The sequence below is a fragment of the Bacillus sp. GW823-FHT06A11 genome (assembly GCF_058795355.1).
In genome coordinates, this window is record NZ_JBXAHS010000002.1 from 243,935 (window position 1) to 301,605 (window position 57,671).

Sequence of the window (57,671 nt, forward strand, 5' to 3'; positions counted from 1 at the left end):
GGGTAAATTATTCGATAAATATGGCATTCGTCCATTAGCGATAATTGGATTGGCAATTACGACGTATGCGACATATGAATTTACAAAATTATCGATGGATACACCGTATAGCGTTATTATGACGGATTATATTATACGTTCAATTGGTATGTCATTCATTATGATGCCAATTATGACAGCTGGTATGAACGCGCTACCGATGAAATTAATTTCTCACGGTACAGCAACGCAAAATACGTCAAGACAAGTAGCTGGTTCAATCGGAACAGCGATTTTAATCACACTTATGACGCAACAAACAACTGCTCACGTAGCAGATTACGGCAACATGTTAACAACATCAAACCCAATTTTAGTTGATAAAGTACACGGCATGGGTCAAAGCTTAGCGGCCTTAGCTGGATCAGCTCAAGCAGGAGACGCGATGAGCACACAACTATTATATGGACAAATTTCAAAGCTATCTGCAATTAACGGTATTAACGATGCCTTCTTAATTGCAACGATACTTGCAGGGATTGCTTGGGTGTTATCGTTCTTCTTACCATCAGGCAATAAACAAAATAGAAAAGCAGGGAATTAATTTCCCTGCTTTTTTGTCTTTTTAAAGAGTGAGATATAAAAAATGATAACCAGTTACGGAGCACAGCCCTGCTAGAAACAAAATTATCCCCATAGAACGAATACTTGAAATGTGTCTGCCGCTTATAATAGCTAATAGTCCAGCTAAAGAGAAGAAGCACCAATATAAAGCTCCAGAAATTGGAACCATCCCCTCTAAATCTATTCCAGAACCTATACAAACGATAGGAACAACGATAAGTAATATGCTAATTAAACCAGCTATAATAGTGAGTGATTTATGATATTTAATACCATAAATAATTAAAAAAATACCAACGATTAATGCGCATAACATTAAAGTAAGAGCTAAAATCATCCAAGTTAATATTCCAAACACTTCTGTATTACCTCCGATTTGTAGGTTGCTAAAAAATATTATATATAGAATGAATCACCTACAGACATGAGCTCCCAGAAGATAACACCTAATATTCCAATGGTAAAAATAATGAATCCCATATTACGTATACTTTTAATTTTGGCTTGTACTCCACTTACCCCTGCTAATAATCCAGTTAAAGAAAATAGGGTCCAGTAAAGAGCAGTTGGAATCGGGAAAATTGTATCGATATGAATCCCTACACTTAAAAGAACAAAAGGTAGTGTGACAAAGGATAGGCTAAGTAGCCCCATTAAACCAACGAGTAATTTCCGATATTTAATCCCTGTTACTATTAAAAAAATACCACCAGCAATCCCGCATAGTAAGAGAAGTGGCGTGAAAATCATCCAAATAATACTGAACATATGTAAACTCCTTTATGTGAATTAAGTTATATTTTACTACATGAGGTTTATTTTGGATATTATTAATGAGTATATATAAATTGAAGGAAATGGGTAATAACGATACGGATTATCAAAAACGTAACCGTAGAAGGGTTTGAAGTTATGATAAAAGAGTAAAAAGAGGTATCGCGATGATACCTCTTTTTAACTCAAGAATGCCAACATGTTATTCATAATATGAAATAACATAGCTGGAATAATGGACTTTGTTTTTTTACATAAAATGGCCATTAATAATCCCATAAAGAAAGTAATTACCATTACCCCAAGTGAGTATGTATGAGCGATACCGAAGAAGAAACTTGTTACGATGGCTGCAATCCAAAATGGAAAGCGTTCTGAGAAGAAGCGAAGTATAAAACCACGGAAAATAAGTTCTTCAAAAATGGGTGTGAATATTGCAAAGCTGAGAAGTAATAATATTTGATATTGCTTAAAGACGTCTAAGCTTAGTGCGGAAGATTGCTGCTTTGTTGCGTCTTGGAACACATAATTTAACAAGATGTAATTGAGTATGATGTTGATAACGAAGAAAAGAAGTAAGTATACGTATGTGCGCCATTCTTTCAGTGTTTTAAAGTTAAAAGATTTTAGTAGTAATTTTTTTGCGGGTTCGAATTTAAAAATGAAGAATAACAATACAGCTAGTTGTAATATGGTACTTGCAGTATTTGCAATAGATTCATACAGGGCAACTTGTTTTTTATCTGTAAGACCTGCTGTATAAATTGTTAATGGCATTGCGAGGAACACAGTAATAAGTCCAGTTCCAAAAAAGGCGAATAAAACAGAGCTAATAAATTGTCCCCATGACATCGAGTGTTTTTGTTCATTAGAAAGCTGTGTAGCGGGTTGCATTTGTAAAATCACCTCTTTTATATTTGTATATTTAATTATAAAGTAAAATGTTTTTGAATGTAATATTTAAATATTACATATAAAGTGAAACTTTAATCATTGGGAGGTTCATCCCCCACTGATTATCAGCCCTCACCAATCGGGCTTTTACGGGCAGTTGATTCCCCACCTAACTTCCTCGTCTTTGCTGAATTTCGAGGTGGGGGTCTTACTGCCCGTTAATGCGGGATAAAGGTTTATTTTCCATAAAATAATAAAAGAGGTATCACCCTGTAGTGATGCCTCTTTCTCATTGATAACTATGTTCTGCCTTGTTATTCAATTTGGCTTGCTCTATTTGCAATTCACGCTCTACCAATCGATCTAATTGCTGAATAGCTTTAAGTGCTTTTTCATAAGAAATCGTTCTATAATGATGAGCTCCGCCTGGTTCTTCATCTGCTTCGTCTGCCCATTTAATAATGCTTTGAAGAGATGTTCTTTCAATTTCTTGTTCCACTAAGAAAGAATCTGTATGCAGAAGGATTGCGATAGAAATTTCTTTTGCTAGTTTTGGATGTTCTCCCAATCTAATAAGTAATTTATGTGCTCTTTCTGCGCCTTTAATTGCATGGATATCATTCTTTTTATATAAGTCATAGTCCCATTCGCCGCCTGTGTACCACGTATGATGTCCGATATCATGAAGGAAACCGGCTTTTGTCGCAGCATCGACTGAGGCGTGGTGCTTTTTAGCTAAGTGAAACGCATGGTAAGCGACAGCGATCGCGTGGACCATTCCGGAACGGTTTACGTATTTTTGTGTAATGTGATGTTTAAAAACTTGTTCAAGCGTAATACGGTGCATAAAACATTCACTCCTTTTATCTAATGATGTATACGAAGAAAAATCGATCGGTTTAAATGTATTTTGAACATTGTACTCCATCATAGTTCGTTAGTAAAGTAGAAATGTTTAGGAGAAGAAAAATTTTTTTCGTAAAAAAAATCACCTTAGCTTATGCGAAGGTGATTTTCAAATTGCTTATTTTTTTAATCCTTGCTCTAGTGTTTCTAACATTTCGTGCTTTTCATTTTCATCAGCGTTTTTCCAAATGACTTCAAATAAGACGCCAAGACCTGGAAGCATTTTTTCTTCACCGCTTTGAATTGCATCGACAATTGTTTCTTGTAATTGATCTTGTGAATTACCAGATACATTCGCTAATACGGCACCCCGTAAATTAAAACTCATTGTTTTCACCTCTTCTTCAGAATTGAAACTGACGTTAGTTTTTGTTCTTTTTTATGTAAATATGTATGAAAAATAGGCTATAATGATAAGACAAGAAGAGAGGGAAATACATATTATGAAAAACATTGATTCAGTACAAAATCCGCGTGTAAAGCAGTGGAAAAAGCTGCAAACGAAAAAAGAACGCGATAAAAAAGGTTTATTTTTTGTAGAAGGATTTCACTTAGTCGAGGAAGCTCTGAAGGCAGGAATTGTAACAGAACTTATCGTTTCAGATCAGACAGACCTTCCGAAAGATTGGACAGTTAATGATGTGGAAATGTATATCGTGCCTGAGGCGATTGTAAAGATACTTCGTGAAACAGAAACGACGCAAGGTGTATTTGCTGTTTGTGAGAAGCATGAGAAAGAAGTAGCTCTTACTGATGGGAAATTCCTTTTATTAGATGGCCTGCAAGACCCAGGTAATTTAGGAACAATTATTCGTACAGCTGATGCAGCTGGTATTCACGCCGTTGTGCTTGGAGAAGGTTGTGTTGATGTTTACAATAGTAAAGTACTCCGCTCTACACAAGGCTCTATTTTCCACTTACCAATTGTAAAAGGGAACTTAGAAGAATGGGTAGACAAGTTAAAAGAAAATAACGTTCCTGTATATGGAACAGCTCTTGAAAATGGAGTTCCGTATGGTGAGGTAACGCCGGCGGGCAGTTTTGCATTAATTGTAGGAAATGAAGGAAATGGCGTACGCCAAGAAATTCTTGCAAAAACGGATCAAAACTTGTATATTCCGATTTACGGCGGGGCAGAATCATTAAATGTTGCGGTTGCAGCAGGGATTTTAACGTATTATTTGCAAAGCCCGGTTGCGAACAAATAAAAAACTTCTTATAATAAGTTGAAGTACATTATATTAAAAGTTAAATAACGAAAAACGTTGATAGAGAAGAGTAGCTTACAAAATCGCCATATAGGGAGAGAGTGCCGTAGACTGAAAGCATTCTTATGGTAGACGGAAGTGAATTCACCTCTGGAGTTGACGCCAGGACCATGTATATGTAAAGGCGTTCCGGTCAGAATTGATCGTTATAACTAATGAGTGGGCAGACTTGTTCTGTCAATTTAGGGTGGTACCGCGAATTTACCTCGTCCCTTTTTGGGAGCGAGGTTTTTTTATTTTTAAAATTAGGAGGGTTCCAAAATGGAAGCACGTTTAAAAGAGCTAAAGCAAAAAGCGTTAGAGCTTATTGAAGAAGCGAAAGAGCTAAAGGGCTTAAACGACGTACGCGTAGCGTATTTAGGAAAAAAAGGTCCAATTACAGAAGTATTACGCGGCATGGGGAAATTATCAGCAGAAGAGCGTCCACGTATGGGAGCATTAGTGAATGAAGTACGTGAAGCGATTCAAACGCGTTTAGAAGACAAAATTAGCAACTTAGAAAAAGCAGTAATTGAAGCGAAATTAGCTACGGAAACAATTGATGTTACATTACCAGGTCGTCCTGTTGAAACAGGTTGTCACCATCCGTTAACAGCTGTTGTTGAACAAATTGAAGATGTATTCATCGGTATGGGTTATGAAGTAGCTGAAGGAACAGAAGTAGAAAAAGACTACTACAACTTCGAAGCACTAAACTTACCGAAAGATCACCCAGCACGTGACATGCAAGATACATTCTACATTACAGAAGAAACGTTACTACGTACACATACATCTTCTGTGCAAGCACGTACGATGGAAAATAATAAAGAAAAAGGCCCAATCAAAATTATCTGTCCTGGTAAAGTGTATCGCCGCGATGATGATGATGCGACGCATTCACATCAGTTCATGCAAATTGAAGGTCTTGTAATTGATAAAAACATTCGTATGAGTGACTTAAAAGGTACACTGCAAGTATTCGTGAAAAAGATGTTCGGTGAAGATCGTGAAATCCGTCTTCGTCCAAGTTTCTTCCCATTCACAGAGCCATCTGTAGAGATGGATATTTCTTGTATGATGTGTCATGGCAAAGGTTGCGGCACTTGTAAAGGAACTGGCTGGATTGAAATTTTAGGCGCAGGTATGGTTCACCCGAACGTACTTGAAATGGCTGGTTATGATTCAAAAGAATATCAAGGTTTCGCATTCGGTATGGGCGCAGAGCGTATCGCAATGTTGAAATACGGCGTAGATGACATTCGTCATTTCTATACAAATGATGTACGTTTCCTACAACAATTCAAACGAGCGTAAGGGAAGGAGAGGATAAATATGTTCGTATCATATCGTTGGTTACAAGAGTATGTAGATATTAAAGATGTAACAGCACAAGAACTAGCAGACAAAATCACGAAAAGTGGTATTGAAGTAGAAGGCGTTGAAGTATTAAATAAAGGTGTAAAAGGTGTTGTAGTTGGTCACGTATTAGAATGTGAAAAACACCCAGAAGCTGATAAATTAAGCAAATGCTTAATCGATATCGGTGAAGAAGAGCCAGTTCAAATTATTTGTGGAGCTGCTAACATTGCAAAAGGTTTAAAAGTACCAGTTGCAAAAGTTGGTGCTGTACTTCCTGGTAACTTCAAAATTAAAAAAGCAAAACTACGTGGTGAAGCTTCTCACGGTATGGTTTGTGCTCTTCAAGAGCTTGGCATTGATGGAAAGTTAGTTTCAAAAGAATATGCAGATGGTATCTTCATCTTCCCAAGTGACGCTGAAGTTGGTGCAGATGCACTTGAAATTTTAAACTTACACGATGAAGTACTTGAGCTTGGTTTAACACCAAACCGTGCAGATTGCTTAAACATGTTAGGTGTTGCATATGAAGTGGCTGCTATTTACGGCCGAGAAGTAAAACTTCCAGCTATCGAATTACAAGAAACAGCAGAAAAAACTTCTGATTATATTTCTGTAAATGTAGAAGCGAAAGAAGAAAACCCATTATACATTGCAAAAATGGTTAAAAACGTAAAGATTGGTCCATCACCAATGTGGATGCAAACTCGCCTTATGGCAGCTGGCATTCGTCCAATTAGCAACGTAGTTGATATTACAAACTACATTTTAATGGAATACGGTCAACCGTTACATGCATTCGATTACGATAAATTAGGTTCAAAAGAAATCGTTGTTCGTCTTGCAAAAGAAGGCGAAAAAATTGAAACGTTAGATGATCAAGAGCGTACATTACAAAGCCACCACCTTGTAATTACAAACGGAACAAAAGCTTTAGCTGTTGCTGGTGTAATGGGCGGAGCGGATTCTGAAGTTACAAATGAGACAGTAAACGTTCTAATTGAGTCTGCATACTTTGCAGGTCAAACAGTGCGTCGTACATCAAAAGACTTAGGTCTTCGTAGTGAATCAAGTGCACGTTTCGAAAAAGGAATCGACCCAACACGTACATTTGAAGCAATTCAACACGCAGCTGCTTTAATGGCGAAATATGCTGGCGGTGAAGCACTTGAAGGTGTAGTAGAAGCTGACAACTTACAAGTACAAGAGCGTACAGTATCTGTTACTGCTGAAAAAGTAAACCGTGTATTAGGTACAAATATTTCTGCGAGTGAAATGGGTACAATGTTCACAAACTTGAAATTCCCATTCACAGAAGTAGAAGGAACATTCCATGTAAATGTACCAGCACGTCGTCCTGATATTACAATTTCAGAAGACTTAGTAGAAGAAGTGGGCCGTCTATATGGTTATGACCACATTCCAGTTACATTACCTTTTGGAACAATGACTCGTGGTAAATTAACATCAGCACAAACGAAACGTCGTAAAGTACGTCGCTTCTTAGAGGGTGCTGGTTTATATGAAGCAATCACGTATTCATTAACAAGCGCTGACAAAGCGAAACAATACATGGTTGAGCCAAACGAAAAAGCACCTGTAAACCTTGCGCTTCCAATGAGCGAAGAGCGTAGCCAACTTCGTTTAAGCTTAGTGCCACAATTGCTAGAAGCAGTTTCATACAATGTTGCTCGTAAAAACGACAGCGTTGCTTTGTACGAAGTAGGTTCTATCTTCTTACCAACAGAAGCAGGAGAACTTCCGAAAGAAGAACAACACCTTGCAGGTGTTATGACAGGTCTTGCTCTTCACCATGCATGGCAAGGTGAGAAGAAAGTAGTAGACTTCTTCGTTGTGAAAGGTGTACTAGAAGGACTATTCGACGTACTTGGCGTTTCAAACCAAATCACATATGCACCAGCGAAACGTGAAGGTATGCACCCAGGTCGTACAGCTGACATCGTATTAGATGGCGAAGTAATTGGTTTCATCGGTCAATTGCACCCAGAAGCAGAAAAACAATTAGATGTGAAAAATACATTCGTATTTGAACTATCTCTTGTAAAAATATTCGGTGCAGACGCTGAAGAGACTTACTACTCAGCAATTCCGCGTTTCCCATCTATGACACGTGACATGGCTGTTGTAGTAACAAAAGAAACAAAAGCTGGTGAAATGAAGCAAGTCATTGCTGAAGCTGGCGGAGAACTTTTGAAAGACGTAACACTATTCGACTTATACGAAGGTGAAAAAATGGAAGAAGGCAAGAAATCACTTGCATTCTCTATGACTTACTTCGATGCAGAACGTACGTTAACAGATGAAGAAGTAACAGAAGCGCATAACCGTGTATTAACAACGGTAGAAGAGAAATTTGGTGCGGAGTTACGTAAGTAATTAGAAAATTGCCGGATTCATTCCGGCAATTTTTTTATTGCACAATCGTCGACAGATGTCGGTAAGTCGATATATTACAAAAATCGCTTATATATTTTATGGCATCTTGCATCTTTCTCTCGAATGTAGTACATTAATTTTAGTTTAACAAAATGAAAGACGATGATAAGGAAAAGTAGTATATACTATAATCCAAAGCGAGTCAGGGGCGGTGAGAGCCTGATGAGGCGGTATATGTGAAGAACACCTTGGAGTTGCTAACCGAAATTGAATCTTGTATTCAAGAGTAGACTTAGACGGGAGGCCGGCCTGTTACAAACCGGGAAGTATGTATTACATACGAGTTAAAGTTGGTCTTTATGACAAATTGGGTGGTACCGCGAAGTTTAACCTTTCGTCCCTTTATGGATGAAAGGTTTTTTTGTATTTAAATATATCAGCAAAGGAGAATTTCACTATGGAAAACACATTAGTAAAAAGTCTGTATAGAGATACAGAAAAGTATGCAGGTCAAACAGTACAAGTATCAGGGTGGATTCGTAATTTACGTGATTCAAAAGCATTTGGTTTCATCGAATTAAACGACGGTAGCTTTTTCAAAAGCGTTCAAATCGTTTTCGATACAGAATTAGAGAACTTTAAAGAAATTGCAAAGCTTCCACTTAGCTCTTCAGTGAAAGTAGAAGGTAAAGTAATTGCAACGCCTGGAGCGAAGCAACCATTTGAAATTAAAGCAGAAAAAATTGATATCGAGGGCTTATCAGATTCTGATTACCCACTTCAAAAGAAGCGTCATACGTTTGAATACTTACGTACAATCGCTCACTTACGTCCAAGAACAAATGCATTCTCTGCAACGTTCCGCGTACGTTCTATCGCAGCATTTGCGATTCACCAGTTCTTCCAAGAGCGTGGATTTGTACATGTTCACACACCAATCATCACTGGTAGTGATACAGAAGGTGCTGGCGAAATGTTCCGCGTAACAACGCAAGATTTAAATAACCTACCAAAAGGTGAAGACGGAAAAGTTGATGAATCAAAAGACTTCTTCGGTAAAGAAACAAACTTAACAGTAAGTGGACAGCTGAACGCTGAAGCGTATGCATTAGCATTCCGTGATGTATATACATTCGGACCTACATTCCGTGCGGAAAACTCAAACACAACTCGCCACGCTGCTGAGTTCTGGATGGTTGAGCCTGAGATTGCATTCGCTGAGTTAGGCGATGTAATGGATCTTACAGAAGATATGCTGAAATATGCAATGAAATATGTATTAGAGCATGCACCAGAAGAGATGGACTTCTTCAACAGCTTCGTTGATAAAACAGTTCTAGAGCGTATGAACAACGTGATTAACTCTGACTTCGGTCGCATCACATATACAGAAGCAATTAAAGTACTTCAAGAATCAGGTGCTGACTTCAAATACCCAGTAGAATGGGGTATTGACTTACAAACAGAGCATGAAAGATACTTATCAGAAGAGATCTTCAAACGCCCTGTATTCGTAACTGACTACCCCAAAGACATTAAAGCGTTCTACATGCGTATGAATGAAGATGGAAAAACAGTAGCTGCTACTGACCTTCTAGTTCCTGGCATCGGCGAATTAATCGGCGGAAGTCAACGTGAAGAAAGAATGGACGTTTTAGTAGACAGAATTAAAGAATTAGGTATGAACGAAGAGGACTACTGGTGGTACTTAGAACTTAGAAAATACGGCGGTACAAAACACGCTGGATTCGGTCTAGGTTTCGAGCGCTTCCTAATGTACATCACTGGTATGGCTAACATCCGTGACGTAATTCCATTCCCAAGAACTCCAGGTTCTTCTGAGTTCTAAAATATGAAAAAAGCGAGAGGATTTCCTCTCGCTTTTTTGTTTGCATAGTTTATGACCCCGTAGCAAAAAGTAACGCGAAGGGGTGAATATAAATGAGTAAAAAAGTGAAAAAAGATCATGCAAGGTCAAGCCTTGGTTCTCCAGAAGTAGAAGGACAAGGAACGACGACACATGAAACAGGTTCACATAAAGTACCTTCATCAAATAAGAAGCAGAAACGAAGCTAACATAAAAAAGGAGAGTCTTGGCGACTCTCCTTTTTTCATGTATTACATCTTCTTATCGTTAATTTCTTTTGTAATGTTATCGACATCTTTGTCTAATCGATCGAAATAGAAAAACCACAGTAAACTCATGAACACGTAATAGATGGCCATCACGCCAAGATTATCAGATATATTTTCGAATGTGGATTTAGTAGTGAAAAAAGCTCCCCAAATGGTAGAAATAGTGAAGTAAGAAAGTGGGCCTACGAGGTGTACGAAAACATATAATATCTTTTTAACTTTTACAGCGTTCGTATGAAAAACCTCCTCTTTCTAATCATACATTCAAGTTCCTCACAGAAGTGTTGTAGTTTTGCTGGATTATGTATTAACGAGCGAGCATCGTGTTTCCCGATAAATTTTCGAATCCGAAAGTTTAATAAGAAAGATCGGCCATAGCGCTCTATTAAATCGTTGAACGCTCGTTGTTCACTTAATAGCTGAATGTTTTCCCTAATTTCAAACTGTCTTTCGTGTGGATCGCCTAGTAAAATATTTAGAATCATTTGTATAAGTAGCAATGGGGATCTCCTCCTTTGTTAGAATAATCTGTATATTATAATTATAACAAAACTATAAGGACAATAGTAGGGTGAAACAAAAAACAGGAGTTTGTAGGCTCCTGTTTTTGTCGATACTATTTTAATAAGCGAAGCGCCTTCTCCGTATTAGCGAAATGCAGTTTCACAAACTCAGGTAATCGTTCTTTACCAAGCTTTTGAATTAATTTAGCAGCAGCGATATCAACTTGTTTACCAGCACCTTTTGGAAGTGGCATACCAGCTTTTTTACTTAGTTCGTCAAACTGTTTTACGAATGAGTAGCGAGCTAAAATAGAAGCAGCGGCTACTGCTAAATGGACGCTTTCACCTTTCGTAGCGAAATAAACATTTTCACGCTGTACCTGTTTTTGTTTTGCTAAATATTTATAGTATGTATCAGGTTGTGTGAATTGATCGATTAAGACGCCTTCAGGTTTTGTAGGTGCCATTTTAGCTAATAAGTTTGTAATAGCTTTATTGTGTAGTAAAGCTTTTAACTTACCTTGGTTGTTTCCTTTATCAAATAGCTCGTTATATTTTACATTATGAAGGACAAGGGAGCTGTAAGGAACAACGTGTAGAAGTTGTTTCGCAATGGCAGTAATTTGATCGTCATTTAAGTTTTTAGAGTCTTTTACACCAAGTTCTTTTAGTAGTGGAATTTGCTTTGCATCCACATATACAGCAACGACTGTCATCGGTCCAAAGAAATCTCCCGTACCAACTTCATCAGACCCTACAATAGACATTGTACCGATGGAAGCGGGCGGCGCATAACGATGGGAATCGACAGATTTTTTTACAGCTGTTTTCGGTGTTTGAGAGACAGTTTGCCAACGAGAAGCTTCTGCTTCAGCGCGGCCTCCTTGGAACATTACTTTTCCAGATTTATACGCTGTAATTGTGCAAGATGGTACCTTGGCCATGAAGATTCCGCCTTGTGGAATTTTTGGGCTAAGCGAATGTTTATATTGTTGTTTCATGTCTTCAATTACTGTAGAATTTGTTTGAATTACGATAGAATTTGACATAATGGTCGCCCCTTTTTTTATATTGTTATTTTTATCATATCGGATTGTTCTTTCTGTTTCCATATTATGAAGGTTCATGGTATGATAAACTTTAGGATTCTGTACGTGATTGGAGGCCGGTGAGTTGTCACAACAAAAGGGAAAGAAAAGTCGAATTAATGTAGAAATCTATGGTCAGCAATATTCAGTTGTTGGCGATGAAAGTACAAGTCATATCCGCATGGTAGCAGCGATTGTGGATGATAAAATGCGCGAACTCAATGCCAAGAATCCTTCGCTTGACACGAGTAGACTAGCGGTATTGACGGCGGTAAACGTCATACACGATTACATAAAATTAAAAGAAGAACATGAGAAATTGAAAGAAAGTATGACAAAAAAAGGAATGGAATAACATGATTGATATTATTATCATTTTACTGCTTGTTATGGGATTTTTCCTCGGTTTACGCAGAGGGTTTATTCTGCAACTTGTAAAGTTAACAAGCTTTATTATCGCATACCTTGTTGCATACTGGTACTGTAAAGATTTAGCGCCAGCACTTGCGAAATTTATTCCGTATCCATTTGATAAAAACGTATCTGTTCCAGAATGGATTGATGCAAATAATATTGAGACAGTATTTTATCAAGCGCTTGCGTTTATCATATTGTTTATTATCACTAAAATTGCACTTTCATTACTTGGTAATTTGTTAAATATGTTTGCAGAAATACCGGTTTTAAAGCAAGTAAATGCGTTTGCGGGGGCAATCCTCGGATTTTTAGAAGTATATATTATTTTGTTTGTCTTAATTATCATTGGAAATATTCTTCCGATTGAACAAGTACAAACACCATTACAAAAATCATCAATTAGCAAAATAATTGTAGACGATACACCGATTCTATCTGAAAAGGTGAAGGAACTATGGCAGACAGGTAGCAGAGTATAACTTCTCTTTTTTCGGAAAGAGAAGTTTTTTTCTATGAAAGAAAGGCGGGGCAATGATGAAAGTAAATAAAAAACAAGTTATCAAATTATTAGAGACAATCGGGCTTTTTATGGAACTAAAGGGTGCGAATCCATTTAAAATATCTGCATTTCGTAAAGCGGCAGCAGCATTAGAAAGTGACGATCGTAGTCTTTCTGAAATTGAAGATTTCACAAAGATTCCAGGAATCGGAAAAGGAACAGCAGCCGTTATTCAAGAATATATAGAATCGGGAACATCTGAAGTATTACAAGAACTTGAGAAAGAAGTACCAAGTAGCTTATTGCCGTTATTAAAACTACCAGGACTTGGTGGTAAAAAGGTGGCTAAGTTATATAAAGAACTTGGTGTTGTTGACATGGAATCGCTAAAAGCTGTTTGTGAGGAAAATAAAGTACAGGCTTTAGCAGGTTTCGGTAAGAAGACAGAAGAGAAAATATTAGAAGCAATCGATCAAGTAGGCTCTCGTCCAGAGCGTTTACCAATTGCGATGGTATTACCTATTGCCGGGGAAATAGAGGAGAAATTGTCGAATATTGCTGAAGTCATTCGTTTCTCTCGCGCTGGTAGCTTACGCCGTGTTCGTGAGACAGTGAAAGATTTAGATTTTATCATTGCAACGACAGAACCAGCAGCGGTACGTGAGCATTTACTACAATTCGATAATATGATTGAAGTAATCGCAAGTGGAGATACAAAAGTTTCTGTCCGTCTTCAATATGAATATGATATTTCAATCGATTTTCGTTTAGTAAAACCAGAAGAGTTTATTACAACTCTTCACCATTTCACAGGATCAAAGGACCATAACGTAAAAATGCGTCAAATCGCAAAAGATAAAGGCGAGAAAATTAGTGAGTACGGTGTAGAGAACTTGGAAACAGGTGAAGTGAAAACATTTGAGACTGAAGAAGACTTCTTCGCTCATTTCGGTCTGCCATTTATTCCGCCAGAAGTGCGTGAAGATGGAAAAGAAATTGAATTAATTAAAGAGTATCCGAACTTAATTCAGTTTTCCGATATACAAGGTGATTTACATATGCATACAACTTGGAGTGACGGTGCTTTTTCTATTGAAGAAATGGTACAAGCGTGCCGTGCTCGTGGATACAAGTTTATGGCGATTACTGATCACTCGCAATATTTGAAAGTAGCGAATGGTTTAACGAAAGAGCGTCTTCGTGAGCAAGCGAAAGAAATTGAACGTATGAATGAAAAGTATCCAGACATTACAATTTTACGCGGAATTGAAATGGACATTTTACCAGATGCCTCTCTTGATTTTGATGATGAAGTATTAGAAGAATTAGACTATGTCATTGGAGCGATTCACTCTAGCTTCTCACAAGACCGTGAAACGATTATGAAGCGTCTGCGTACTGCACTTGAGAATAAACATGTCACAATGATTGCCCATCCGACAGGACGTCTTCTCGGGCGCCGTGAGGGTTATGATGTAGATACAGATTTATTAATTGAACTCGCAAAAGAGACAAATACAGTTTTAGAATTAAATGCGAATCCGAACCGTCTAGATTTAAGCGCGAAATTATTAAAACAAGCACAAGATGCTGGTGTAAAAGTAGCGATTAATACGGATGCTCATACACTTGAAATGTTAGAAGATATGGAAACAGGTGTAGCTGCAGCACGTAAAGGTTGGATTCAAAAAGATAACGTGATTAACACATGGGATATTGAACGTTTATTAGACTATATTAAACGTAATAAGTAACACAAGGGGGACCTGCAACATGTTAGAAAGAACGTTGCGTGTATTAGAATACAATAAAGTAAAAGAACAATTACTTGAACATACAGCCTCTTCACTTGGCCGTGATAAAGTGAAGAATTTAGTGCCGAGCACTGATTTTGAAGAAATTGTAGAAATGCAAGATACAACGGATGAAGCAGCGAAAGTCATTCGTTTAAAAGGTAGTGCACCATTAGGTGGCATTACGGATATTCGCTCGAATGTGAAGCGTGCAAAGATTGGAAGTATGTTAAGCCCAAATGAACTACTTGATATTGCGAATACGATGTATGGTAGCCGTAATATGAAACGTTTCATTGAAGATATGGCTGATAACGGTGTCGAGCTTCCGATTTTAGAAACTCATGTCGCTCAAATTGTATCTTTATATGAGTTAGAAAAGAAAATTACAAATTGCATCGGTGATGGCGGTGAAGTAGTCGATAGTGCGAGTGATAAACTGCGTGGTATTCGTACTCAAATTCGTACTGCGGAAAGCCGTATTCGTGAAAAGTTAGAAAATATGACGCGTTCTTCAAACGCGCAAAAGATGCTGTCTGACTCGATTGTAACAATTCGTAATGAACGTTACGTAATCCCAGTAAAACAAGAATACCGCGGCGTATATGGCGGTATTGTTCACGACCAATCTGCTTCTGGACAAACATTATTTATTGAACCACAAGTAATTGTAGAATTAAATAATGCACTACAAGAAGCACGAGTGAAAGAAAAACAAGAAATTGAACGCATCTTATTAATGTTAACAGAAGAAGTGGCAGTAGAAGCCGATATCGTTTTATCAAACGTAGAAGTAGTTGCAAATCTTGATTTCATCTTTGCGAAAGCTTTTTATGCGAAACGAATTAAAGCAACGAAACCAATTGTAAATAACGAGCGTTATATGGATTTAAGACAAGCTCGTCATCCGCTAATCGATCCAGAAATTATTGTGCCAAATAACATTATGCTAGGTAAAGATTTCACAACAATTGTTATTACAGGACCGAATACAGGTGGTAAAACAGTTACGCTGAAAACAGTTGGTATTTGTGTATTAATGGCGCAATCTGGTCTTCACATTCCAGTAATGGATGAGTCAGAGATTTGTGTATTTAAAAATATCTTTGCTGATATCGGTGATGAGCAGTCGATTGAACAAAGCTTAAGTACGTTCTCCTCACATATGGTGAACATTGTAGATATTTTAGAAAAAGCTGATTTTGAAAGCTTAGTTTTATTTGATGAATTAGGTGCTGGAACAGACCCGCAAGAAGGTGCTGCACTAGCAATTTCGATTTTAGATGAAGTATGTAACCGCGGTGCTCGCGTTGTTGCTACGACGCATTACCCAGAATTAAAAGCATACGGATACAACCGTGAGCAAGTTATTAATGCGAGTGTTGAGTTTGATGTAAATACATTAAGTCCAACTTATAAGTTATTAATCGGTGTACCAGGTCGCAGTAACGCCTTTGAAATTTCGAAGCGCCTTGGATTATCTGATCGCGTTATTGACCAAGCACGTAACCACATTAGTACAGATACAAATAAAATTGAAAATATGATTGCGAAGTTAGAAGAAAGCCAGAAGAACGCAGAGCGTGACTGGAACGAAGCAGAGGCACTTCGCAAACAATCTGAGAAACTTCATCGTGAGTTGCAACGTCAAATTATTGAGTTTAACGATGAGCGTGATGAAAAATTATTAAAAGCGCAAAAAGAAGGGGAAGAAAAAGTCGAAGCTGCGAAGAAAGAAGCAGAAGGTATTATTCAAGAACTTCGTCAATTGCGTAAAGCACAGCTTGTAAATGTGAAAGACCATGAGCTTATTGAAGCGAAGAGCCGTCTAGAAGGAACAGCGCCAGAGCTTGTGAAGAAACAAAAAGTAAACGTGAAAAACACTGCGCCGAAACAACAGTTACGCGCAGGTGATGAAGTAAAAGTATTAACGTTCGGTCAAAAGGGTCAATTACTTGAAAAAGTAAGTGATACAGAGTGGAGCGTACAAATCGGTATTCTGAAGATGAAAGTAAAAGAATCTAACATGGAATACATTAACACACCGAAGCAAACAGAGAAAAAAGCAGTCGCAAGTGTGAAGGGTAGAGATTACCACGTTTCATTGGAACTTGATCTTCGCGGTGAACGTTATGAAGATGCAATGATGCGCGTTGAAAAATATTTAGACGATGCCCAGCTTGCAAGTTATCCTCGTGTATCAATCATTCACGGTAAAGGAACAGGAGCGCTTCGCCAAGGTGTACAAGATTACTTGAAGAAGCATCGCGGCGTGAAGAATTACCGTTACGGTGACATGGGCGAGGGAGGCCTAGGCGTAACAGTTGTCGAATTAAAATAGCAAACAACGAAACAAAGGGGAAACCATTATATGTTTATGGACAAACTTGCAAAAGTATTGTTAGCTTGTTGTGGAATATTTTTGGTGATTGGGGTTATTTATTTAGTTGTTTTTGCGAAGTGAAAAAGCGTCAATCGTGGCATAATGATATTGCCATAGATTGACGTTTTTATTATATATGAAAAGGAACAAAACATGAAAATCAACCAATACATAAGCGAAGCAAAATCATGCTCAAGACGTGAAACAGACCGCCTTATTAAAGCTGGACGCGTGGCTATTAATGGCGAAATATGTACGCACGGTGCACTTGTGAGCGATGGTGATGTTGTAACGATTGATGGACAGGTTATTGCGAAAGAAGAGAAAGAAAAGGTGTATATCGCATTTCATAAACCAGTCGGAATTACTTGTACAGCAGCTGATCATATTGAAGATAATATTATTGATTATATCAATTACCCAGAGCGAATCTTTCCAGTTGGGCGATTAGATAAAGCATCAGAAGGACTTATTTTATTAACGAATGATGGCGCGATTGCCAATCAAATTTTACACGGTGATCACGAACACGAGAAAGAATATGTCGTCACAGTCGATAAACCTTTTACGGACTGGTTTATTGATGAGATGTCCAGCGGTGTAAAGATTAAAGATGGTATGACGAAGCCGTGCAAAGTGACGAGAGTCGATCAATCAACATTTCGTATCGTTTTAACGCAAGGAATGAACAGGCAAATTCGTAGAATGAGCCGTGCTTTTGGGTTTACTGTAATAAAGCTAAAGCGAGTACGGATTATGAATATAGAGCTAAATGAGCTTGAAGTAGGAAAGTGGAGGAGCGTTACATCGGGGGAATTAGACATTCTAATAGATCAGTTATAGGGAGGAAAAATTTTCTCCCTATATTTTTTTGTCAGAAAAAATAAAACTATTGATTTTTTAAAAAATAGCCCATATAATAAAAAACAACAAGTTTCGACAAGATATTTTATAAAAGTAATGATGAGGACATGAGTTGTATTTTACGATTCTCAGAGAGGGGAGCCTTAGGCTGTGAGCTTCCTAATACGAAAAGACAAGCTTACCACCTCTAAACTTCAAGAGTGAACTGCATACATGATGCATTGTAATTCTTGACGGATAAAACCGTTATCAATTTACACGAGCTATAAAATGAGCTTATTTTGCTATAAATTCATTTTATTAGAATAAGGGTGGAACCACGATTTCAACACTCGTCCCTTTGTTAGGGACGGGTGTTTTTTGCGTTCTTTTACGGGGAAGTATGCTTGAAAGAGGATATGTGACGGATTTTAATTCAGAATATTTTGTCAATTAATTATTTTAGGAGGTTAGTAGAAATGAAGTCATCTTTAAAGTTTTCAGAGATGTTTGCAATAAGTTTAATGTTATTTGCACTGTTTTTTGGTGCAGGCAATATGATTTTTCCACCAGCGTTAGGGCAAGGTGCTGGAACGGACGTATGGATCGCGCTGTTTGGTTTTATCGTAACAGGGGTTGGACTACCTTTATTAGGAGTAATTGTTATAGCTTTAAAGGGAGATATTAATGAGCTAGCAGGACGTGTACATCCTATATTCGCACTTGTTTTTATCACTGCAATTTATTTATGTTTAGGCGTATTCGTAAGTGTGCCGCGTACAGGAACAGTAGCTTATGAGATGAGTGTTGCACCGTTTTTACCAAGTGAGATAGCTGGTCAGTCATATCCACTTGTTATCTTTACACTTATTTTCTTTGCAGTCACTTTCTATTTAGCTTTAAATCCTTCGAAATTAGTGGGGCGTATTGGTAAAGTACTAACTCCAATATTATTAGCAGTTATTGCAATTATCGTAGGTAAAGCACTTATTACACCAATTGGAGAATTTGGTGCACCGACAGAAGCGTATAGTGCTCCTCTCTTTAAAGGATTTATTGATGGATATTTAACTTTAGATGGACTTGCAGCACTGGTATTCGGAAATGTTGTAATTCATGCGTTAAAAGAAAAAGGCATTACAAATAAAAATAGTATTGCAAAAGTAACAATCTTTGCAGGATTTATTGCAGCGCTTGGTTTACTACTTGTGTATTTAGCGCTTGCGTATCTTGGAGCTTCTAGTGTATCGCTTGGAATGGGCGCAAACGGAGGAATTATTTTAACAAATGTCGTGAATCATTTATTTGGTAGCTACGGAACTTTATTACTAGGGATCGCAATTACAGCAGCATGTTTAACAACTTCTGTAGGTATTGTTGCAGCTTGTGGTGATTACTTCTCTTCCTTATTACCAAAGCTTTCTTATCAAAAAGTCGTTTTTATTTTCTGTGTATTAGCATTTATGGTAGCAAACCTTGGGTTAACTCAGTTAAATGCATTAGCATTACCAATCTTAATCTCCATTTATCCAATTGGAATCGTACTTATCGTATTATCACTTGTTGAAAACTACGTTCGTCTTCCATTAGCGATGTATGTGGGCGGGATTGTAGGAGCATTTGCAATAAGTTTCTTTGATGGGTTACACAATGCAAACCTTCAAATTGCAGCGCTAGCACCTATTTTAGATAAGATTCCATTATATAGTGTAGGAATTGGTTGGTTAGTTCCAGGCATAATCGGTATAGGATTTGGTTATATAGTTTCTAAGTTTCAAAAGCAGGAAATTGCTGTAGAAAAATAGAGAAAAGAGGCTTTCTATAATAGAAAGTCTCTTTTTTTGTAGAAAAAGCCATATATAGAGAAATTCAGATATTAAAAATTTTATACGTAATATAGTTGACAAAAAATTTATGAGTAGGCTAAGATTGACTTAGTTGTGGAAATATTGGAAGGGAAGTGAGGGAAAAGGGGTTTCTATAACTAATAAAGTGTTGTTAGGGGGAAGAGGTGAAAGAAGAGGAGAAGAGATAGTTTATTTTTTTTGATTTATATTGAGAATGATAATCAATATAAATGAGTTTTGTAATTTTTTCTCAGTTTCTATGCCTTCATATAAGGAATAGGGTGAGATATTATTTTTAACATTAAATGAGAATGATAATCAATAATGCTTATGTTACATAAAAGAATGCTAATTAAATAATAGGTAGAAGAGATTATTTTTTTCTTATAAATTGAGAATAATTATCATTTTCAAAAAGTGAAGTGAAAGATAACCAAGGAGGAAACAAGAAAAATGAAAAAGGTTTCTGTATTACCCGCTTTTATTATAACGTTCGTATGTATGCTAGCTTTTCTTGTAATGCCATACGGGAATGCATCAGCAAAACTAGCTGATGGTACTTACGATATTAATTACGTAATTCAAAAAGCGGAAAATGATTCAGCTTCAATGGCAAATGACTATTTTGAAAAGCCAGCAAAATTAATAGTGAAAAACGGTGAGATGAGAGTACAAGTTCCGATGAATCATAGTGCTTGGATTACAGAATTTAAAGCACCAGAGAACGGGAATTTTGTTGATGCGAAAGTTGTTAGTAAAGATGAATCGGCAGATAAAAGAACAGTAGAGTTTAAAGTAGATGATTTATCCAAACCAGCAGCTGTAAAAATTCATGTTGTTGTACCAAATGCAAACTATGACCACCACTACACAATTCGTTTTGCTTTTGATGCAAATGTAAAAGCTGTAGGTGGCGATAACGGCGTAGCTGCTACAACAAAAAATAATGATCAAGCGAAAACAGATACACAAGTAAAAGAAGAGAAAACAAAAGTAGAGAGTAAGGAAACAGCTAAAGAAGCGAACAAAGAAACAAAAAATGAAAATGAAAATGGAAAAGCTGAAAAAACAGATAACCCAAAAACAGGCGATGAAGCACGTATTGGATTGTTTGCAGCGTTAATTCTTATTTCAGGTGCTTTCTTAATTCGTAAAGTGAAATTGAGTAAATAAATCTTTTGAAGGGTGATGAATATATGTTTAAACAATTTAAAATGATTATTGCCGTATTTGCTGTTTTATTTACATTTATCGCAACACTAGGTTTACAAGATGCAAAGGCTGCTACAAAACTAGCTGATGGAAAATATAATATTGCTTTTACTGTATGGAAAGGCGATAAAGATGAATCGTCTAGAATGAATAGTTATTTTGAAAGCCCAGCAACATTAACAGTTAAAAATGGAAAACAATATGTTTCATTTAAAGTGAAAGATAGTGCTTCTATTAAAAGTTTCCAAGTAGAAAAAGATGGTCAATTTGTAGAAACAACCGTGTTAAGTGAAAACAAAAAAGATAATACTAGAGTTGTAGAATTTGAAGTTGCTGACTTGTCAAAAAAACTAAATGGCAAGGTGAAAATTAATATTCCAATTATTAATTATAATGCTTCGTATGATATTCGCTTTGTATTTGATGGGAACAGTATTAAATAATTTTCAAAAGGGAGAGTCGTTCCATTGAACAGGTATACAAAAATTATTGTTGCTATGTTTTTAATGATATTTACATTCGTATCAACATTACAACCACTTGCAGTTCAAGCAGCTACCAAGTTGGCTGACGGTGAATATTCAATTGGCTTCAAAGTTTTAAAAGATACATCAGATGAAGAATCGATGATGAATCAATATTCAGTAAGCCCGGGAACTTTAAAAGTGAAAGATGGGAAAAAGAAAGTATCCTTTACATTAACGAATAGTTCATGGATTACGAAGTTTGAAACAGAAAAAGCAGGTAAGCTAGTTGCGACAAATGTAATTAGTGAAGATAAAGAAAAAGATACAAGAGTAGTAGAATTTGATGTAGAAGATGTAGCGAAGGTATTAAACGCAAAAGTAAAAGTAGATATTGATTTTTTAAATTATCATCATGAGTACGACGTTCGTATTGCATTTGATCAAAATAGCATTACACCAATTCATGTAGAAAAACCAAATGAAAAAGAGGACCCAGCTAATAAGCCAGATCCAAATGAAACTACCGATCCAGGTCAGAAGCCCGACCAAAAGCCTGACCCAGATCAACAACCAAATTCTAACACAATTAAAGATGGTGCGTACAGCATTCCATTTAAAGTATTAAAAGATCAAACAGATGAAGAATCTAAGATGAATACTTACATGGTAAATCCAGGAGTATTAAAAGTAGAAAACGGTAAGAAAAAAGCAATTGTAACACTAAAAAGTAGCTCATTAATTAAAAATTTCCAAACGGAAAAAGATGGCGCATTTGTTGATGCAAAAGTAGTGAGTGAGGATAAGGAAAAAGATACAAGAGTAGTAGAGTTTGAAGTAAACGATTTATCTAAAAAACTAAATACAAAAGTATTTATCGAAATGGCATCAAGAAATTATAAGCAAACGCATGATGTACAACTTTTATTTGAACAAGATAAACTTGAACAAATTAAAAATGAAGAGAAACAACCAGAAGTAGAAAAACCGGAAGCAGAAAAACCAGAAGTAGAAAAACCAGAAGTAGAAAAACCAGAAGTAGAAAAACCGGAAGCAGAAAAACCAGAAGTAGAAAAACCAGAAGTAGAAAAACCAGAAGTAGAAAAACCAGAAGTAGAAAAACCGGAAGTAGAAAAACCAGAAGCAGAAAAACCAGATGAAAATAAAAAACCAGATGCTGAAACAATTAAAGATGGTGAATACAGCATCAACTTTAAAGCATTAAAAGATCAAACAGACGAAATTTCAATGATGAACACATATACAAAAAGTCCAGGTGTGCTAAAAGTAAAAGATGGTAAGAAGTATGTATCATTTACGTTAACGAACAGTTCTTGGATTACAAAATTTGAATTTGAGAAAAATGGTTCGTTTGTTGATGCAAAAGTAATAAGTGAAGATAAAAAAGCTGATACACGCGTAGTGGAAGTAGAAGTACCAGATTTATCGAAAAAGTTAAATGCAAAAGTAAAAGTAGATATCGATTCAATGAATTATCACCATTTTTACGATATTCAATTTGCATTTGATAAAGGTAGCATTAAGCCGTTAGATAACCAAGGAGGAAACGACAACCAAGGAGGAAATAACAACCAAGGAGGAAACGACAACCAAGGAGGAAATAACAACCAAGGAGGAAACGACAACCAAGGAGGAAATAACAACCAAGGTGGAAACGACAACCAAGATAATAACACAACAATTGATCCAAAAGCTCTTAAAGATGGTGAATACAGCATTGGCTTTAAAGTGTTAAAAGATCAAACAGATGAAATCTCAATGATGAACACATACACAAAAAGCCCAGGTGTATTAAAAGTAAAAGATGGTAAGAAATACGTATCGTTTACATTAACAAATAGTACATGGATTACGAAATTTGAATTTGAGAAGAATGGTTCTTTCGTTAATGCAAAAGTGTTAAGTGAAAATAAAGAACAAAATACAAGAGTAGTAGAAGTAGAAGTAAACGATTTGTCTAAAAAATTAAATGCAAAAGTAAAAGTAGATATTGATTCAATGAATTATCACCATTTCTACGATGTTCAATTTGTATTTGATCAAGACAGTATTAAAGCTTTAGGGAACCAAGGAGGAAACGACAACCAAGGAGGAAACGACAACCAAGGCGGAAACGACAACCAAGGCGGGAATGACAACCAAGGCGGGAATGACAACCAAGGCGGGAATGACAACCAAGGTGGGAATGGAAACCAAGGTGGAAATAATAACCCGAAAGTAATAGTTGATCCGAAAAATTTAGTAGATGGCCAATATGATATTACATTTAAAGTATTAAAAGATAAAACAGATGAGATTTCAAAGATGAATGACTATGTTGTAAATCCAGCGAAATTAATCGTAAAAGATGGTAAAAAATACATTGAGATGACGCTGAAAAATAGTGCGTGGATTACGAAATTCCAAACGGAAAACAAGGAACTATTCGCTGATGCGAAAGTAGTAAGCGAAGATAAAAATGCAAATACGCGAGTAGTACAGTTTGAAGTAGAAGATCTATTTAAAAAATTAAACGCAAAAGTAAAGGTAGACATCGATGAGATGAACTACCATCATTTCTACGATGTACAAATTCAATTTGATACAAATAATATCGGCGCGTTAGGAACTATTAAAGAGGAACCGAAAAATGAACCGAAAAATCCAGTGACTACACCGAAAGTAGATAATGTAAAAACAGTAGGTACTCCTGATTTTAACCGAAATGCAGATGGTCAGAAGAAAAAAGAAGATACAAAAAATGATTCGAAAAAAGAGAAAAACTCAAAAACTGCAGATACAGCACAACTTGGTTTATACATGGTGTTACTGCTAGGTTCACTTGCTTTACTAGTTCGTAAATATAGAGCAGGTAGATTGTAATTTTTGGAGTCTTGATGCATGTTCGCGTGCATCAAGACTTGTTTCATATTGTATGGAAGGGAGTGGTGATTGAGAGTGAAGAAAATCGTAAGTGTACTAATGGCTATCATTTTGTTAATGAGTATAGCCGGGTGCTCATCACCAAAAAAAGAAACAGCAAAGCAGGTAAAGAGTGAGAGTAAGGAGCGCGTTGTTGCAACAACAGTGGCTGTTACTGAAATTATGGATGCGTTAGAAGTAGATTTAGTCGGCGTTCCAACAAGTTCTAAAACTTTACCGAAGCGATATAAAGGTTTACCTGAAGTTGGGAATCCAATGAGTCCAGATATGGAAAAGGTAAAGTCATTAAAGCCTTCAGAAGTGTTATCTGTGACAACACTTGAATATGAATTAAAGCCAGTTTTTGATGATGTGGGTATGAAAGCAAACTTTTTAGATTTAACGAGTTTAAAAAATATGCAAAGTTCTATTAGCGATTTAGGTAAGAAATATGGACGTGAAAAGCAGGCTGAAGCAGTAGTAACTAAGTTAGATAAAAAGGTTGCTAGCATTCAAAAGGAAGTAAAAGGAAAGAAAGAACCGACAGTGCTTATTTTATTAGGTGTGCCGGGCAGTTATTTAGTAGCAACAGAGCATTCTTATATTGGAGATTTAGTGAAACAACTAGGTGGTAAAAATATTGTGCAAGGTGAACAAGTAGAATATTTAGCTTCTAATACAGAGTATTTAAAGAAAGCTGATCCAGATATTATTTTACGAGCAGCTCATGGTATGCCTGATGAAGTTGTAAAAATGTTTGATAAAGAATTTAAAACAAATGACATTTGGAAACACTTTGCTGCGGTTAAAAATAACCGTGTTTACGATTTAGAAGAGCGTTTATTTGGAACGACAGGCAATTTAGCAGCAATTGAAGCGTTAGATGAATTGAAAAATATGATGTATCCGTGATGCATTTTAATATAAAGGAAGAGCAGAATGAATAAAAAAACTTGGAGTTTCCTCATTGTTACTGCATTGCTCATTGTTATGACATCATTGTCAGCGATGAAAGGGAGTTTAGAAGTAGGTATTGTTGAACTTGTGCAAGGGATATTTACAGGTGGGAATGAAGATGTTGAAGTCATTAAAGATTTACGTTTCCCGCGTATTATTATTGCGCTGTTCACTGGAGCGGCTCTTGCTGTTTCAGGGGTGCTTTTTCAAGCTGTTATGAAGAATCCACTCGCTGATGCTGGGGTAATCGGTATATCTTCAGGAGCTAGTTTTATGACACTCGTTATTATTACATTGTTCCCGCAATTCTTTTTCTGGACACCCGTATTCGCCTTTTTAGGTGGTGCGTTTGCGTGTTATCTCGTTTATTCGTTTTCATGGAAGTCAGGGTTAAGCCCGCTTCGCATTATTTTAATTGGTATTGCCATTAATGCGATGTTTACTGGATTAAATGAATCATTCGTTACGATTTGTGGGTATTTTATTAAGAGTATTAAGCAAACGACGACTTCTAACATAACAATGAAGACGTGGGGCGATGTAGAAATAATGGTGACTTATGGAACGATTGGTCTTATTCTTGCTCTGTTCGTAGGAGCTTGGTGTAACTTATTATCGCTACAAGATAAGACTGCGAAAAACTTAGGCTTGCACGTGACGAGAGTTCGTCTTATTATTTCTGCCATTGCAGTACTCTTAGCGGCAGTATCAACAGCGATTGCAGGTGTTATTGCTTTTGTAGGATTACTAGTTCCGCATATTTCAAGACAATTAGTCGGTTCAGACCATAAAGTATTAATTCCATTTTCTGCTCTTGCAGGCGCGTTATTAATTTTGACGGCGGATACGATTGGAAGGTTAATTGTGCCACCTAACGAAATTCCAGCAGCAACAATTATGGCGGTTATTGGTGGTCCATTCTTAATATTCTTGCTTAGAAAGAGTGATAAAGTTCATGGAAATTAAAAATGTAACCTTTTCATACGATAACGTAACAAATCGTTTAAAGTCTGTTAGTAGTGAAATAGAAATTGGGAAAATTACAACAATCATCGGCCCGAATGGATGCGGGAAATCAACATTACTTAGTGTCATGTCTAGAAATCACGTTCCTAGCAGTGGAGAAGTAATACTTGATGGGAAAGCGATTAGTGAATATAAACCGAAAGAGTTTGCTAGAAAGCTAGCAGTTGTCCATCAACAAAATGAGGCTCCAGCAGATATTACAGTGGAAAAGCTAATAAGCTTTGGGCGTATGCCATATAAAAATATTTTCTCTCCGCAAACAGATGAAGATAGAGAAGCGATAGAGCGCGCACTAGTATGTACGAATTTACAAAGTAAGCGTGATAAGCCAATCTATGCTTTATCTGGTGGAGAGAGGCAGCGAGTTTGGATCGCAATGACATTAGCTCAAAATACACCAATGCTTTTCTTAGATGAACCGACAACATATTTAGATATTTACTATCAGCTAGAAATATTAGAGTTAGTGAAAGATTTAAATGAAGTGTATGGGCTAACGATTGTAATGGTATTACATGATATTAATCAAGCCATTCGTTATAGCGACCATATTATCGTTATGAAAGATGGAGAGATCATTACGAAAGGTAATCCTAATGATGTAATAACAGAAGAAATGGTTAAAGCAATATATGGTGTAGATGTCATTGTAAAGCAGGATGAAGATACCGGATTGTACATGGTACCTATGGGAATCTAAAGGCTGAGCATAATCCGTTTTGAGGTGATAATTTGAATAGCAAGAAAGGACGGAAAAAGAATTCTTTTTTTCAACGCATACTTACAATTGCGTTTTTAGGAATCTTTTTCTATTCAATGTATGAGTTGGGCGGGATTTTCATGGATTATTATGAAAATCGTAAAGTAATGGCTGAGGCACAACATATTTATAAAAGAAGTCCAATGGAAGAAAAATCGGAAGACGGAGAGGTACGTAAACAGTTTCAGGATCTCCAGAAAATTAATCCAGAGATAGTCGGATGGATTACGATGGATGATACACAAATTAATTATCCAATCGTTCAAGCAAAAGATAATGAGTACTATTTATTTCGTAATTATAAAGGTGAAGATATGAGAGCGGGCAGCATTTTTATGGACCATCGTAATGATGTGAAATCTCGAAATCGCAATACGATTTTATATGGTCATCGTATGAAAGACGGTTCTATGTTTGGTAGTTTAAAAAAGATGTTGGACGAAGACTTTTTCATGTCCCATCGTAAATTATATTACGATACATTATTTGAAGGATACGACGTTGAAGTTTTTTCAGTATACACGACAACAACGGACTTTTATTACATTGAAACGGATTTTAAAAATGATGCAGCATATACATCGTTCTTAAAGGAAATTCAAGAAAAATCACTGTACAAAACGGATACGGAATTGACGGCTAATGATGAAGTTGTAACACTTTCTACTTGTGACTATGCGCTTGATCCAGAGGCTGGAAGGCTAGTTGTACACGCGAAATTAGTAAAAAGAAATTAAAGAAAAAAGTATAGAATATGAGAAGTGATAGATAACGCTTCTCATATTCTATACTTAAAAAAAGAACTGTTTTTACTGTGCTGCAGCCATTGGCATACGTACAACTTTTACATCATAGTAAGCAATTTTATTATCAAGAATATATTCTGGCATCCCGCCTTGATGTGAGTGAGCATCTTTAAATGCGGCGCTCTTTGTCCAACCTTGGAAATCTTCTTTTGCATTCCAGCGAGTGCTAATTGTTACTTCATCATAATCAACTGTATTTTGCGTTAAAAGAACTTCTAGACCTAAAAAGCCTGGCATCGTTTCAACTTTACCTACTTTATTAAAACGCTCAATTAATTTATGTCCATTTCCCTTTGTAATTTTAGCTGTATTTGTAACAATAATCATGTTTATTCCTCCTATAAATGTAGCTATATTTTCAAGAACTCATATACATTAAATGATAATGAAAATCATTATCAATGTCAATGGTAAATGTGAAATATATAATTTTTTTCTATTATTTTGGACAGTGAGAGTTCCATTTCAAAACGTAGTAAATATGTGGCGGTTAAGTGCGAGAATGAGCGAGTTGTACTAGCAAAGCAATAATATGGTATAGTGAAACGAGGCTGTTTTTTCAGGCTCGTTTTTTAAATGCTTCCTATAGAGAAAGCATGCAAATGGAAAGGAAGTTATTATATGCGATCAGAAGTAACTATAAAAATAAAAACGAAATTTATAAAAGAAATTAAAAGTGGATACCCACTTATTTTAAAAGATGCAATTCAAAATTTAAACGATGTTCGTGAAGAAGGGACAATCATCAAAGTAGTAGATGAGAAGAACAACTTTGTCGGAAAAGGTTATTATGGAAAACAAAATAAAGGATACGGCTGGATTTTAACGAGAAAAGAGAGTGAACAAATTAATCAATCTTTCTTTGAAAGTAAAATCAAATCTGCCTTACATAAACGAAAACAATTTTATAAATCAAGTGATACGACAGCATTCCGTGTGGTGAATGGTGAAGGTGATGGTCTTGGCGGATTAATTATTGATTACTATGACGGCTACTACGTAGTAAGTTGGTATAGTGAAGGGATTTACACTTTCAGAGATGAGATTATAGCAGCTCTTCAAAAAGTAGCAAACTTTAAAGGCATTTATGAGAAAAAGCGTTTTGATACGAAAGGGAAATACATTGAAGGTGATGATTTCGTAGCAGGAGAGCGCGGTGAGTTTCCACTTATCGTAAAAGAGAACGGTGTGAACTTCGCTGTTTATTTAAATGACGGGGCAATGGTTGGTGTATTTTTAGATCAACGTAACGTTCGAAAACAAATTCGTGATAAATATGCAAAGGGAAGAACAGTGTTAAATATGTTCTCTTATACAGGTGCTTTCTCTGTATTTGCAGCGCTGGGCGGAGCGAGTAAAACGACGAGTGTTGACCTTGCAAATCGTAGTTTAAGTAAAACAATTGAGCAGTTTAGTGTCAATGAAGTTGATTATGAAGCACAAGATATTATTGTAGAAGATGTATTTCTTTACTTCAAATATGCAGCGAAGAAAAAGATGAAATTTGATATGGTCGTACTTGATCCTCCAAGCTTCGCCCGATCAAAAAAATATACATTTAGTGCAGCAAAAGATTATAAAAATTTATTAAAAGAAACAATTGCTATTACAGAAAATAACGGTATTATCGTTGCTTCTACAAATTGTAGCGCATTCGATATGAAAAAGTTTAAAGGCTTTATCGATACAGCCTTTAAAGAAATGAATGGCAAATATAAAATATTAGAAGAACATTCTTTACCAGAAGATTTCCGTACCATTGATCAGTTTAAAGAAGGAGACTACTTAAAAGTAGTTTTCATCGAGAAAATTAAAGGTTAATAAAGAAAAGGAGCTCGAGTTTACTTGAGCTCCTTTTCTTATTGAACGATATTTTGTACTCTACCGACTTGCCCGTCCTGCAATCGTACTTTAATGCCATGCGGATGGGAAGGGGATTTTGTTAAAATATCTTTTACAATTCCACGTGTTAATTTGCCTGTTCGTTGATCTTGTTTTAATACAATATCAACTTCAAGACCGGGCGCGATATTAGAACGTTTTTGTCCGTTCATTTACACACCTGTACGTCTACGTTGGTTGTTTGCTTTCTTCGTTTGTTGGTTTTGTAATTTTTTCGTTTCTTGGCTTTGGTTTTTGGCATTCTGACCATTACCGTTACCTTGCTTTTTCTTTGCAAGTTGTTCGCGCATTAAATCAGCTAAGCTTACTTTTTTATTTTCTGACATGATAAGTCTCCTTTATATAAAGTTAATTATGAACAATCGTAGTGAATTTCATCATATCATTGTTAAGGAAGGAAGGGAAGTTGGTTTGAAAATTCATATAATTGTTTCCAGTCTGTAGTAGTTACGATACAATTGGATTGTTAACGTTTGTAAAAAGGGGATAGACATATGTCACATCATATTTTATTAGTTGAAGATGATATCTCAATTCAAGAGATGGTGGAAAAGTATTTAATAAAAGAGGGCTTTCAAGTAACAATTGCGTCTGATGGAGAAGAAGGTGTGAACACATATTTAAAAGGTTCATTTGATTTGATTATCCTTGACATTATGATGCCAAAGCTAGATGGCTTAGAGGTTGTACGAATCATTCGTGAAAAAAGTGCAGTTCCGATTTTAATGATGTCGGCAAAAGATACAGATGTTGATAAAGCTGTTGGATTAGGACTTGGAGCAGATGATTACATTTGTAAGCCGTTTTCTATGATTGAATTGGCTGCACGTGTAAAAGCAGGTATTCGGAGGTCTACGAAATACTCGGCTACAGAAACAATAGAAAAAATGATTCAAATTGGTGATTTAACAATTGATCCAATTAATTTTACAGTTGAAAAAAACGGGAAGCCTCTCAAACTTACTTTAAAAGAATTTGAGATTTTAAAGCTATTCGTAAAGAACCAAAATCGTGTATTTACAAAAGCGCAAATATATACGTTAGTTTGGAATGAAGAGTATTACGGTGATGATAACGTTATTAATGTTCATATGAGAAGATTGCGTGAGAAAATCGAAAGTGATCCATCTAATCCAGAATATATTAAAACGTTATGGGGCATCGGCTATAAGTTGGAAGTGATGTAATATGGTCAATTTGTTAATAGGTATTATTTTTATATTGTTATGTGTTATTTATATGCAATATAGAATGAGAAAAAATAGTAGTAAAAATTTACGATACACATATGAAAAGTTAGAAAGTATTGTAAATGACAAAACAGGCGAGACGTTACTCGTTATGACAGATGATCTAGAATTGCAAAAATTATTAGTGGCAATTAATCAATTATTAGATGCAAAACAGAAAACGAATGCAGATCATGCAAAAGTAGAAATTTCGATGAGAAAAATGCTTTCAAATATTTCGCATGACTTGAAAACACCACTAACAGTTATTCTTGGATATACAGAAATGTTAAATAAGGATAAAACGATAAATAAAGAAGAACAACAAATATTACTTGAAAAAGTGCATACGAAAACACTAGAAGTGATGGAGTTAATTCATAAGTTTTTTGACTTGGCAAAATTAGAATCTGGTGACAAAGCAATTGAAATGACAAAAGTAAATATGAATGAAGTTTGCCGCGAGAAGATTTTATCTTTTTATGATTTAGTGACGACGAAAGGTTTTCAGGTTCATATTGATATACCAGAAAGAAATATATACGTACTTGGAAATGTAGAAGTATTAGGTAGGGTATTGAATAATTTAATATCAAATGCGATTACATATGGAGACGATGGAAAGGCACTTGGTATGACGTTAAGAGATGATGAAACGAGTGTGTATATAGACGTATGGGATAAAGGAAAAGGGATTGATGAATCTCATATTGATAAAGTATTTGAGCGTATGTACACACTTGAAGATTCAAGAAATAGATTGTACCAAGGAAGCGGTCTAGGATTAACGATTACGAAACGGCTTGTGGAAGCGATGGACGGAAAAATTCACCTTTCTAGTAAACCGCATGAAAAAACAATTTTTACAATTGTATTAACAAAGATGCAGTTTTAGCTTGTAGAGCAGTAGATTCTACAAGCTTTTTTTCAGCGTAAGGAATTTGTAAGAAACGGGTAAGAAAAAAGAGATTTTCGTTGTCTATTATAGAAATATAGAGTATTGCGAAAGGGGAAAGTAACATGACATATATATTAAAAACAAACCAGTTAACGAAAGTGTTTAAAGGGAAAGAAGTTATTTCCGGTGTTAACATGCATGTGAAAAAAGGAGAAATTTACGGTTTTTTAGGACCAAACGGTGCTGGTAAAACAACGATTATGAAAATGATTACAAATTTAATAAAACCGACGAGTGGTGGTATTGAAATCTTCGGTGAGAAATTAACAGATACATCTTATGAAGTATTAAAAAGAATGGGGACAATTATTGAATACCCAATCTTTTATGATAAATTAACGGCGAAAGAAAACTTAGACCTGCATTGTGAATATATGGGCTACTACGATAAAAATGCAATTGACCATGCTTTACATTTAGTGAAACTACAAGGGATAGATAATAAAAAAGTAAAAGATTTTTCATTAGGAATGAAACAACGACTCGGTATTGCAAGGGCGATCGTGACAAAGCCAGAATTGCTCATTTTAGATGAACCAATTAACGGTTTAGATCCAATTGGTATTAAAGAGTTACGAGAATTATTTAAAATGCTCTGCAAAGAATACGGTATTACATTATTAGTTTCTAGTCATATTTTAGGTGAGATGGAACTAATGGCCGATACAATTGGTGTGATTCAAAATGGAAAACTAATAAAAGAAGTTTCAATGAAGAGTATTAACGGAAAGCAAACAGAGTACATTGAAATCACTGTTCCTGATGTGAAACGTGCAGCTTATATTTTAGAAGATAAACTTGGTATAAAAAACTACAAAATAATGAGTGGAACCATGATTCGTGTGTATGATACGTCAGCGTCTCAGCAGGCCATTTCAAAAGCACTTATTATGAACGATGTGGAAATTGAAAGTATTAATAAGAAACATAGTTCCTTAGAAGAATATTTCTTAAATGTAATGGATGGAGAAGGTATTCATGCTTAATGGACTGTGGCTGAACCTGGTAAGTGGATTTATCGTAATGCTAATAAGTGGAATTTTATATTATAGAAAACCAGAGCGGAAATGGTTGTTAATTCTACTAGTGATAGGAATGTTAAGCTTCGTTACTGCTGGAATTAGAATGTTAGCTGCATAAAGACAGTTATATAAAGAATGGAGGAGTGGTTTGTATGCTTAGATTAATGAAGCTCGAATGGAAGAAACATAAATTATCTAGTTACTTTAAAGGGGTAGCAATTTGTATTATAGCAATTTTCGCTGCAGTAAGCCTTATGGCATTGGGAATGAAAGCCGAGGAAGACATGCTCTTCTCTGACTTCACACAGAATATGGCTTTAGTAAATATTTTTATTAGGATAACATTCATTATTTTTAGTTCGGTCATTTTATCACGTTTAGTAATTGATGAGTATAAGAATAAAACGATACAACTATCATTTATGTATCCGCTTCAAAGGAAAATGCTAATGAGTGCAAAATTAACAATTGTTTTTTGTTTTTGTTTTGTGAGTACCATTATCGCGACTTTCATTATTAGTTTGCTTGTTTATTTTGTGAGTCCAATGATGGGACTGATTGAAACACCAGCTACGATAGGTGAAATAATAGCTATCGTTCCAGGTACTATTATAAGTGCATTTATGATATCTGGTATAAGTTTAATTCCTTTGTTTTTTGGAATGAGAAAGAAATCGACACCGACAACGATTACTTCGGCAGTAATAATTGGTATGCTGATTAGTGGTAACTTTGGACCTGGAAACGGTCAAGTAAGTATGTTTGATTTTATAGCTATCCCAATCGTGCTCTGTTTATTAGGAATTTTCATTAGTTATCTATCGTTTCGTAAAATCGACAAGATCGATGTGGCGTGAAGCAAGCTTAAAACAAAAAACGAACTGGGGTATGAATGGTGAAAAAAATAATAGTAATTGCAATATTATTCATTACAATTGCTAGTGCGGTTTTTGGTTTTAAGGTGTTTCAGGGGAAAGATTTTAAGAAAGAAAAGTCTTTTGAAATCAATAATATAAAAGAAATAGAAGTAGACAATGAAAATTGGAATCTTGAATTTAAAAGTAAAGACGCTAATAAAATAGTAATTTCCGCTCAAGGTGAACAAGTAGATAAAGAGATAGATCCTGTCAAAATAGAAAATGATGAAAATAAAATTATGATTAAACAAAAACAAAAGATGAACAGATTTTTTAATGGTTTCACGTTTAGGAAGAAAAATAGTATATCTATAGCTATTCCGAAGAAAGAAATAGATAAAATTGTAGTAAATAATAAATCGGGTGATGTGAAAATAAGAGATATAGTAGTAAAAAGCATCGTGACAAAAGGAAAATCTGGAGATGGAATGATTACAGGGTTATCGGCAGAGAAGGGTGAATTTACATCCGAAAGCGGAGATTTAATGTTAAAAGATAGTTCATTACAAGAAGTAAATATAACTTCCACTACTGGAGATAATTATGTAAAAAATGTAAAAAATGAAAATATGAACATCAATTCAACATCTGGGGAAGTATTACTGAAAGATATGACAGAAGGAAAATCATTATTTGTAGAAACAGAATCAGGGGATATTGGCGTACGGTATAAAGGTGTCCCTACATCATTGAAGCTTATGGCTAAAAGTAATTCGGCTGACGTAATAGTGGATTTAAAAGGACTTAAGAAAGATAAAAATACAGACAAAATAAAAGTAGGAACGATTGGTGATGCAAAAAATGAAGCGAAGATTTTAAGTGAAACAGGAGTCATTTATATTGATTAAGTCCAAGGAGGAAGGAGGAATATCATGCTACGTCTTATGAAGTTAGAATTGAAGAAATTTAAGTTTGGATGGTATGTGAGGGGAGCAGTTATTGCAAATATTATTATACTGGCATTATTAATCTTTGTTAGTTTCATTGCACAAATAGAAGGAGATCCAGAAATAAGAGATCCGCAGATGATTTTGTTAATGGCTAGTACAGTAGTAAGAGCAACATTTATTATTTTTGGTAGTGTATTAATAGCAAGGTTAATAATTGGCGAATATAAAAATAAAACAATACTACTCATGTTTTCTTATCCCATTAACCGAAAGAAAATGATGGCTAGTAAGTTGGCTATTACAGCGATAGTAACATTTATAACAGTTATTGTATCTAACATTTTAGTAGTAGGAATCTTCTTTGGGATAGATAGTTGTTTTTCAATTCTTCCTAATTCATTCACAGTAGATCAATTGGTGCAAGAAGGAATAAAACTAGTTCCTTTAGCCATTGCAACTGCGGGGATGAGTTTAATCCCATTATATTTCGGAATGCGTAAACGTTCAGTACCAACTACAATTGTTTCATCTCTTATCGTTGTCTCAATTGCAATGAATACCAACCCAGAGTTTCCTACAGCAACTTTACTTCCCCTTCAACTAGCATTGGCGGCAATTGGAGTTGTGATTGCGTATTACGGCATTAAAAATATAGAGAAGGAAGATATAACTGTATGATAAGAATATGTGAAAAAGAGTTGGCGTTACACCAACTCTTTTTTGTATATGTACGCTTCGTTACTACTCTGTAAATTTAGAGTGTGTGCTTAAATACTTTTGCACGTCTGGAGAAATGTTAAAGTTATTAGGACTTTTATATTCGATAGTAAACTCGCCGTCGGTACTTGTTTCAAAGGAGATTGCATAGCTATTCATTTTAGCATCGTAAGAAGTATTTTTGACTTCTGCATCTAGATTAAAATATTTTGTAATATACTCTTTTGAGTCCGTAATTGCTGCTTGTTTTCCCCAAGGGGTACCATAATAGGTGAAATAAAGAGATACACTAATAACTCCAATAAGAGAAGTTAGTAAAATAGTTCCCATAGCTATTTTTTTATTTTTTGTATTCAATTTGGTTACTCCTCTTCGTAATATGTATTCATTTTAACCTATATATTCCATAAAACAACCATTTTAAAAAATAGTTTCACATGAAACAAGTTACAGAAAAAGACAAGATATGTAAACATCTTGTCTTTTTTGTCGTTACATTTTAGGAGCTTCCATTCCAGCCGCAGCCCATTCTTCTTTTGCGGGGCCATATACGCCAGGAACTGTTAAGCCAGCTTGTCGCATTAAAACCGTCATTTGTCCGCGGTGGTGATTTTGATGATTAATGAGTGTCATTAGAAATATAGAATTCGGCATAGGGCGACCAAAGAAGTCATTAATAGTAGCTAAGTCTTTATCAGTCCATTTACTTTGAAGTGTTTCAACAAAAGCCGCGTTTACTTTACGGTATTCATCTGCAATTGTTTTTGCAGAAGTTGGAACAGGATAATCTTTCAATTCTCCTTCAAACTTTAGCCCTGTGCCAGATAGTATAACAGGAATTGCCGTCACGATGTGCCAAGCAACTCTACCTAACGTCCAGTGCCCAGGTGCAATTTCTTGTGATAAAGATGCATCGGTTAATGAATCAAGCATTTTCTGAGTAGACTCTGCTTCGTATGTCCATGATTGTAAAAAGCCTTCAATTGTTTGGTACATTATTGTTATCCCCCTCTACTTATGTTCATAGATTAAGTTCGAGAAGAAATGACAAGTTCCCTTTATGTTTTAATGATGGTATTTAAAATTTTATATATAAATTTTATGATACTATTGAGTGTATATAGAATTATATTAATTTAGGGGGATATTATGAAAAGATTGATTTTAGGAATCATAATTTTATTTTTAATGGTAGGATGTAGCAATGAAACCTATAAAAAAGCAATGGATCAAGGGAAATTGGCGTTAGCGAGTAAAGAGTATGACACGGCAGTAGCATCATTTGAGCTAGCATTAGAAGAGAAAAAGGATGATAAAGAAGCAAAGGTATTAAAAGACCAAACTACTAAGATGATAAGTTCGATAAAAGAGAAATCGAGTGGAAATATAGAACAAGCAATAGGTTTGTTTCAAGAAGTAGAAAAAATGAAAGATGGTTCCGCAATCCTTCAAAGTCAAGCGAAAGAACAAAAAGATTCGCTCATAGAGCATAAAGAGTTAAAAGGTCAATATATAGGTCAATTGGAAAAGGCAGAGAAGTTAAAGAATGATAAAAAGTATGAAGAGGCTAAAGGGATAGTAAATAAAATTTTTAATGATACTGGTCAAAATCAACAATTTATTTCGGAAAATCACCGGGCCCAAGAGCTGAATAAGCAAATCGATGGCTTACTAACTCAACAAGCAGAAGTCAAGAAAAAAGAGGAAGAGTTAAAAAATGAAAAGAAAAAAGAGGCTGATATTGGAAAGTTAAAGGGGTCTTGGATGTCATCAGAAAGTACAGACAGGCCAGTTGGGTTGGAAATAGAATCTATTAATAGTGAGAAAACAGGCGGAGAATTTATGGAACATAATATTTTTGGGAAAGGGACTACTATAGGAGACTTTCGAATATTAAGTGTGGACCAAGGGATTATTTCCATAGAGCTTGTATTTTTAATGGGAGAAAGAAAACAGAAGGTTGATTTGAAACTTGAGGAGAACACATTAACTGTACATCATGAGTTTATGGGAGGGACTAAATCTGTGAAATTAGTGAGATCAGAGTAATTTATCCCGCTATTCACCTGCAGTAAAATTCCCACTTCAAGATTCGGCTGGAGCAAAGAAGTTAGGTGGGAGATCCACTGCTCATAAAAGCCCGATTGGTGTGGGTTAATAATCAGTGGGGATGAAGAAAACTCCACTGATTAAAGTTTCACTTTATTTAGTATATAAAAAGGAGGCTTCTAAAACGAAGCCTCCTTTTTAATTAACTTTCTTCCCACTCTTCCTCATCAACCATAAGAAATAAGGTGCTCCAAGTACAGCAACGACAAGGCCAGAAGGAATTTCTTTCGGATATGCGATTGTACGTCCAAGTAAGTCAGCGACAGAAAGAAGGATTGCTCCAAATAGTGCTGAACAAACGAATAGTCTTTGATGGTTCATACCAACAACAATTCTTGCTAAGTGAGGTGCGACAAGGCCTAAAAAGGCAATTGTACCGACAGCAGCGATATTTACTGATGCAAGTAGTGTCGCTAGCACAATTAGAGCAAGACGTGTTTTATTTACTGGTTGCCCAAGTCCAGTTGCTAAATCGTCTCCCAGTACGAGAACGTCAAGTTGTTTTATTAAGAAAAAGATAATTAATACAAGAATTAGAGATGGATATAGAATGATATTTTCTAAGTGATTCCACCCTCTTGCATACGTACTGCCAGATAACCATGTTAAAGCAGCGGCAACATTCAAATTGGCTCTAACGATAAAGATTTGAATAATTGCTGAGCCAAGTGCAGAAATACCAATCCCTATTAAAGCAAGAGCTGTGGGGCTAAACCCTGATTTCCATGAGAAGAAGAGGACAATTCCTACTGCAAGTAGTCCACCAATAAATGCACCAATTGGTAGGAAGAAACCAGGAAGTGCAGGAAAGACATACATAACAGTTAAAGCACCGACACCAGCTCCCGATGAAATACCAATAATAGAAGGATCGGCAAGTGGGTTTCGTAATATACCTTGGAAAACAAGCCCACTTATTGCAAGGCATGCACCAGCAATAGCGGCAACGAGCATTCTTGGTAAACGAAGATTCATCATCATATTTTTATCAAATTGTGTTAATTGACCTGATATAACATTAGTAATGCTTTCGATATAAGCGTTACTACCGATTGTAACACCAAGAGCAATCGTCACAATACAAAGTGTGATAGATATAATGATGACCTTTTTATAAGAGTAATAGCGGGAACTAGCTCCAGCTGCATTCGCACCGTTATCATTCATATATTGTTTCGACTTCATCATTCGATAAACTAAGTAAATAAGCCAAGGAGATCCAATCATTGCTGTGACTGCCCCAACAGGAAGTTCTGCACCGGTTGGATCTATTAATCTACCGACAACATCTGCTCCAAGCAATAATACTGCCCCCCATAAGAAAGAAGAGAGAAGAAGAGTAAAGTGTTGACGGTATCCGATAAGGCGCATTAAATGAGGTGCAACTAAGCCGACAAATCCAATTGGTCCAACAACAGTAACAATTACTGCTGTTAAAAAGATTGCAGCAATGAAGGCGATAAGACGTGTTATTGCTGTTTTTTCACCAAGAGAAACAGCAACATCATCACCAAGTAAGAGAATGTTGAGTTTACGAGATATAAATAGTAAAACTAGGAAAGAAATAATGATAAATGGAAAAGCAAATTGAACGCCATCCCAGTTATTTTGAATAAGAGATCCAGCTCCCCATAAAAATAAACCAGCTGTTTCATTTTCATAGAAAAGCTGCATCGTTCCGGTAAAGGCAGAGAGCATTAATGTAACGACCATACCAGCTAATGCCATTCTAAGTGGGGTTCCCTTTTTTCCACCAGAAATACGGTATACAAATAAAGCAGTAATAGCACCGCCGATAAATGTGAACAGAAGCGAATTAATTTGCAAGCCTTTCGGTAAGAAAATTGTAGCCGCTACTAGAAAGAAATATGCGCCAGAGTGAATACCCATTGTACTGGATTCAGCAAGTGGATTTTTCGTTAACGTTTGTAAAATAACCCCTGATGCAGCAAGAGCACCTCCAGCTAAAATGGCAATTACAGCTCTAGGTAATCGAAGCATGATTAAAGTTTGATGTTCTAGCGATTGGTTCGGTGAGATAAGAGCATCAATAATCATACTATAGGAAATGTTTGCTTGACCTTGTCCGATATGAATAAAGAAAAGGAGGAGCAAGAGAGCTGCTCCTCCTCCGAATACAAGACTTGCTCGAAGTGTATGTTGTAAGCTATTCATCGTGTAATCACTTCTTCGCTGTCATTACATCTGCTACTTGTGTTGCTAAAGATGTTGCAGACTCAGGACCACCGAAAATCCAAGTGTCGCCTTTTAATTTATACATTTTGTTTTCTTTTTTGAACTTTAATTCTTCCCAAGCAGGGTTGCCTTTTAGTTGCGTGTCAAAAATGTTATCTTCATCCGCTACAATGTAAATGAAGTTTGAATCTTGTACACTTTGTAATGATTCTACAGTTGTTTGTTTGAAACCATCTGGCTCAGATTTTCCTGCTTCAAAAGTATTTGTTAAACCTAATTTTTTTGTAACTTGTAAAGCTAAAGAATTGTCAGTTAAGATACGGAACGTTGGTACGTTTTTAGCAGTAAATGCTTGTGCCATTGCGATGTTTTTATCTTTTAAGTCTGCTTTCTCAATTTTTGCTTTTGCATCAGCGAATGCTTTATCCATATCAGCTAATACTTTTTTACCTTCTTCTTCTTTTCCAACTGCTTTTGCAATTTGTTTAAATGTTTCTGTCATTTCAGCAAAGTGATCATTATTGCTTGTTGATGGATCAAACATAACTGTTGGTGCAATTTGCTCTAATTCATTTTTAATTGCTTTACCACGGAATGAAGCTGTGATAATTAAGTCTGGTTTTAAACGGCTAATTTCTTCTAAGTTTGGTTGTTGACGTGTCCCTACATCTACAACATCTTTACTTGGTTTTGTTTTTGTATTTACCCATTTATTATAATTCTTAATGTCTGCCATCCCTACTGGCTGAACACCAAGTGCTAATAAATCTTCTGAATATACCCACTCAAGTACAACTACTTTTTTCGCTGGTTTATCTAACTTCGTTTCCCCTTCAGCGTGTTTAATTGTTATAGCTTGATCTTTATTGTCCGCTTTTGTTTCTTTTTTCTCCTCTTTTTGCTGTCCGCATCCAACAGCGAATAGAAGAACTACTATGAAAATACTGAGAATTTTCTTCATCTTCTGCCCCCAAATTAAGTGTTTTTTGTAACTAGTACCATAAGTGAAAATGGTTATCAATTACAACACCCAAATCATACTATGAGGGTATTTTAAGTGTCAATATATTTTTAAAATTTTGACGAAAAATAACGAATTATACGGATTTTTATATATTATAGTCGCTATTTATGAAGAATAAGCCTCTTTACTAAAAATATTGGCGAATGTGGAAAGTTTAAATGGGAAAGTGGCTGTGTACGATAGTGTAATGTGTATTGTTAATAGTCTGTGGAGATAAGGCGAAAGTACAAGCAAAAGGAGAGTGAATCGCATGTAATAATTACTAGAATGTATGGAGGAAATCTGTGTTTTATCCCCGACTAGGCAAAGTATTTCTTTGTTATTTAGATAGGTGTTTTTTAAGTCGGTGATTGCGCTAAAAAGATCGAATGTAAAGGAAGTGATCAACATGTCTTCATGGAGCAATAACGTAAATGGATATTGTGGGTGTAATAATCAAAATGGTGTACATGTTGATTCATGCTGTTTTAGTTGCGATGGGACAGTTCCTAAGGTTGGTCCAACCGGTCCGACGGGAGCAACAGGAGCAATAGGTGGCACAGGCCCAACGGGGGCGACAGGAGTAACAGGCGACACAGGTCCAACGGGAGCGACGGGAGTAACAGGCGATACAGGGGCAACGGGTCCAACAGGAGCGACAGGAATAACAGGAGCAACAGGCCCAACGGGAGCGACAGGAATAACAGGAGCAACAGGCCCAACGGGAGCGACAGGAATAACAGGGGCAACGGGTCCAACGGGGGCGACAGGAGTAACGGGAGCGACAGGAACAACAGGCCCAACGGGAGCGACAGGAATAACAGGCCCAACAGGAGCAACGGGTCCAACGGGGGCGACAGGAGTAACGGGAGCAACGGGTCCAACGGGAGCGACAGGCGATACAGGTCCAACAGGAGCAACAGGCACAAGTATAACGGCAACATACGCATTTGCAAATAATACGTCGGGTACAGCAATATCGGTACTACTAGGTGGAACAAATGTCCCGCTTCCAAACAATCAGAATATTGGTCCAGGTATTACAGTGTCTGGGGGGAACACAGTATTTACGGCTGCAAATGCAGGGAATTATTATATTTCATATTCAATTAATATAACGGCTGCATTATTAGTTAGTTCACGAATTACAATTAATGGGGCACCGCTTGCTGGGACTATTAATTCTCCTGCATTAGCAACGACATCATTTAGTGCGACAATTATTACGACTCTTGCGGCGGGGAGTGCAATTAGTTTGCAATTATTTGGTTTGTTAGCTGTTGCGACATTATCAACAACTACCCCAGGAGCGGTATTAACAATTATAAGATTAAGTTAATGACAAACTCTCTTACTCTTTTAAGATTAAGAGAGTTTCTACATATAATAAGAAGTTAATGAAGTAAAGCATAGTTATACAAAAGTCAGAATATTATGATTGTAACGCTATGGTGACTATAATATAATGAAAATAACCATCATGAATGAACATTCATTTATTTTTTATGTATTTGAAGGGGGAATGAAGGTGGAAAAACCATGGTTGAAAAGTTATCCAGAGGAAATTCCGAGTACGATTTCTTATGATATTCAGCCGCTTCATAGATATGTAGAACAGATGGCTTCTCGCTACCCAGAAAAGAAAGCGCTTCACTTTTTAGGGAAGGATATTACGTTTTCGGACTTCCATGATAAGGTGAAGCGGTTTGCAAATTATCTTCAAAAGCTCGGTGTGGAAAAGGGTGATCGAGTTGCTATTATGTTGCCGAATTGTCCGCAAGCTGTAATTGGTTATTACGGTACATTACTTGCGGGAGGTATCGTAGTACAAACCAATCCACTGTATACAGAAAGGGAATTAGAATATCAGCTTCATGACTCGGGAGCAAAAGTAATACTTTGTCTCGATTTAGTGTTTCCAAGAGTAACGAATGTTCAATCTGCTACAAAAATTGAGCATATTATCGTAACTCGTATTGCAGACTTTTTACCATTCCCTAAAAATCTATTGTATCCATTTGTGCAGAAAAAACAGTCGAATTTAGTTGTGAAAGTATCAGAGAGTGAAACGATTCATCTTTGGAATTCAGTAGAAAAAGAAGTGAATACGAATGTTGAGGTGCCTTGTGATCCTGAAAATGATCTAGCTCTTTTACAGTACACAGGAGGAACAACCGGATTTCCAAAAGGAGTTATGTTAACGCATAAAAACCTCGTCTCTAACACGTTAATGGGAGTTCAATGGTTATATAATTGCAAAGAAGGAGAAGAAGTCGTTCTTGGGGTTCTTCCATTTTTCCATGTTTATGGTATGACAGCTGTTATGAATTTAAGTATTATGCAAGGATACAAAATGGTCCTTATTCCAAAGTTTGATATGAAAATGGTTTTTGAAGCGATTAAGAAGCATAAAGTGACATTGTTTCCAGGGGCACCAACTATTTATATCGCTCTTTTAAATAGTCCGCTTTTAAAAGAATACGATATTTCTTCTATTCGTGCTTGTATTAGTGGATCAGCACCACTGCCAGTAGAAGTACAGGAAAAGTTCGAAAAAGTTACAGGTGGTAAACTAGTAGAGGGATATGGTTTAACAGAATCCTCTCCGGTTACACATAGTAATTTTTTATGGGAAAAGCGAGTACCAGGTAGCATCGGAGTTCCGTGGCCAGATACAGAAGCAATCATTATGTCGCTTGAAACTGGTGAGGCATTACCGCCAGGAGAAATAGGTGAAATTGTAGTGAAAGGCCCTCAAATTATGAAAGGATATTGGAATAAGCCAGAGGAAACAGCGGCTGTATTGCAAGATGGCTGGCTCCATACAGGTGATGTTGGCTACATGGATGAAGATGGATTCTTCTATGTAAAAGATCGCAAGAAAGATATGATTGTCGCGAGTGGATTTAATGTGTATCCTCGTGAAGTTGAAGAAGTATTATATGAGCATGAAAAAGTGCAAGAAGTAGTGACAATTGGAGTTCCAGATCCGTACCGAGGAGAGACAGTTAAAGCATTTGTTGTGTTAAAAGAAGGTACGGAATGCTCTGAGGAAGAATTAAATCAGTTTGCACGTAAATATTTAGCGGCTTATAAAGTGCCGAAAGTATATGAGTTTAGAGATGAATTGCCGAAAACGACAGTAGGGAAAATTTTGCGCCGTGTTCTAATAGATGAAGAGAAGAGAAAGAATGAGGATGAGCAAACGGGCTAAGGCCCTTTCTTTTTGAAAAAATAGGATTGACACTTTTCTAAATAGTCAGTATTATAAGAATATGAATGACTATTCATTCAGTCATCTTCTTGAAGGGGACAGTAAAGTGAAGAAAAATAGACCGAAATACAATCAAATTATTGATGCGGCAGTCATTGTGATTGCGGAGAATGGGTACCACCAAGCGCAAGTTTCTAAAATCGCAAAGCAAGCTGGGGTAGCTGATGGCACGATTTATTTATATTTTAAAAATAAAGAAGATATATTAATATCCTTATTCCAAGAGAAGATGGGAGAATTTGTCGAAACAATTCGTCAAAAAACAGCAGGAATTGAAAGCGCTGTATCGAAGTTATTCATGTTGGTAGAAACGCACTTCTTGCTGTTGTCGCAAAATGATCCGCTTGCTATCGTTACGCAATTAGAGCTAAGGCAGTCCAATCAAGACTTGCGCCTTAAAATAAATGAAGTATTAAAAGGCTACTTACAAGTTATGGATGAGATTTTAGAGACTGGTATAAAACAAGGTGAATTTCAAGCAGATTTAAATGTTCGCGTGGCAAGACAAATGATCTTTGGAACAGTAGATGAAGTTGTGACCAATTGGGTAATGAGCGATCATAAGTATGATCTGGTCGCACTTTCAAAAACGGTACACGGGCTACTTATTGCAGCTTGTGGTTATCGTCAATAATGGGAGGGATCATGTTGAAATTCCTATCTGTAAGAGTTGAAGATCATATCGCGGTGGCGACGTTAAATCACGCACCAGCGAATGCGATGTCTTCACAAGTTATGCATGACGTTACTGAATTAATTGATCAAGTGGAAAAGGATGATAACATTCGTGTTGTTGTTATTCACGGTGAAGGACGTTTCTTCTCAGCAGGAGCAGATATTAAAGAATTTACATCTGTTATTGAAGCGAAGCAAGCAACAGAATTAGCACAACTTGGACAAGTTACGTTTGAGCGTGTTGAAAAATGTTCAAAACCAGTTATTGCGGCAATTCATGGAGCGGCACTGGGCGGCGGCCTTGAGTTTGCTATGTCTTGCCACATGCGCTTTGCAACTGAAAGTGCAAAACTTGGTTTACCTGAATTAACACTTGGATTAATTCCTGGCTTTGCAGGTACACAGCGCTTACCACGTTATGTTGGGAAAGCGAAAGCTTGTGAAATGATGTTAACAAGTACACCAATTACTGGTGCAGAAGCATTAAAGTGGGGACTTGTTAACGGATTGTTCTCTGAAGAATCATTTTTAGATGATACGCTTAAAGTTGCAAAACAAATTGCTGGAAAAAGTCCAGCAACAACTCGTGCTGTACTAGAGTTATTGCAAACGACAAAATCGTCTCATTACTATGAAGGTGTACAACGTGAATCACAAATTTTTGGTGAAGTATTTACGAGTGAAGATGGAAGAGAAGGTGTAGCCGCATTTTTAGAAAAGCGTAAACCTTCATTTAGTGGCAGGTAGTTCAATTATTTTTTTAATATAAATTAACAGAAAATTAAAATTGATAGAATCTTTCTGAAAAACAAGGGGGTAAATGGAATGAACATCTACGTACTCATGAAACGAACATTTGATACAGAAGAAAAAATCGTAATTAAAAACGGTGCAATTTACGATGGCGAAGCGGAATTCATCATCAACCCTTACGATGAATATGCAATTGAAGAAGCAATTCAAGTAAGAGACGCACAAGGTGGAGAAGTTACAGTTGTAACAGTCGGTGGCGAAGATAGTGAGAAAGAACTTCGTACTGCATTAGCAATGGGCTGTGATAAAGCGGTATTAATTAATATTGAAGATGATGTAGAAAATGGTGACCAGTTCACGACAGCAAAAGTACTTGCTGAGTATTTAAAAGATAAAGATGCAGATTTAATTTTAGGCGGAAACGTTGCAATTGATGGTGCATCTGGACAAGTAGGGCCACGCGTAGCTGAAGCGTTAAATATTCCATATGTAACGACAATTACAAAACTTGAAATTGACGGTACAAATGTGAAGATTGAGCGTGATGTTGAAGGTGATACAGAAGTGATTGCAACTTCATTACCAGTTTTAGTAACAGCACAGCAAGGTTTAAATGAACCTCGTTACCCATCGCTTCCAGGTATTATGAAAGCGAAGAAAAAGCCACTAGAAGAATTAGAATTAGATGATTTAGATTTAGAAGAAGATGATGTGGAAGCAAAGACAAAAACAATTGAAATCTATTTGCCTCCTAAGAAAGATGCAGGAAAAGTGTTACAAGGCGAGCTGCAAGATCAAGTAAAAGAACTTGTATCGTTGCTCCATACAGAAGCGAAAGTAATCTAATAAAATACGAAATTATATATGCAGGAGGGAAAATCTATGGCTCGTAAAGTATTAGTAATGGGTGAAGTTCGTGATGGATCGCTACGTAACGTTTCGTTTGAAGCGGTAGCAGCAGCAAAAACAATTGCAGAAGGCGGTGAAGTAGTAGGTCTTCTAATTGGAGACAGCGTTGCCTCTTTTGCAAATGAATTGATTCATTACGGTGCAGATCGCGTTGTGACAGTTGAAAATGATAAATTAAAATCATATACATCTGATGGTTATGCACAAGCGTTTTTAGCTGTACATGCTGAAGAAAATCCAGAAGGTATTGTCTTTGGACATACGGCACTTGGTAAAGATTTATCACCAAAATTAGCAGCGAAGCTTGAAGCTGGTTTAGTTTCTGACGTAACTGCTTTAGAGGTTGAAGGTGGAAATGTTATCTTCACTCGTCCAATTTACTCTGGTAAAGCATTCGAGAAGAAGATTGTAACAGACGGCATCTTATTTGCGACAGTGCGTCCAAATAACATTGCAACTCTGGAAAAAGATGAGTCTCGCAGCGGTGACGTATCTTCTATTACAGTTGATGTGAAAGATTTACGTACAATTATTCAAGATGTTGTCCGTAAAACAGCAGAAGGTGTGGATCTTTCTGAAGCGAAAGTTATTATCGCTGGCGGACGCGGTGTGAAGAGTGAAGAAGGATTTAAACCATTAAAAGAGTTAGCTGACGTACTAGGCGGCGCTGTTGGGGCATCTCGTGGTGCTTGTGACGCTGAATACTGTGAGTACTCATTACAAATTGGTCAAACTGGTAAAGTTGTTACGCCAGACTTATACATTGCATGTGGTATTTCTGGTGCGATTCAGCATTTAGCAGGTATGTCTAACTCAAAAATAATCGTTGCGATTAATAAAGATCCAGAAGCAAGTATCTTCAAAGTAGCTGACTACGGTATTGTTGGTGACTTGTTCGAAGTTGTACCTCTTTTAACAGAAGAGTTTAAAAAGTTAAAAGTACATTCATGATTTAAGTACCCTTGAGTTCCAAGTGAAGTACCCCTATATATAGAAAAAGGTGAGAGATCCCCTGTCTCTCATCTTTTTAGTATTTAATCCATATTTTTATATAGTATAAAGGAACATTTTTTTGTTACAATACATAACGATACATATTATTCGCCACGTATATAAGTTAATGATATACTCTTGGTAGAATATACTTGAAGGAGGAAATAAAATGGCAATTGTAAACGCAAATGACCAAAGCTTCGCAGCTGAAACTAGCGAAGGTGTTGTATTATTAGATTTCTGGGCACCTTGGTGTGGACCTTGTAAAATGATCGCTCCTGTATTAGAGGAGATCGATGCAGAACTAGGCGAAAAAGTAAAAGTAGTAAAAGTAGATGTTGATGAGAACCAAGAAACTGCTCGTCAATTCGAAGTAATGAGCATTCCAGCTCTTTTCGTATTAAAAGACGGTAAAGTAGTTGATCAAACGTTAGGTTACAAACCGAAAGAAGCGTTAGTAGAATTAGTTTCTAAACATTTCTAAAATAAAAAAAGCTACCAGTTGGTAGCTTTTTTTATTTTCTTTTTTACAGTCTTTCCGTTACAATAAAAGAACGTATGTTGGGTGTTTGAGCATAGTATGTTTTCAAGGGAAAATAAAAATGCTAAGTATGTAGAAATGGAGGGAGACGAGTGCACGAACATTTGAAAGAGAAGTTGGCTATTTTACCAGATCAACCTGGTTGTTATTTGATGAAAGATAAGCAAGGAACGGTTATATATGTTGGAAAGGCAAAAGTGCTTAAAAATCGTGTGCGCTCGTACTTTACTGGTTCACATGATGGGAAAACACTGCGGCTTGTAGGAGAAATTGTTGATTTTGAATATATTGTAACCTCTTCGAATTTAGAAGCACTTATTTTAGAGTTAAATCTAATTAAAAAATATGATCCGAAATATAATATTCAATTAAAAGATGATAAAACATATCCTTTTATTAAAATTACGGCGGAGAAGCAACCGCGCTTACTCATTACTCGAAATGTAAAAAAGGATAAAGGAAAGTATTTTGGTCCTTATCCAAATGCACAATCTGCTCATGAAACGAAAAAACTGCTAGATCGTATGTATCCACTTCGGAAATGTACGAATATGCCAGATAAAGTTTGTTTGTATTATCATATGGGTCAATGCTTAGCGCCGTGTGTGAAAGAAGTGACGGAAGAACAAAATAAAGAAATTGTAGATGAAATTATTAAGTTTTTAAATGGTGGACATAAAGAAGTTCGTTCAGAATTAGAAGTAAAAATGTATGAGGCCTCAGAGAAACTAGAGTTTGAACGTGCAAAAGAGTTGCGTGATCAAATTGCTCATATTGATGCGATTATGGAAAAACAAAAGATGATTATGAGTGACTTAGTGGATCGTGATGTGTTTGGATATGCAGTGGATAAAGGATGGATGTGTGTTCAAGTTTTCTTCGTTCGAAAAGGAAAGCTAATTGAACGTGATGTTTCTATGTTTCCAATTTACGATGAACCAGAAGAGGGCTTTTTAACATTTATCGGCCAATTTTATGAAAACAGTAGTCATTTTAAGCCGAAGGAAATTGTCGTTCCAGGAAGTATAGACTCGGAATTAGTAGAGCGCTTTTTAGAAGTAGAAGCGACACAGCCGAAACGTGGTAAGAAAAAAGACCTTGTAGAATTAGCAAATAAAAACGCGAAAATTGCTCTTGAAGAGAAGTTTTACTTAATTGAACGTGATGAAGAACGAACGATTAAAGCAGTAGATCATTTAGGGAAGCAGCTTGGGATTGAAACGCCGTATCGTATTGAAGCGTTTGATAACTCAAATATTCAAGGAACAAATCCTGTTTCTGCAATGATTGCTTTTATCGATGGGAAACCGGCGAAGAAAGAGTATCGAAAATATAAAATTAAAACGGTTCAAGGGCCAGACGATTATGAGTCTATGAGAGAAGTTGTGAGGCGCCGTTATACAAGGGCCCTTAAAGAAAATTCACCTTTACCTGATTTGATTATTATTGATGGAGGAAAAGGCCATCTAGCGGCTGCAAGTGATATTCTAGAGAATGAGCTCGGATTATATATTCCGATGGCAGGTCTTGTGAAAGATGATAAACATAAAACCTCCCATTTAATTATTGGGGACCCACCGGAACCTGTGATGCTTGAGAGAAATAGCCAAGAATTTTATTTATTGCAGCGTATTCAAGATGAGGTGCATCGATTTGCGATTACATTCCATCGTCAATTACATGGGAAATCTGTCATTCAATCAGCATTGGATGACATTCCAGGAATAGGTGATAAACGGAAAAAGGTATTGTTAAAACATTTTGGTTCATTAAAGAAGATGAAAGAAGCTTCTATAGAGGAATTTGTCGAAGCGGGTATGCCGAAAAATGTCGCGGAGACGATTTATACGTATTTAACAGATAAGAAGACGTTGTAGTTTACAACGTCTTCTGTTTTTTGGTATAATTTCTGAAGATTTAAAATAAATGCATCTGAATGAAAATACAAAAAAGTCAACTAAACTGATATGTCTAGTTGACTGTAGGTAATGCTTACACTTCAATGAGATCTTTTATATCCCATTTTACAAGAAATGTAATAGAGTCAGAACGTTTTTTCTTTTCTTCGTATGACTCTGCAACGACGTTCCGTTGCTTTTGAATTTGTTCAGCGATGAATCCAGCTTCTAGTTGATAAGAAGAATGTCGTTTTTGTTTTTGACGTTCTGCAATGAGTGTGCCTTTAAGTTGGAACTGCATTTCACGACGCTTATGTTCAATAATGCTTAAAGTGCCCCAGCCAGCTTTTTCAAAGAACTGAATGACTTCTTCAATTGTTTCTAGCGGATATTTTCTTGCAAGGTTTCTACCAGACCAGTATAAAATACCATCTAAATCGTTGCCGATTAAATCAGGTAGTAATTCTTCACGTAGCAATTCATAAGCGAAGGCGTTCAATGAAACATCTTCTAAAGATGTTATATCGATTGTATTTTTACTCACAATATTCCCCTCTTTCTATAGGGATTATTATATAACATTTTTCATTTATAAAAACAGATTTTTCTTTAGGGAAATCTGAATATCTAAGAAGAAAAAAAGAATTGCCAAATTATATGCAAATTATGTATACGTTTTCTTGACGCTTCGACAAAAATAGGGGTAAAATGAACTTGTTATCAAATTATGCTGAAATATTTCGAATAATTTTTTCAGTTTTTCTTATGCCAATAGTGAAAAAACATTATTGTTATAAATTAATCTGAAAACAGCAGTCAAACATTCAAGGGGGTAATGGGGACATGAAAGGCCGCGAGTATACGTTTCGTAAGTGGCACTCATTAATGGGGGTCATCCCGGTTGGTGTCTTTTTGACGCAACATCTAATTGTAAACAACTTTGCAACAAGAGGAGCAGAGGCTTTTAACAAAGCTGCAGGCTTTATGGAGCTCCTTCCATTCCGGTATGCGCTAGAAATTTTCATCATCTTTTTACCGATACTGTACCATGCTATATATGGCTTATATATTGCATTTACAGCTAAGAACAATGCGGTTTCTTACGGTTATTTCCGTAACTGGATGTTCGTTTTCCAAAGAATTTCAGGTATCGTTACGCTGATTTTCATTTCTTGGCACGTCTGGGAAACTCGTATTCAAGCAATGTTAGGTAAAGAGGTAAACTATGATATGATGGCAGATATTTTAAACAATCCAGCTATGTTTGCATTCTACTTAGTTGGTGTTGTTTCAACAATTTTCCACTTTGCAAATGGACTATGGACATTCTGCATCAGCTGGGGAATTACAGTATCTCCACGTTCACAAAGAATCTCTACTTATGTAACATTAGCTATTTTCTTAGGTCTATCTTATGTAGGTGTGAGTGCATTATTAGCGTTCATCGATCCACAGCTAGCAAATCAGTAAGGAGTGGGAGAGCATGAAAGGGAAACTTATAGTAGTCGGCGGTGGCTTGGCTGGCTTAATGGCAACGATTAAAGCGGCAGAAGCAGGAGTAAATGTTGAACTGTTTTCTTTAGTACCAGTAAAACGTTCACATTCTGTATGTGCTCAGGGCGGAATTAACGGTGCCGTAAATACGAAAGGTGAAGGGGATTCTCCATGGATCCACTTTGACGATACAATTTATGGTGGGGACTTCTTAGCGAACCAACCACCAGTTAAAGCAATGTGTGAAGCAGCACCTGGTATCATTCATTTAATGGACCGTATGGGTGTTATGTTCAACCGTACGGAAGAAGGACTTCTTGATTTCCGTCGATTTGGTGGAACGCAACATCACCGTACAGCATTTGCTGGTGCAACAACTGGACAGCAATTACTTTACGCATTAGATGAGCAAGTACGTCGTCACGAAGTAGCAGGACTTGTAACGAAATATGAAGGCTGGGATTTCTTACGAGCTGTTGTTGATGATGAAGGTGTGTGCCGAGGAATCGTTGCACAAGACTTACAAACTATGGAGATTAAAAGTTTCGGAGCTGATGCCGTGATTATGGCAACAGGGGGCCCTGGTATCATTTTCGGAAAATCAACAAACTCCATTATTAATACAGGTACAGCAGCTTCTGCTGTATATCAACAAGGTGCATATTATGCAAATGGTGAGTTCATTCAAATTCACCCAACGGCAATTCCTGGAGACGATAAATTACGTCTTATGAGTGAATCTGCACGTGGTGAAGGTGGACGTGTTTGGACATATAAAGATGGTAAACCATGGTACTTCTTAGAAGAAAAATATCCGGCTTACGGAAACCTTGTACCTCGTGATATCGCAACGCGTGAAATCTTTGATGTTTGCGTAGAGCAAAAACTAGGTATTAACGGTGAAAACATGGTGTACTTAGATCTTTCTCATAAAGATCCGAAAGAACTAGATATTAAACTTGGTGGAATTATTGAAATCTATGAGAAATTTACAGGGGATGATCCTCGTAAACTACCAATGAAAATCTTCCCAGCTGTTCACTATTCAATGGGTGGACTATGGGTTGACTATAAGCAAATGACTAGTATTCCAGGTTTATTTGCAGCAGGTGAGTGTGATTATTCTATGCACGGTGGTAACCGCCTTGGTGCAAACTCACTATTATCAGCAATTTACGGTGGTATGGTAGCAGGACCAAACGCAATTGAATATATGAAAGGTCTTTCTAAATCATCAGATGCTGTTTCATCTACTGTATATGAGCAAAATGAATTAATCGAAACAGAGAAATTTAACAATATTTTAACGATGGATGGTAATGAAAATGCATATGTTCTTCATAAAGAGCTTGGAGAATGGATGACAGATAACGTTACAGTAGTTCGTGAAAATAAAAAGTTATTAGAAACAGATGCGAAAATTGAAGAGTTAATGGATCGTTACAAACGTATTAACATTAACGATACAGCGAGATGGAGTAACCAAGGTGCTTCATTTACACGTCAACTTGCAAATATGTTTGAGTTAGCACGTGTTATTACAATTGGCGCATATAACCGTAATGAGAGCCGCGGGGCGCATTACAAACCTGAATTCCCAAATCGTGATGATGCAAACTTCTTAAAAACTACTATGGCAAAATTTGAAGGAGAAGGAAATGCACCAGCATTCCATTACGAAGACGTTGATGTTTCATTAATTAAACCACGTAAACGTGATTATTCTTCAAAACATGATGTAGCTGCTAAGGGTGAAGAGAAGGGGGATAAACAACATGTCTGAGAAAACAATCCGCCTCATCATTACGAGACAAGATGGACCAGATGCACAAGAGTTTGACCAAGAGTTTGAAATTCCATATCGTCCTAATATGAATATTATTTCGGCGCTTATGGAAATTCGTCGTAATCCTGTCGATTCAAAAGGAAACCAAACAACTCCGATCGCATGGGATATGAACTGCTTAGAGGAAGTATGCGGTGCATGTTCGATGGTTATTAACGGAAAGCCACGTCAATCATGTACGGCTCTTATTGACCAATTAGAACAGCCAATTCGCTTAAAGCCGATGAAGACATTCCCAGTTGTACGTGATTTACAAGTTGACCGCAGTCGCATGTTTAATGCTCTAAAACGCGTTAAAGCTTGGATTCCAATTGATGGTACGTATGACTTAGGTCCAGGACCAAGAATGCCTGAGAAAAAGCGTCAATGGGCTTATGAGCTTTCAAAATGTATGACATGTGGTGTTTGCTTAGAATCATGTCCAAACGTAAACAGTAAGTCTGACTTTATTGGACCAGCGCCGTTATCACAAGCTCGTTTATTCAACTCACATCCAACGGGTGAAATGCATAAAGCAGATCGCTTACGTGCAATTATGGGAGATGGAGGACTAGCAAACTGTGGTAACTCTCAAAACTGTGTGCAATCATGTCCGAAGGGTATTCCTTTAACAACTTCAATTGCGGCATTAAACCGTGATACAACAATTCAATCGTTCAAAGATTTCTTTGGTAGCGATAATAACTATTAATAAATATTGCCTCTTCATTTTGAAGGGGCAATATTTATAACTGTATTTTTCAGTTTATTCTGTTTTTTGGCAGGAAGGGGAGATAGCGTTGAAGAGAATTTCTTATATTGAAGACTTCGAGAAATGGGAAAGTGGTTTTTCATTTTACAATCCTGTAAAGGTTCGTTTTGGTGAAGTAGATATGTTTGGACATGTAAATAATGTCGTTGCTTTTACTTATTTTGAAGAAGCTCGTATCGCGTTGTTTAAAGAACTTGGATTTATGCAAGAGTGGACACATGCATCATCAGAAACGATGATCGTTGTTGCGGATTTACAATGTAATTTTATTAAGCAAATATATTTTGATGAACAGTTGAAGGTGTATGTAAAGGCAGGATCGGTTGGGAACTCTTCTTTAGATCTACATTATATGGTGAAGAATGCAGAAGGAGAGGTTTGTTTAGTAGGTCGTGGAATGATGGTTCAAGCGTCGAAAAAAACAGGAAGAGGCGAACCATGGCCTGAAGAATGGAAGAAGAAATTACTACAATGATAGAGTGAAAGAAAAATAAGAGAGCAATTTGCTCTCTTATTTTTTGTCTTCCATCGCTTCTTCTAATGTTAAGTGATGTTTATATAGGTATGTAGCGTATGGATTACCAACGTAGCGTAAGTGCCATGGTTCATATGCATATTCTGTTGTATCTGTTTTATCTTCTAAGTAACGAATGACAAAGCCGAATTCATGAGCGTGTTCCGCGACCCATTTTCCTTCTGCTGTCTCCCCGAAAATAGGCTCTAATTGAAATTTAGCTGTTTTTGAACTAATATCCATTGCTAAACCCGTTTGGTGTTCACTCGTACCAGGAATTGCGCTTACTGAATTAGCCTCAGCTTTTCCTTGACGTCTAACGTATGTATCATGCAACGATTTTTGGCGTTTGTATGAACGATAACCAGATACAGCTGTAAGATCAAGCCCTTCTTTTTTCGCAGCTTTGAACATGTTTTCAAGTGCCTCCGCAGCATCTTTGCGTAGCAATGTTTTTTCTTTATCTTTTGGACTAGTAAATGGTACGTTTGGTCTCGTTAAGTCTTCAGGAATGTATCCATCTGGTAGTTTTCGATGTTTATTAATTAAGACAAGATTAGATTTTGGATTTGTTACAACTGAAAAGTTATTGTCTATTTTCTTTGCATTATGATCAGCTTTTGGAAAAGCAGGAATCTCTTCTTTTGGGTGGTTAGTATGTTTTTGACTTTCGACAGCTTTCGCTTCATTATGTAGTGGTGATTTAGAACCAAAGTAAGTGAAAGATGTGATACCGATTACAATAGTAGTGGCAGAAATAATTATTATCTTTTTCATAATGCCTTGTAATCACAGTCCCTTCTTAATAAAATGTGTATCGTTTTTTTATTATAAGTCTAGTTTGTTGGAAAAGGAATATAAGAGTCATAACGTAATAGAAATGCAAAGAAAATGTCAGAAAATGTGTGAATTTGTAGTATTTTTTTATATAATTCATTTCTTATCTTTCATGAATTGCATTTTTTATGTAATATATATACATAAGAAGATGTAGCGATTATCGAGAATAAAGAACTTCTTGTATAGACTAGGAGTGAATGGGAATGGATTTTGCAACAATTATTGGACTTGTTTTAGGATTTTTAGCAGTGGTAGTAGGGATGGTCGTCAAGGGCGCTGACGTAACAGCCTTATTAAATCCTGCCGCAGCATTAATTATTTTTATCGGTACATTTGCTGCAGTATGTATTGCATTTCCGATGAATCAACTAAAAAGGGTTCCAAAACTATTTAAAGTTCTTTTTGGTTCAAATAAAAAGGATTTAAGTTATGAACAGTTGCTAGAATTATTTGTTCATTGGACATCTGAAAGTAGAAAATACGGTATTTTGTCTTTAGAGCAACAATTAGACAAAATTCAAGATGAATTTCTTTTGCGCGGTATGAAATTTGTGATTGATGGCGTATCCGCAGAAGATTTAGAGCAGATTTTGGAATCTGAATTAGAGGCAATTGAAGAAAGACATGCAAAGGGAGCTGCTATTTTTTCACAAGCTGGTACGTATGCACCGACATTAGGAGTTTTAGGTGCTGTTATCGGTCTTGTAGCTGCGCTTGGTAACTTAACTGATATTGAAAAGTTAGGTCATGCTATTTCGGGTGCGTTTATTGCAACGATTTTTGGTATTTTTTCAGGTTATGTATTATGGCATCCATTTGCAAATAAGTTAAAGCAAAAATCTTCAGCTGAAATTGAGAAAAAACGTTTAATCATTGATTGTTTATTAATGTTACAAGAAGGTACATATCCGTTTATTATGAAGAACCGCATTTTAGGTGCACTTTCTGCAACTGAGCGTAAAAAGCTAGAAAAAGGAGCAGAAAAAAATGCGGAGTAAGAAAAATAGAAGAGGCAAAAAGAAAAAACATGATGAGCATATCGATGAAACGTGGTTAATTCCATATTCTGATATGTTAACGTTGTTATTTGCATTGTTTATCGTTTTATTCGCAATGAGTAGTATAGATGCTGCGAAGTTTAAACAGATGGCAGTTGCTTTTCGAAGTGAATTAGCTGGGGGAACAGGTAACAAAGAATTTTTAAGTGATCAAAAGCCAAATGAGGAAAAAGAATTATCAGCAAGTAGCCTTGAGGCAGAACAAGCAAAAAAACAAGAAGAAGCTAGAGCTAAAGAAAAAAAAGAGATGGATGAATTGAAAGCATTACAAAAAAAGATTGATCAATATATTAATGAAAAACAATTATCCTCTTCTTTTCAAACTAAATTAACTGAAAAGGGATTAATGGTGACAATATTAGAAAATATACTGTTTGATTCGGGGAAAGCAGATGTGAAATTAGAATCTTTAGGGATTGCGAAAGAGATGTCTAGCTTACTTGTTTCAGCGTCACCTCGTGAAATTACAGTATCGGGTCATACGGATAATGTCCCTATTGCCAATGCGCAGTTTGCGTCGAATTGGGAATTAAGTACGCAGCGGGCAGTTAATTTTATGCAAGTATTACTGCAAAATAAAGAATTAAAACCAGAAAAATTTAGTGCGATTGGATACGGAGAATACCGTTCAATTGCTCCAAACGATACACAAGAAGGAAAGGCAAAGAATAGACGTGTGGAAGTGTTTATCTTGCCTTTAACAGAGAAAGTAAAATAAAGAGGATGGCGAATGCCATCCTCTTTTATTTTACTTCAAATGATTTTAAGTTGTCGCGACGGATTTTATCTTTTTCTGCATCTGATTTTTTGAAATCATAATCATATAAAGCGCCTTCCCAATCGCCATACATTGGATTCGGGAAAATAATGAATTTCTCACCAAATTGTGCTTTTGAATCTTCTACTGTTTGGTTACGATCTTTTACAGATTTTCCATCAAAACCTGTGAAATCAGATAAGTTATCACCGAAGAATAAGACAATATCATGGGTTTGAGAAACGAGTTCACGGCGTTTTTCTTTTCCTTTTTCTTTCGGATCTTGTAGTAATATATGTTCTTTCGTTGCTTGAGGAGCACCTACACGCTCAAGATTTTTAATTGTTGCATCTAGTTGGTTCGTTTTACGATTTGAGATGTAGTAAATATCTACACCTTTAGACTCTGTATATTTTAAGAAATCAATTGCGCCTGGAAGGGCTTCAGCCTCAGCTTTATTAATCCAATCATCCCATTTGTAAGGATAGCCTTTGCCTGTTTTTACGCTCATTGCTTGATGAGGACTGTTATCTAAAACAGTTTCGTCTAAATCAAGTACGATAGCAGGTTTTTTCTCTGTCCCTTTTGC

General features: G+C 36.3%; 60 protein-coding genes and 3 other annotated features (2 of these 63 running past the window's edge). Of the genes, 42 read left to right on the plus strand and 18 right to left on the minus strand.

What is annotated here, in order from left to right:
• Positions 1 to 583, plus strand: partial view of a DHA2 family efflux MFS transporter permease subunit gene (locus AC1Q8L_RS09745; protein ID WP_000095294.1) — the end only. Its footprint begins 1,217 nt before the window's first position; 583 of the gene's 1,800 nt are visible here — the last part of the coding sequence; the start codon falls outside the window, past its left edge; it ends in the stop codon at positions 581 to 583.
• A gap of 21 nt (positions 584 to 604) precedes the next feature.
• Here AC1Q8L_RS09745 and AC1Q8L_RS09750 read toward each other — a convergent pair whose 3' ends face one another.
• From AC1Q8L_RS09750 to sspI, 5 genes are all read right to left on the minus strand, one after another.
• Entirely contained in the window at positions 605 to 961 is a 357-nt protein-coding gene (locus AC1Q8L_RS09750) for a hypothetical protein (RefSeq protein ID WP_000467058.1), read from the minus strand.
• A gap of 38 nt (positions 962 to 999) precedes the next feature.
• Positions 1,000 to 1,371, minus strand: a complete 372-nt coding sequence (locus AC1Q8L_RS09755; protein WP_000491392.1) for a hypothetical protein — start codon at positions 1,369 to 1,371, stop codon at positions 1,000 to 1,002.
• 186 nt (positions 1,372 to 1,557) lie between these two features.
• Positions 1,558 to 2,271 carry a CPBP family intramembrane glutamic endopeptidase gene (locus AC1Q8L_RS09760; protein WP_001182111.1) on the minus strand — a complete coding sequence of 238 codons (714 nt, stop codon included), beginning with the start codon at positions 2,269 to 2,271 and terminating at the stop codon, positions 1,558 to 1,560.
• A gap of 289 nt (positions 2,272 to 2,560) precedes the next feature.
• Entirely contained in the window at positions 2,561 to 3,118 is a 558-nt protein-coding gene (locus AC1Q8L_RS09765; RefSeq protein WP_000554805.1) for an HD domain-containing protein, read from the minus strand.
• A gap of 177 nt (positions 3,119 to 3,295) precedes the next feature.
• Entirely contained in the window at positions 3,296 to 3,505 is a 210-nt protein-coding gene (gene sspI / locus AC1Q8L_RS09770) for a small acid-soluble spore protein SspI (RefSeq protein WP_000009509.1), read from the minus strand.
• 82 nt (positions 3,506 to 3,587) lie between these two features.
• Between sspI and AC1Q8L_RS09775 the strand changes: the two genes are divergently transcribed.
• The 5 genes from AC1Q8L_RS09775 (at position 3,588) to AC1Q8L_RS09795 (ending at position 10,256) form a co-directional block, all read left to right on the plus strand.
• Positions 3,588 to 4,385: a TrmH family RNA methyltransferase gene (locus AC1Q8L_RS09775; RefSeq protein WP_001986644.1), complete on the plus strand. Its 798-nt coding sequence runs from the start codon at positions 3,588 to 3,590 to the stop codon at positions 4,383 to 4,385.
• 48 nt (positions 4,386 to 4,433) lie between these two features.
• Positions 4,434 to 4,662 (plus strand) — a binding site (T-box leader).
• A 44-nt stretch (positions 4,663 to 4,706) separates the two neighbouring features.
• Complete coding sequence (gene pheS / locus AC1Q8L_RS09780; protein WP_000388222.1) at positions 4,707 to 5,741, plus strand: phenylalanine--tRNA ligase subunit alpha; 1,035 nt, start codon at positions 4,707 to 4,709, stop codon at positions 5,739 to 5,741.
• An 18-nt stretch (positions 5,742 to 5,759) separates the two neighbouring features.
• A complete protein-coding gene (pheT, locus tag AC1Q8L_RS09785) occupies positions 5,760 to 8,180 on the plus strand; it encodes a phenylalanine--tRNA ligase subunit beta (RefSeq protein ID WP_000498193.1) in 2,421 nt (806 codons plus the stop codon).
• A 153-nt stretch (positions 8,181 to 8,333) separates the two neighbouring features.
• Positions 8,334 to 8,585: a binding site (T-box leader), on the plus strand.
• A 52-nt stretch (positions 8,586 to 8,637) separates the two neighbouring features.
• Positions 8,638 to 10,029 carry an asparagine--tRNA ligase gene (gene asnS, locus AC1Q8L_RS09790; RefSeq protein WP_000432187.1) on the plus strand — a complete coding sequence of 464 codons (1,392 nt, stop codon included), beginning with the start codon at positions 8,638 to 8,640 and terminating at the stop codon, positions 10,027 to 10,029.
• A gap of 92 nt (positions 10,030 to 10,121) precedes the next feature.
• Positions 10,122 to 10,256: a YuzL family protein gene (locus AC1Q8L_RS09795; protein WP_000039586.1), complete on the plus strand. Its 135-nt coding sequence runs from the start codon at positions 10,122 to 10,124 to the stop codon at positions 10,254 to 10,256.
• Between the two features lie 42 nt (positions 10,257 to 10,298).
• Here the strand turns inward: AC1Q8L_RS09795 and AC1Q8L_RS09800 are convergent, their stop codons facing one another.
• The 3 genes from AC1Q8L_RS09800 to rnhC form a co-directional block, all read right to left on the minus strand.
• On the minus strand, positions 10,299 to 10,526 hold the full coding sequence (locus AC1Q8L_RS09800; RefSeq protein WP_071713960.1) for a hypothetical protein: 228 nt from the start codon (positions 10,524 to 10,526) through the stop codon (positions 10,299 to 10,301).
• Positions 10,527 to 10,537: 11 nt separating this feature from the next.
• Entirely contained in the window at positions 10,538 to 10,816 is a 279-nt protein-coding gene (locus AC1Q8L_RS09805) for a hypothetical protein (RefSeq protein WP_000924589.1), read from the minus strand.
• A gap of 116 nt (positions 10,817 to 10,932) precedes the next feature.
• Positions 10,933 to 11,868 (minus strand): ribonuclease HIII, encoded by a 936-nt coding sequence (rnhC, locus tag AC1Q8L_RS09810; RefSeq protein ID WP_000071573.1) that lies wholly within the window; start codon positions 11,866 to 11,868, stop codon positions 10,933 to 10,935.
• A gap of 124 nt (positions 11,869 to 11,992) precedes the next feature.
• On the opposite strand from rnhC, the gene zapA reads away from it, so the two are divergent.
• From zapA to srtB, 13 genes are all read left to right on the plus strand, one after another.
• Complete coding sequence (zapA, locus tag AC1Q8L_RS09815) at positions 11,993 to 12,262, plus strand: cell division protein ZapA (protein ID WP_000082701.1); 270 nt, start codon at positions 11,993 to 11,995, stop codon at positions 12,260 to 12,262.
• Position 12,263: 1 nt separating this feature from the next.
• A complete protein-coding gene (locus tag AC1Q8L_RS09820; protein WP_000565409.1) occupies positions 12,264 to 12,803 on the plus strand; it encodes a CvpA family protein in 540 nt (179 codons plus the stop codon).
• A gap of 55 nt (positions 12,804 to 12,858) precedes the next feature.
• A complete protein-coding gene (polX, locus tag AC1Q8L_RS09825; RefSeq protein ID WP_000867533.1) occupies positions 12,859 to 14,577 on the plus strand; it encodes a DNA polymerase/3'-5' exonuclease PolX in 1,719 nt (572 codons plus the stop codon).
• Between the two features lie 19 nt (positions 14,578 to 14,596).
• Positions 14,597 to 16,957 (plus strand): endonuclease MutS2, encoded by a 2,361-nt coding sequence (locus tag AC1Q8L_RS09830; protein WP_000893743.1) that lies wholly within the window; start codon positions 14,597 to 14,599, stop codon positions 16,955 to 16,957.
• A gap of 195 nt (positions 16,958 to 17,152) precedes the next feature.
• Positions 17,153 to 17,842 (plus strand): 23S rRNA pseudouridine(2604) synthase RluF, encoded by a 690-nt coding sequence (locus AC1Q8L_RS09835; protein ID WP_000700736.1) that lies wholly within the window; start codon positions 17,153 to 17,155, stop codon positions 17,840 to 17,842.
• Between the two features lie 108 nt (positions 17,843 to 17,950).
• Positions 17,951 to 18,206: a binding site (T-box leader), on the plus strand.
• 115 nt (positions 18,207 to 18,321) lie between these two features.
• On the plus strand, positions 18,322 to 19,647 hold the full coding sequence (gene brnQ6, locus AC1Q8L_RS09840; protein ID WP_000842651.1) for a branched-chain amino acid transport system II carrier protein BrnQ6: 1,326 nt from the start codon (positions 18,322 to 18,324) through the stop codon (positions 19,645 to 19,647).
• A gap of 495 nt (positions 19,648 to 20,142) precedes the next feature.
• Positions 20,143 to 20,862, plus strand: coding sequence for a heme uptake protein IsdC (gene isdC / locus AC1Q8L_RS09845; RefSeq protein WP_000757949.1), 720 nt, complete (start codon positions 20,143 to 20,145; stop codon positions 20,860 to 20,862).
• 23 nt (positions 20,863 to 20,885) lie between these two features.
• A complete protein-coding gene (isdX1, locus tag AC1Q8L_RS09850; protein WP_000476164.1) occupies positions 20,886 to 21,344 on the plus strand; it encodes an NEAT domain-containing hemophore IsdX1 in 459 nt (152 codons plus the stop codon).
• A 24-nt stretch (positions 21,345 to 21,368) separates the two neighbouring features.
• Positions 21,369 to 24,248, plus strand: a complete 2,880-nt coding sequence (gene isdX2, locus AC1Q8L_RS09855) for an NEAT domain-containing hemophore IsdX2 (RefSeq protein ID WP_492339431.1) — start codon at positions 21,369 to 21,371, stop codon at positions 24,246 to 24,248.
• Positions 24,249 to 24,317: 69 nt separating this feature from the next.
• Complete coding sequence (gene isdE, locus AC1Q8L_RS09860; RefSeq protein ID WP_002094153.1) at positions 24,318 to 25,199, plus strand: heme ABC transporter substrate-binding protein IsdE; 882 nt, start codon at positions 24,318 to 24,320, stop codon at positions 25,197 to 25,199.
• A 27-nt stretch (positions 25,200 to 25,226) separates the two neighbouring features.
• Positions 25,227 to 26,210: a FecCD family ABC transporter permease gene (locus AC1Q8L_RS09865; RefSeq protein WP_001036841.1), complete on the plus strand. Its 984-nt coding sequence runs from the start codon at positions 25,227 to 25,229 to the stop codon at positions 26,208 to 26,210.
• Positions 26,200 to 26,970 (plus strand): ABC transporter ATP-binding protein, encoded by a 771-nt coding sequence (locus AC1Q8L_RS09870; protein WP_000403764.1) that lies wholly within the window; start codon positions 26,200 to 26,202, stop codon positions 26,968 to 26,970. Before AC1Q8L_RS09865 ends, AC1Q8L_RS09870 begins: the two co-directional genes overlap by 11 nt.
• Before the next feature lie 32 nt (positions 26,971 to 27,002).
• On the plus strand, positions 27,003 to 27,767 hold the full coding sequence (gene srtB, locus AC1Q8L_RS09875; protein WP_098311920.1) for a class B sortase: 765 nt from the start codon (positions 27,003 to 27,005) through the stop codon (positions 27,765 to 27,767).
• Positions 27,768 to 27,839: 72 nt separating this feature from the next.
• On the opposite strand, the gene isdG is transcribed toward srtB, so the two are convergent.
• Positions 27,840 to 28,163 carry a heme oxygenase gene (gene isdG / locus AC1Q8L_RS09880; RefSeq protein ID WP_000587818.1) on the minus strand — a complete coding sequence of 108 codons (324 nt, stop codon included), beginning with the start codon at positions 28,161 to 28,163 and terminating at the stop codon, positions 27,840 to 27,842.
• A gap of 294 nt (positions 28,164 to 28,457) precedes the next feature.
• On the opposite strand from isdG, the gene AC1Q8L_RS09885 reads away from it, so the two are divergent.
• The gene (locus AC1Q8L_RS09885; RefSeq protein ID WP_001255950.1) at positions 28,458 to 29,657 is read left to right on the plus strand and encodes a class I SAM-dependent rRNA methyltransferase; all 1,200 of its coding nucleotides are present in this window, start codon (positions 28,458 to 28,460) and stop codon (positions 29,655 to 29,657) included.
• 38 nt (positions 29,658 to 29,695) lie between these two features.
• Here the strand turns inward: AC1Q8L_RS09885 and AC1Q8L_RS09890 are convergent, their stop codons facing one another.
• Both AC1Q8L_RS09890 and AC1Q8L_RS09895 read right to left on the minus strand, forming a co-directional pair.
• Positions 29,696 to 29,890, minus strand: coding sequence for a YwbE family protein (locus tag AC1Q8L_RS09890; RefSeq protein ID WP_001014307.1), 195 nt, complete (start codon positions 29,888 to 29,890; stop codon positions 29,696 to 29,698).
• A complete protein-coding gene (locus AC1Q8L_RS09895) occupies positions 29,891 to 30,064 on the minus strand; it encodes a hypothetical protein (protein WP_001293577.1) in 174 nt (57 codons plus the stop codon).
• 168 nt (positions 30,065 to 30,232) lie between these two features.
• On the opposite strand from AC1Q8L_RS09895, the gene AC1Q8L_RS09900 reads away from it, so the two are divergent.
• From AC1Q8L_RS09900 to AC1Q8L_RS09930, 7 genes are all read left to right on the plus strand, one after another.
• Positions 30,233 to 30,925: a response regulator transcription factor gene (locus AC1Q8L_RS09900; protein ID WP_000018029.1), complete on the plus strand. Its 693-nt coding sequence runs from the start codon at positions 30,233 to 30,235 to the stop codon at positions 30,923 to 30,925.
• Between the two features lies 1 nt (position 30,926).
• A complete protein-coding gene (locus AC1Q8L_RS09905; protein ID WP_492339432.1) occupies positions 30,927 to 31,862 on the plus strand; it encodes a HAMP domain-containing histidine kinase in 936 nt (311 codons plus the stop codon).
• Positions 31,863 to 31,987: 125 nt separating this feature from the next.
• Positions 31,988 to 32,911: an ABC transporter ATP-binding protein gene (locus tag AC1Q8L_RS09910; protein ID WP_492339433.1), complete on the plus strand. Its 924-nt coding sequence runs from the start codon at positions 31,988 to 31,990 to the stop codon at positions 32,909 to 32,911.
• Positions 32,904 to 33,065: a hypothetical protein gene (locus AC1Q8L_RS09915; protein ID WP_000931814.1), complete on the plus strand. Its 162-nt coding sequence runs from the start codon at positions 32,904 to 32,906 to the stop codon at positions 33,063 to 33,065. Before AC1Q8L_RS09910 ends, AC1Q8L_RS09915 begins: the two co-directional genes overlap by 8 nt.
• Before the next feature lie 34 nt (positions 33,066 to 33,099).
• Positions 33,100 to 33,804: an ABC transporter permease gene (locus tag AC1Q8L_RS09920; protein ID WP_000945210.1), complete on the plus strand. Its 705-nt coding sequence runs from the start codon at positions 33,100 to 33,102 to the stop codon at positions 33,802 to 33,804.
• Between the two features lie 35 nt (positions 33,805 to 33,839).
• Positions 33,840 to 34,712 carry a DUF4097 family beta strand repeat-containing protein gene (locus AC1Q8L_RS09925; RefSeq protein WP_061660444.1) on the plus strand — a complete coding sequence of 291 codons (873 nt, stop codon included), beginning with the start codon at positions 33,840 to 33,842 and terminating at the stop codon, positions 34,710 to 34,712.
• 24 nt (positions 34,713 to 34,736) lie between these two features.
• The gene (locus tag AC1Q8L_RS09930; RefSeq protein ID WP_000945180.1) at positions 34,737 to 35,432 is read left to right on the plus strand and encodes an ABC transporter permease; all 696 of its coding nucleotides are present in this window, start codon (positions 34,737 to 34,739) and stop codon (positions 35,430 to 35,432) included.
• Positions 35,433 to 35,495: 63 nt separating this feature from the next.
• Here AC1Q8L_RS09930 and AC1Q8L_RS09935 read toward each other — a convergent pair whose 3' ends face one another.
• Positions 35,496 to 35,828: a YfjL-like protein gene (locus tag AC1Q8L_RS09935; protein WP_001093300.1), complete on the minus strand. Its 333-nt coding sequence runs from the start codon at positions 35,826 to 35,828 to the stop codon at positions 35,496 to 35,498.
• Between the two features lie 135 nt (positions 35,829 to 35,963).
• Positions 35,964 to 36,467, minus strand: a complete 504-nt coding sequence (locus AC1Q8L_RS09940) for a DinB family protein (RefSeq protein ID WP_000284979.1) — start codon at positions 36,465 to 36,467, stop codon at positions 35,964 to 35,966.
• A gap of 153 nt (positions 36,468 to 36,620) precedes the next feature.
• Here AC1Q8L_RS09940 and AC1Q8L_RS09945 point away from each other — a divergent pair, with 153 nt between their 5' ends.
• Positions 36,621 to 37,520 (plus strand): hypothetical protein, encoded by a 900-nt coding sequence (locus AC1Q8L_RS09945; RefSeq protein WP_000825575.1) that lies wholly within the window; start codon positions 36,621 to 36,623, stop codon positions 37,518 to 37,520.
• Between the two features lie 198 nt (positions 37,521 to 37,718).
• Here AC1Q8L_RS09945 and fhuB read toward each other — a convergent pair whose 3' ends face one another.
• Together fhuB and AC1Q8L_RS09955 are read right to left on the minus strand one after the other, a co-directional pair.
• Positions 37,719 to 39,755 carry a Fe(3+)-hydroxamate ABC transporter permease FhuB gene (gene fhuB / locus AC1Q8L_RS09950; protein ID WP_016512270.1) on the minus strand — a complete coding sequence of 679 codons (2,037 nt, stop codon included), beginning with the start codon at positions 39,753 to 39,755 and terminating at the stop codon, positions 37,719 to 37,721.
• A 7-nt stretch (positions 39,756 to 39,762) separates the two neighbouring features.
• Positions 39,763 to 40,737, minus strand: coding sequence for an ABC transporter substrate-binding protein (locus tag AC1Q8L_RS09955; RefSeq protein ID WP_098311916.1), 975 nt, complete (start codon positions 40,735 to 40,737; stop codon positions 39,763 to 39,765).
• Positions 40,738 to 41,188: 451 nt separating this feature from the next.
• On the opposite strand from AC1Q8L_RS09955, the gene AC1Q8L_RS09960 reads away from it, so the two are divergent.
• The 8 genes from AC1Q8L_RS09960 (at position 41,189) to uvrC (ending at position 49,801) form a co-directional block, all read left to right on the plus strand.
• Positions 41,189 to 42,118 (plus strand): BclA C-terminal domain-containing protein, encoded by a 930-nt coding sequence (locus AC1Q8L_RS09960; RefSeq protein WP_492339434.1) that lies wholly within the window; start codon positions 41,189 to 41,191, stop codon positions 42,116 to 42,118.
• 189 nt (positions 42,119 to 42,307) lie between these two features.
• Positions 42,308 to 43,993 carry a long-chain-fatty-acid--CoA ligase gene (locus AC1Q8L_RS09965; protein ID WP_000414744.1) on the plus strand — a complete coding sequence of 562 codons (1,686 nt, stop codon included), beginning with the start codon at positions 42,308 to 42,310 and terminating at the stop codon, positions 43,991 to 43,993.
• Between the two features lie 106 nt (positions 43,994 to 44,099).
• Positions 44,100 to 44,687 carry a fatty acid metabolism transcriptional regulator FadR gene (fadR, locus tag AC1Q8L_RS09970; protein ID WP_000742223.1) on the plus strand — a complete coding sequence of 196 codons (588 nt, stop codon included), beginning with the start codon at positions 44,100 to 44,102 and terminating at the stop codon, positions 44,685 to 44,687.
• 11 nt (positions 44,688 to 44,698) lie between these two features.
• The gene (locus AC1Q8L_RS09975) at positions 44,699 to 45,475 is read left to right on the plus strand and encodes an enoyl-CoA hydratase (protein WP_000911289.1); all 777 of its coding nucleotides are present in this window, start codon (positions 44,699 to 44,701) and stop codon (positions 45,473 to 45,475) included.
• Positions 45,476 to 45,553: 78 nt separating this feature from the next.
• On the plus strand, positions 45,554 to 46,327 hold the full coding sequence (etfB, locus tag AC1Q8L_RS09980; RefSeq protein WP_001029028.1) for an electron transfer flavoprotein subunit beta: 774 nt from the start codon (positions 45,554 to 45,556) through the stop codon (positions 46,325 to 46,327).
• Positions 46,328 to 46,363: 36 nt separating this feature from the next.
• Positions 46,364 to 47,341, plus strand: coding sequence for an electron transfer flavoprotein subunit alpha (etfA, locus tag AC1Q8L_RS09985; protein WP_000101946.1), 978 nt, complete (start codon positions 46,364 to 46,366; stop codon positions 47,339 to 47,341).
• Between the two features lie 211 nt (positions 47,342 to 47,552).
• Entirely contained in the window at positions 47,553 to 47,867 is a 315-nt protein-coding gene (trxA, locus tag AC1Q8L_RS09990) for a thioredoxin (protein ID WP_001018944.1), read from the plus strand.
• A gap of 149 nt (positions 47,868 to 48,016) precedes the next feature.
• Positions 48,017 to 49,801, plus strand: coding sequence for an excinuclease ABC subunit C (gene uvrC, locus AC1Q8L_RS09995; protein WP_000544300.1), 1,785 nt, complete (start codon positions 48,017 to 48,019; stop codon positions 49,799 to 49,801).
• Positions 49,802 to 49,916: 115 nt separating this feature from the next.
• Here the strand turns inward: uvrC and AC1Q8L_RS10000 are convergent, their stop codons facing one another.
• Entirely contained in the window at positions 49,917 to 50,366 is a 450-nt protein-coding gene (locus AC1Q8L_RS10000; protein WP_000042214.1) for a YslB family protein, read from the minus strand.
• A 299-nt stretch (positions 50,367 to 50,665) separates the two neighbouring features.
• Between AC1Q8L_RS10000 and sdhC the strand changes: the two genes are divergently transcribed.
• The 4 genes from sdhC (at position 50,666) to AC1Q8L_RS10020 (ending at position 54,388) form a co-directional block, all read left to right on the plus strand.
• Complete coding sequence (gene sdhC, locus AC1Q8L_RS10005; RefSeq protein ID WP_000678354.1) at positions 50,666 to 51,292, plus strand: succinate dehydrogenase cytochrome B558; 627 nt, start codon at positions 50,666 to 50,668, stop codon at positions 51,290 to 51,292.
• 13 nt (positions 51,293 to 51,305) lie between these two features.
• A complete protein-coding gene (gene sdhA / locus AC1Q8L_RS10010) occupies positions 51,306 to 53,099 on the plus strand; it encodes a succinate dehydrogenase flavoprotein subunit (RefSeq protein ID WP_000676743.1) in 1,794 nt (597 codons plus the stop codon).
• Positions 53,092 to 53,853 carry a succinate dehydrogenase iron-sulfur subunit gene (sdhB, locus tag AC1Q8L_RS10015; protein WP_001291830.1) on the plus strand — a complete coding sequence of 254 codons (762 nt, stop codon included), beginning with the start codon at positions 53,092 to 53,094 and terminating at the stop codon, positions 53,851 to 53,853. Before sdhA ends, sdhB begins: the two co-directional genes overlap by 8 nt.
• An 88-nt stretch (positions 53,854 to 53,941) precedes the next feature.
• Positions 53,942 to 54,388: an acyl-CoA thioesterase gene (locus AC1Q8L_RS10020; protein ID WP_000822727.1), complete on the plus strand. Its 447-nt coding sequence runs from the start codon at positions 53,942 to 53,944 to the stop codon at positions 54,386 to 54,388.
• Between the two features lie 36 nt (positions 54,389 to 54,424).
• Here the strand turns inward: AC1Q8L_RS10020 and AC1Q8L_RS10025 are convergent, their stop codons facing one another.
• Positions 54,425 to 55,204, minus strand: coding sequence for a M15 family metallopeptidase (locus tag AC1Q8L_RS10025; protein ID WP_098311914.1), 780 nt, complete (start codon positions 55,202 to 55,204; stop codon positions 54,425 to 54,427).
• 266 nt (positions 55,205 to 55,470) lie between these two features.
• Between AC1Q8L_RS10025 and motA the strand changes: the two genes are divergently transcribed.
• Both motA and motB read left to right on the plus strand, forming a co-directional pair.
• On the plus strand, positions 55,471 to 56,265 hold the full coding sequence (gene motA, locus AC1Q8L_RS10030; RefSeq protein WP_000344862.1) for a flagellar motor stator protein MotA: 795 nt from the start codon (positions 55,471 to 55,473) through the stop codon (positions 56,263 to 56,265).
• The gene (gene motB / locus AC1Q8L_RS10035; RefSeq protein WP_001256740.1) at positions 56,255 to 57,043 is read left to right on the plus strand and encodes a flagellar motor protein MotB; all 789 of its coding nucleotides are present in this window, start codon (positions 56,255 to 56,257) and stop codon (positions 57,041 to 57,043) included. The genes motA and motB overlap by 11 nt, the downstream gene beginning before the upstream one ends.
• 25 nt (positions 57,044 to 57,068) lie before the next feature.
• Here the strand turns inward: motB and AC1Q8L_RS10040 are convergent, their stop codons facing one another.
• Positions 57,069 to 57,671: the 3' portion of a 5'-nucleotidase, lipoprotein e(P4) family gene (locus AC1Q8L_RS10040; protein WP_000782771.1), read on the minus strand. It continues 225 nt past the right edge of the window; the window shows 603 of its 828 coding nt (coding positions 226-828); its start codon lies beyond the right edge, outside the window — the gene reads right to left on this strand; its stop codon occupies positions 57,069 to 57,071.

What these genes read in the sequence shown, in the direction of transcription:
- AC1Q8L_RS09755 (WP_000491392.1), bottom strand. Translation starts at nt 1,371, where the DNA reads ATGTTCAGTATTATTTGGATGATTTTCACGCCACTTCTCTTACTATGC.
- AC1Q8L_RS09760 (WP_001182111.1), bottom strand. Translation starts at nt 2,271, where the DNA reads ATGCAACCCGCTACACAGCTTTCTAATGAACAAAAACACTCGATGTCA.
- AC1Q8L_RS09765 (WP_000554805.1), bottom strand. Translation starts at nt 3,118, where the DNA reads ATGCACCGTATTACGCTTGAACAAGTTTTTAAACATCACATTACACAA.
- sspI (WP_000009509.1), bottom strand. Translation starts at nt 3,505, where the DNA reads ATGAGTTTTAATTTACGGGGTGCCGTATTAGCGAATGTATCTGGTAAT.
- AC1Q8L_RS09775 (WP_001986644.1), top strand. Translation starts at nt 3,588, where the DNA reads ATGATAAGACAAGAAGAGAGGGAAATACATATTATGAAAAACATTGAT.
- pheS (WP_000388222.1), top strand. Translation starts at nt 4,707, where the DNA reads ATGGAAGCACGTTTAAAAGAGCTAAAGCAAAAAGCGTTAGAGCTTATT.
- pheT (WP_000498193.1), top strand. Translation starts at nt 5,760, where the DNA reads ATGTTCGTATCATATCGTTGGTTACAAGAGTATGTAGATATTAAAGAT.
- asnS (WP_000432187.1), top strand. Translation starts at nt 8,638, where the DNA reads ATGGAAAACACATTAGTAAAAAGTCTGTATAGAGATACAGAAAAGTAT.
- AC1Q8L_RS09795 (WP_000039586.1), top strand. Translation starts at nt 10,122, where the DNA reads ATGAGTAAAAAAGTGAAAAAAGATCATGCAAGGTCAAGCCTTGGTTCT.
- rnhC (WP_000071573.1), bottom strand. Translation starts at nt 11,868, where the DNA reads ATGTCAAATTCTATCGTAATTCAAACAAATTCTACAGTAATTGAAGAC.
- AC1Q8L_RS09820 (WP_000565409.1), top strand. Translation starts at nt 12,264, where the DNA reads ATGATTGATATTATTATCATTTTACTGCTTGTTATGGGATTTTTCCTC.
- polX (WP_000867533.1), top strand. Translation starts at nt 12,859, where the DNA reads ATGAAAGTAAATAAAAAACAAGTTATCAAATTATTAGAGACAATCGGG.
- AC1Q8L_RS09830 (WP_000893743.1), top strand. Translation starts at nt 14,597, where the DNA reads ATGTTAGAAAGAACGTTGCGTGTATTAGAATACAATAAAGTAAAAGAA.
- AC1Q8L_RS09835 (WP_000700736.1), top strand. Translation starts at nt 17,153, where the DNA reads ATGAAAATCAACCAATACATAAGCGAAGCAAAATCATGCTCAAGACGT.
- brnQ6 (WP_000842651.1), top strand. Translation starts at nt 18,322, where the DNA reads ATGAAGTCATCTTTAAAGTTTTCAGAGATGTTTGCAATAAGTTTAATG.
- isdC (WP_000757949.1), top strand. Translation starts at nt 20,143, where the DNA reads ATGAAAAAGGTTTCTGTATTACCCGCTTTTATTATAACGTTCGTATGT.
- isdX1 (WP_000476164.1), top strand. Translation starts at nt 20,886, where the DNA reads ATGTTTAAACAATTTAAAATGATTATTGCCGTATTTGCTGTTTTATTT.
- AC1Q8L_RS09865 (WP_001036841.1), top strand. Translation starts at nt 25,227, where the DNA reads ATGAATAAAAAAACTTGGAGTTTCCTCATTGTTACTGCATTGCTCATT.
- AC1Q8L_RS09870 (WP_000403764.1), top strand. Translation starts at nt 26,200, where the DNA reads ATGGAAATTAAAAATGTAACCTTTTCATACGATAACGTAACAAATCGT.
- isdG (WP_000587818.1), bottom strand. Translation starts at nt 28,163, where the DNA reads ATGATTATTGTTACAAATACAGCTAAAATTACAAAGGGAAATGGACAT.
- AC1Q8L_RS09885 (WP_001255950.1), top strand. Translation starts at nt 28,458, where the DNA reads ATGCGATCAGAAGTAACTATAAAAATAAAAACGAAATTTATAAAAGAA.
- AC1Q8L_RS09890 (WP_001014307.1), bottom strand. Translation starts at nt 29,890, where the DNA reads ATGAACGGACAAAAACGTTCTAATATCGCGCCCGGTCTTGAAGTTGAT.
- AC1Q8L_RS09895 (WP_001293577.1), bottom strand. Translation starts at nt 30,064, where the DNA reads ATGTCAGAAAATAAAAAAGTAAGCTTAGCTGATTTAATGCGCGAACAA.
- AC1Q8L_RS09900 (WP_000018029.1), top strand. Translation starts at nt 30,233, where the DNA reads ATGTCACATCATATTTTATTAGTTGAAGATGATATCTCAATTCAAGAG.
- AC1Q8L_RS09905 (WP_492339432.1), top strand. Translation starts at nt 30,927, where the DNA reads ATGGTCAATTTGTTAATAGGTATTATTTTTATATTGTTATGTGTTATT.
- AC1Q8L_RS09910 (WP_492339433.1), top strand. Translation starts at nt 31,988, where the DNA reads ATGACATATATATTAAAAACAAACCAGTTAACGAAAGTGTTTAAAGGG.
- AC1Q8L_RS09915 (WP_000931814.1), top strand. Translation starts at nt 32,904, where the DNA reads ATGCTTAATGGACTGTGGCTGAACCTGGTAAGTGGATTTATCGTAATG.
- AC1Q8L_RS09920 (WP_000945210.1), top strand. Translation starts at nt 33,100, where the DNA reads ATGCTTAGATTAATGAAGCTCGAATGGAAGAAACATAAATTATCTAGT.
- AC1Q8L_RS09925 (WP_061660444.1), top strand. Translation starts at nt 33,840, where the DNA reads ATGGTGAAAAAAATAATAGTAATTGCAATATTATTCATTACAATTGCT.
- AC1Q8L_RS09930 (WP_000945180.1), top strand. Translation starts at nt 34,737, where the DNA reads ATGCTACGTCTTATGAAGTTAGAATTGAAGAAATTTAAGTTTGGATGG.
- AC1Q8L_RS09940 (WP_000284979.1), bottom strand. Translation starts at nt 36,467, where the DNA reads ATGTACCAAACAATTGAAGGCTTTTTACAATCATGGACATACGAAGCA.
- AC1Q8L_RS09945 (WP_000825575.1), top strand. Translation starts at nt 36,621, where the DNA reads ATGAAAAGATTGATTTTAGGAATCATAATTTTATTTTTAATGGTAGGA.
- fhuB (WP_016512270.1), bottom strand. Translation starts at nt 39,755, where the DNA reads ATGAATAGCTTACAACATACACTTCGAGCAAGTCTTGTATTCGGAGGA.
- AC1Q8L_RS09955 (WP_098311916.1), bottom strand. Translation starts at nt 40,737, where the DNA reads ATGAAGAAAATTCTCAGTATTTTCATAGTAGTTCTTCTATTCGCTGTT.
- AC1Q8L_RS09960 (WP_492339434.1), top strand. Translation starts at nt 41,189, where the DNA reads ATGTCTTCATGGAGCAATAACGTAAATGGATATTGTGGGTGTAATAAT.
- AC1Q8L_RS09975 (WP_000911289.1), top strand. Translation starts at nt 44,699, where the DNA reads ATGTTGAAATTCCTATCTGTAAGAGTTGAAGATCATATCGCGGTGGCG.
- etfB (WP_001029028.1), top strand. Translation starts at nt 45,554, where the DNA reads ATGAACATCTACGTACTCATGAAACGAACATTTGATACAGAAGAAAAA.
- etfA (WP_000101946.1), top strand. Translation starts at nt 46,364, where the DNA reads ATGGCTCGTAAAGTATTAGTAATGGGTGAAGTTCGTGATGGATCGCTA.
- trxA (WP_001018944.1), top strand. Translation starts at nt 47,553, where the DNA reads ATGGCAATTGTAAACGCAAATGACCAAAGCTTCGCAGCTGAAACTAGC.
- sdhC (WP_000678354.1), top strand. Translation starts at nt 50,666, where the DNA reads ATGAAAGGCCGCGAGTATACGTTTCGTAAGTGGCACTCATTAATGGGG.
- sdhA (WP_000676743.1), top strand. Translation starts at nt 51,306, where the DNA reads ATGAAAGGGAAACTTATAGTAGTCGGCGGTGGCTTGGCTGGCTTAATG.
- sdhB (WP_001291830.1), top strand. Translation starts at nt 53,092, where the DNA reads ATGTCTGAGAAAACAATCCGCCTCATCATTACGAGACAAGATGGACCA.
- AC1Q8L_RS10025 (WP_098311914.1), bottom strand. Translation starts at nt 55,204, where the DNA reads ATGAAAAAGATAATAATTATTTCTGCCACTACTATTGTAATCGGTATC.
- motA (WP_000344862.1), top strand. Translation starts at nt 55,471, where the DNA reads ATGGATTTTGCAACAATTATTGGACTTGTTTTAGGATTTTTAGCAGTG.
- motB (WP_001256740.1), top strand. Translation starts at nt 56,255, where the DNA reads ATGCGGAGTAAGAAAAATAGAAGAGGCAAAAAGAAAAAACATGATGAG.